This is a genomic window from Parafrankia sp. BMG5.11 (assembly GCF_004337455.1).
The window spans coordinates 115,344-171,378 of record NZ_SJXI01000056.1; the positions used below are offsets into that span (position 1 = coordinate 115,344).

The 56,035-nt window shown below is 70.3% G+C and carries 63 protein-coding genes (2 of these 63 only partly in view); 52 read left to right on the forward strand and 11 right to left on the reverse strand.

Annotation, left to right across the window (positions count from 1 at the left end):
- The 3 genes from fxlM (E0504_RS32060) to E0504_RS32070 all read left to right on the forward strand — a co-directional run.
- Nucleotides 1–47, forward strand: partial view of a methyltransferase, FxLD system gene (gene fxlM, locus E0504_RS32060; protein ID WP_131626410.1) — the end only. 1,219 nt of this gene lie to the left of the window's left edge; 47 of the gene's 1,266 nt are visible here — the last part of the coding sequence; its start codon lies beyond the left edge, outside the window; it ends in the stop codon at nt 45–47.
- Between the two features lie 92 nt (nt 48–139).
- Nucleotides 140–1,699: a helix-turn-helix transcriptional regulator gene (locus E0504_RS32065; protein ID WP_131626411.1), complete on the forward strand. Its 1,560-nt coding sequence runs from the start codon at nt 140–142 to the stop codon at nt 1,697–1,699.
- Entirely contained in the window at nt 1,692–1,991 is a 300-nt protein-coding gene (locus E0504_RS32070) for a 4a-hydroxytetrahydrobiopterin dehydratase (protein ID WP_131626412.1), read from the forward strand. The genes E0504_RS32065 and E0504_RS32070 overlap by 8 nt, the downstream gene beginning before the upstream one ends.
- An 84-nt stretch (nt 1,992–2,075) precedes the next feature.
- On the opposite strand, the gene E0504_RS32075 is transcribed toward E0504_RS32070, so the two are convergent.
- The 3 genes from E0504_RS32075 to E0504_RS32085 form a co-directional block, all read right to left on the reverse strand.
- Nucleotides 2,076–2,807, reverse strand: a complete 732-nt coding sequence (locus E0504_RS32075; protein ID WP_131626413.1) for a 5-formyltetrahydrofolate cyclo-ligase — start codon at nt 2,805–2,807, stop codon at nt 2,076–2,078.
- 468 nt (nt 2,808–3,275) lie between these two features.
- Entirely contained in the window at nt 3,276–4,244 is a 969-nt protein-coding gene (locus E0504_RS32080) for a DUF1932 domain-containing protein (RefSeq protein WP_131626414.1), read from the reverse strand.
- A complete protein-coding gene (locus E0504_RS32085) occupies nt 4,241–5,932 on the reverse strand; it encodes a helix-turn-helix domain-containing protein (protein ID WP_131626415.1) in 1,692 nt (563 codons plus the stop codon). Before E0504_RS32085 ends, E0504_RS32080 begins: the two co-directional genes overlap by 4 nt.
- Before the next feature lie 641 nt (nt 5,933–6,573).
- Here E0504_RS32085 and fxlM (E0504_RS32090) point away from each other — a divergent pair.
- From fxlM (E0504_RS32090) to E0504_RS32130, 9 genes are all read left to right on the forward strand, one after another.
- Nucleotides 6,574–7,839: a methyltransferase, FxLD system gene (gene fxlM / locus E0504_RS32090; RefSeq protein ID WP_131626416.1), complete on the forward strand. Its 1,266-nt coding sequence runs from the start codon at nt 6,574–6,576 to the stop codon at nt 7,837–7,839.
- On the forward strand, nt 7,821–7,943 hold the full coding sequence (locus E0504_RS32095; RefSeq protein ID WP_131626417.1) for an FxLD family lanthipeptide: 123 nt from the start codon (nt 7,821–7,823) through the stop codon (nt 7,941–7,943). The genes fxlM (E0504_RS32090) and E0504_RS32095 overlap by 19 nt, the downstream gene beginning before the upstream one ends.
- A gap of 98 nt (nt 7,944–8,041) precedes the next feature.
- On the forward strand, nt 8,042–10,789 hold the full coding sequence (locus E0504_RS32100) for a lantibiotic dehydratase (RefSeq protein ID WP_131626418.1): 2,748 nt from the start codon (nt 8,042–8,044) through the stop codon (nt 10,787–10,789).
- Entirely contained in the window at nt 10,786–11,859 is a 1,074-nt protein-coding gene (locus E0504_RS32105) for a lanthionine synthetase C family protein (protein ID WP_131626419.1), read from the forward strand. Before E0504_RS32100 ends, E0504_RS32105 begins: the two co-directional genes overlap by 4 nt.
- 15 nt (nt 11,860–11,874) lie before the next feature.
- The gene (locus tag E0504_RS32110) at nt 11,875–12,657 is read left to right on the forward strand and encodes a thiopeptide-type bacteriocin biosynthesis protein (RefSeq protein WP_131626420.1); all 783 of its coding nucleotides are present in this window, start codon (nt 11,875–11,877) and stop codon (nt 12,655–12,657) included.
- A 312-nt stretch (nt 12,658–12,969) separates the two neighbouring features.
- Entirely contained in the window at nt 12,970–14,010 is a 1,041-nt protein-coding gene (locus E0504_RS32115) for a radical SAM protein (protein WP_131626421.1), read from the forward strand.
- A complete protein-coding gene (locus E0504_RS32120; protein WP_131626422.1) occupies nt 14,003–14,707 on the forward strand; it encodes a hypothetical protein in 705 nt (234 codons plus the stop codon). The genes E0504_RS32115 and E0504_RS32120 overlap by 8 nt, the downstream gene beginning before the upstream one ends.
- Before the next feature lie 100 nt (nt 14,708–14,807).
- Entirely contained in the window at nt 14,808–15,422 is a 615-nt protein-coding gene (locus tag E0504_RS32125; RefSeq protein ID WP_131626423.1) for an AAA family ATPase, read from the forward strand.
- A 171-nt stretch (nt 15,423–15,593) separates the two neighbouring features.
- Complete coding sequence (locus tag E0504_RS32130; RefSeq protein ID WP_131626424.1) at nt 15,594–16,037, forward strand: NUDIX domain-containing protein; 444 nt, start codon at nt 15,594–15,596, stop codon at nt 16,035–16,037.
- Nucleotides 16,038–16,111: 74 nt separating this feature from the next.
- Here the strand turns inward: E0504_RS32130 and E0504_RS32135 are convergent, their stop codons facing one another.
- Complete coding sequence (locus E0504_RS32135) at nt 16,112–16,582, reverse strand: ribonucleotide reductase (RefSeq protein ID WP_243657702.1); 471 nt, start codon at nt 16,580–16,582, stop codon at nt 16,112–16,114.
- 543 nt (nt 16,583–17,125) lie between these two features.
- Entirely contained in the window at nt 17,126–17,416 is a 291-nt protein-coding gene (locus E0504_RS52445; RefSeq protein WP_243657703.1) for a hypothetical protein, read from the reverse strand.
- A 75-nt stretch (nt 17,417–17,491) separates the two neighbouring features.
- Here E0504_RS52445 and E0504_RS32140 point away from each other — a divergent pair, with 75 nt between their 5' ends.
- A complete protein-coding gene (locus E0504_RS32140) occupies nt 17,492–19,306 on the forward strand; it encodes a radical SAM protein (RefSeq protein WP_243657720.1) in 1,815 nt (604 codons plus the stop codon).
- A 19-nt stretch (nt 19,307–19,325) separates the two neighbouring features.
- Here the strand turns inward: E0504_RS32140 and E0504_RS32145 are convergent, their stop codons facing one another.
- Nucleotides 19,326–19,946, reverse strand: coding sequence for a hypothetical protein (locus E0504_RS32145; RefSeq protein WP_131626426.1), 621 nt, complete (start codon nt 19,944–19,946; stop codon nt 19,326–19,328).
- Nucleotides 19,947–20,029: 83 nt separating this feature from the next.
- On the opposite strand from E0504_RS32145, the gene E0504_RS32150 reads away from it, so the two are divergent.
- The 15 genes from E0504_RS32150 (at nt 20,030) to E0504_RS32220 (ending at nt 34,051) form a co-directional block, all read left to right on the forward strand.
- On the forward strand, nt 20,030–21,130 hold the full coding sequence (locus E0504_RS32150; RefSeq protein WP_131626427.1) for an aldo/keto reductase: 1,101 nt from the start codon (nt 20,030–20,032) through the stop codon (nt 21,128–21,130).
- A complete protein-coding gene (locus E0504_RS32155; RefSeq protein ID WP_131626428.1) occupies nt 21,127–21,966 on the forward strand; it encodes an endonuclease/exonuclease/phosphatase family protein in 840 nt (279 codons plus the stop codon). The genes E0504_RS32150 and E0504_RS32155 overlap by 4 nt, the downstream gene beginning before the upstream one ends.
- Nucleotides 21,963–22,517, forward strand: a complete 555-nt coding sequence (gene rdgB / locus E0504_RS32160; RefSeq protein ID WP_131626429.1) for an RdgB/HAM1 family non-canonical purine NTP pyrophosphatase — start codon at nt 21,963–21,965, stop codon at nt 22,515–22,517. Before E0504_RS32155 ends, rdgB begins: the two co-directional genes overlap by 4 nt.
- Nucleotides 22,518–23,036: 519 nt before the next feature.
- The gene (locus E0504_RS50635) at nt 23,037–23,567 is read left to right on the forward strand and encodes a hypothetical protein (protein WP_243657704.1); all 531 of its coding nucleotides are present in this window, start codon (nt 23,037–23,039) and stop codon (nt 23,565–23,567) included.
- Complete coding sequence (locus tag E0504_RS32170) at nt 23,561–24,559, forward strand: ATP/GTP-binding protein (RefSeq protein WP_131626430.1); 999 nt, start codon at nt 23,561–23,563, stop codon at nt 24,557–24,559. Before E0504_RS50635 ends, E0504_RS32170 begins: the two co-directional genes overlap by 7 nt.
- The gene (locus tag E0504_RS32175) at nt 24,552–25,331 is read left to right on the forward strand and encodes an SAF domain-containing protein (RefSeq protein ID WP_243657705.1); all 780 of its coding nucleotides are present in this window, start codon (nt 24,552–24,554) and stop codon (nt 25,329–25,331) included. Before E0504_RS32170 ends, E0504_RS32175 begins: the two co-directional genes overlap by 8 nt.
- 19 nt (nt 25,332–25,350) lie before the next feature.
- Nucleotides 25,351–26,172 (forward strand): hypothetical protein, encoded by an 822-nt coding sequence (locus E0504_RS32180; protein ID WP_243657721.1) that lies wholly within the window; start codon nt 25,351–25,353, stop codon nt 26,170–26,172.
- Nucleotides 26,169–27,620: a CpaF family protein gene (locus E0504_RS32185; RefSeq protein WP_131626432.1), complete on the forward strand. Its 1,452-nt coding sequence runs from the start codon at nt 26,169–26,171 to the stop codon at nt 27,618–27,620. Before E0504_RS32180 ends, E0504_RS32185 begins: the two co-directional genes overlap by 4 nt.
- A complete protein-coding gene (locus E0504_RS32190) occupies nt 27,617–28,513 on the forward strand; it encodes a type II secretion system F family protein (RefSeq protein WP_131626433.1) in 897 nt (298 codons plus the stop codon). The genes E0504_RS32185 and E0504_RS32190 overlap by 4 nt, the downstream gene beginning before the upstream one ends.
- On the forward strand, nt 28,513–29,421 hold the full coding sequence (locus E0504_RS32195; RefSeq protein ID WP_131626434.1) for a type II secretion system F family protein: 909 nt from the start codon (nt 28,513–28,515) through the stop codon (nt 29,419–29,421). The genes E0504_RS32190 and E0504_RS32195 overlap by 1 nt, the downstream gene beginning before the upstream one ends.
- Nucleotides 29,422–29,438: 17 nt before the next feature.
- On the forward strand, nt 29,439–29,633 hold the full coding sequence (locus E0504_RS32200) for a hypothetical protein (RefSeq protein ID WP_131626435.1): 195 nt from the start codon (nt 29,439–29,441) through the stop codon (nt 29,631–29,633).
- 203 nt (nt 29,634–29,836) lie between these two features.
- Nucleotides 29,837–30,184: a TadE/TadG family type IV pilus assembly protein gene (locus E0504_RS32205; RefSeq protein ID WP_243657706.1), complete on the forward strand. Its 348-nt coding sequence runs from the start codon at nt 29,837–29,839 to the stop codon at nt 30,182–30,184.
- Nucleotides 30,181–30,630 (forward strand): TadE/TadG family type IV pilus assembly protein, encoded by a 450-nt coding sequence (locus E0504_RS32210; RefSeq protein ID WP_131626437.1) that lies wholly within the window; start codon nt 30,181–30,183, stop codon nt 30,628–30,630. The genes E0504_RS32205 and E0504_RS32210 overlap by 4 nt, the downstream gene beginning before the upstream one ends.
- Nucleotides 30,627–31,058, forward strand: a complete 432-nt coding sequence (locus tag E0504_RS32215) for a pilus assembly protein TadG-related protein (protein ID WP_131626438.1) — start codon at nt 30,627–30,629, stop codon at nt 31,056–31,058. The genes E0504_RS32210 and E0504_RS32215 overlap by 4 nt, the downstream gene beginning before the upstream one ends.
- Nucleotides 31,055–34,051 carry a BTAD domain-containing putative transcriptional regulator gene (locus E0504_RS32220; RefSeq protein ID WP_131626439.1) on the forward strand — a complete coding sequence of 999 codons (2,997 nt, stop codon included), beginning with the start codon at nt 31,055–31,057 and terminating at the stop codon, nt 34,049–34,051. The genes E0504_RS32215 and E0504_RS32220 overlap by 4 nt, the downstream gene beginning before the upstream one ends.
- A 24-nt stretch (nt 34,052–34,075) precedes the next feature.
- Here E0504_RS32220 and E0504_RS32225 read toward each other — a convergent pair whose 3' ends face one another.
- Nucleotides 34,076–34,492: a helix-turn-helix domain-containing protein gene (locus tag E0504_RS32225; RefSeq protein WP_131626440.1), complete on the reverse strand. Its 417-nt coding sequence runs from the start codon at nt 34,490–34,492 to the stop codon at nt 34,076–34,078.
- 1,599 nt (nt 34,493–36,091) lie between these two features.
- On the opposite strand from E0504_RS32225, the gene E0504_RS32230 reads away from it, so the two are divergent.
- From E0504_RS32230 to E0504_RS32350, 24 genes are all read left to right on the forward strand, one after another.
- Complete coding sequence (locus tag E0504_RS32230) at nt 36,092–36,895, forward strand: hypothetical protein (protein ID WP_131626441.1); 804 nt, start codon at nt 36,092–36,094, stop codon at nt 36,893–36,895.
- Nucleotides 36,896–37,152: 257 nt separating this feature from the next.
- Nucleotides 37,153–37,362 (forward strand): hypothetical protein, encoded by a 210-nt coding sequence (locus E0504_RS32235; RefSeq protein ID WP_131626442.1) that lies wholly within the window; start codon nt 37,153–37,155, stop codon nt 37,360–37,362.
- Nucleotides 37,363–37,418: 56 nt separating this feature from the next.
- Nucleotides 37,419–37,850 carry a hypothetical protein gene (locus tag E0504_RS32240; protein ID WP_131626443.1) on the forward strand — a complete coding sequence of 144 codons (432 nt, stop codon included), beginning with the start codon at nt 37,419–37,421 and terminating at the stop codon, nt 37,848–37,850.
- Nucleotides 37,847–38,194 carry a hypothetical protein gene (locus E0504_RS32245; RefSeq protein ID WP_131626444.1) on the forward strand — a complete coding sequence of 116 codons (348 nt, stop codon included), beginning with the start codon at nt 37,847–37,849 and terminating at the stop codon, nt 38,192–38,194. The genes E0504_RS32240 and E0504_RS32245 overlap by 4 nt, the downstream gene beginning before the upstream one ends.
- A gap of 48 nt (nt 38,195–38,242) precedes the next feature.
- The gene (locus tag E0504_RS32250) at nt 38,243–38,776 is read left to right on the forward strand and encodes a hypothetical protein (protein WP_243657707.1); all 534 of its coding nucleotides are present in this window, start codon (nt 38,243–38,245) and stop codon (nt 38,774–38,776) included.
- Nucleotides 38,754–39,005 (forward strand): hypothetical protein, encoded by a 252-nt coding sequence (locus E0504_RS32255; RefSeq protein ID WP_243657708.1) that lies wholly within the window; start codon nt 38,754–38,756, stop codon nt 39,003–39,005. Before E0504_RS32250 ends, E0504_RS32255 begins: the two co-directional genes overlap by 23 nt.
- A gap of 175 nt (nt 39,006–39,180) precedes the next feature.
- Entirely contained in the window at nt 39,181–39,501 is a 321-nt protein-coding gene (locus E0504_RS32260; RefSeq protein ID WP_131626446.1) for a hypothetical protein, read from the forward strand.
- Between the two features lie 210 nt (nt 39,502–39,711).
- The gene (locus E0504_RS32265; RefSeq protein WP_131626447.1) at nt 39,712–40,719 is read left to right on the forward strand and encodes a DUF932 domain-containing protein; all 1,008 of its coding nucleotides are present in this window, start codon (nt 39,712–39,714) and stop codon (nt 40,717–40,719) included.
- Nucleotides 40,720–40,813: 94 nt separating this feature from the next.
- On the forward strand, nt 40,814–41,173 hold the full coding sequence (locus E0504_RS52450) for a hypothetical protein (protein WP_131626448.1): 360 nt from the start codon (nt 40,814–40,816) through the stop codon (nt 41,171–41,173).
- Nucleotides 41,174–41,372: 199 nt separating this feature from the next.
- Complete coding sequence (locus E0504_RS52455) at nt 41,373–41,693, forward strand: hypothetical protein (protein WP_243657709.1); 321 nt, start codon at nt 41,373–41,375, stop codon at nt 41,691–41,693.
- Nucleotides 41,683–41,937 carry a hypothetical protein gene (locus E0504_RS32280; protein ID WP_131626449.1) on the forward strand — a complete coding sequence of 85 codons (255 nt, stop codon included), beginning with the start codon at nt 41,683–41,685 and terminating at the stop codon, nt 41,935–41,937. Before E0504_RS52455 ends, E0504_RS32280 begins: the two co-directional genes overlap by 11 nt.
- A gap of 61 nt (nt 41,938–41,998) precedes the next feature.
- Nucleotides 41,999–42,538 (forward strand): hypothetical protein, encoded by a 540-nt coding sequence (locus tag E0504_RS32285; RefSeq protein WP_131626450.1) that lies wholly within the window; start codon nt 41,999–42,001, stop codon nt 42,536–42,538.
- Nucleotides 42,539–42,580: 42 nt separating this feature from the next.
- Nucleotides 42,581–42,970 carry a hypothetical protein gene (locus tag E0504_RS32290; protein WP_131626451.1) on the forward strand — a complete coding sequence of 130 codons (390 nt, stop codon included), beginning with the start codon at nt 42,581–42,583 and terminating at the stop codon, nt 42,968–42,970.
- A 149-nt stretch (nt 42,971–43,119) separates the two neighbouring features.
- Nucleotides 43,120–43,410 (forward strand): hypothetical protein, encoded by a 291-nt coding sequence (locus E0504_RS32295; protein ID WP_243657710.1) that lies wholly within the window; start codon nt 43,120–43,122, stop codon nt 43,408–43,410.
- A 65-nt stretch (nt 43,411–43,475) separates the two neighbouring features.
- On the forward strand, nt 43,476–43,724 hold the full coding sequence (locus E0504_RS32300) for a hypothetical protein (RefSeq protein ID WP_131626453.1): 249 nt from the start codon (nt 43,476–43,478) through the stop codon (nt 43,722–43,724).
- A 27-nt stretch (nt 43,725–43,751) separates the two neighbouring features.
- Complete coding sequence (locus E0504_RS32305; protein WP_131626454.1) at nt 43,752–44,081, forward strand: hypothetical protein; 330 nt, start codon at nt 43,752–43,754, stop codon at nt 44,079–44,081.
- 124 nt (nt 44,082–44,205) lie between these two features.
- On the forward strand, nt 44,206–44,751 hold the full coding sequence (locus tag E0504_RS32310; RefSeq protein WP_131626455.1) for a hypothetical protein: 546 nt from the start codon (nt 44,206–44,208) through the stop codon (nt 44,749–44,751).
- Nucleotides 44,752–44,787: 36 nt separating this feature from the next.
- Nucleotides 44,788–45,417 (forward strand): hypothetical protein, encoded by a 630-nt coding sequence (locus E0504_RS32315; RefSeq protein ID WP_131626456.1) that lies wholly within the window; start codon nt 44,788–44,790, stop codon nt 45,415–45,417.
- Nucleotides 45,418–45,624: 207 nt separating this feature from the next.
- Nucleotides 45,625–46,356, forward strand: coding sequence for a hypothetical protein (locus E0504_RS32320; protein ID WP_131626457.1), 732 nt, complete (start codon nt 45,625–45,627; stop codon nt 46,354–46,356).
- A gap of 799 nt (nt 46,357–47,155) precedes the next feature.
- Nucleotides 47,156–47,692: a hypothetical protein gene (locus E0504_RS32330; protein WP_131626459.1), complete on the forward strand. Its 537-nt coding sequence runs from the start codon at nt 47,156–47,158 to the stop codon at nt 47,690–47,692.
- 337 nt (nt 47,693–48,029) lie between these two features.
- Entirely contained in the window at nt 48,030–48,509 is a 480-nt protein-coding gene (locus tag E0504_RS32335; RefSeq protein WP_131626460.1) for a hypothetical protein, read from the forward strand.
- A gap of 409 nt (nt 48,510–48,918) precedes the next feature.
- Nucleotides 48,919–49,515 (forward strand): hypothetical protein, encoded by a 597-nt coding sequence (locus tag E0504_RS32340; protein ID WP_207974627.1) that lies wholly within the window; start codon nt 48,919–48,921, stop codon nt 49,513–49,515.
- 171 nt (nt 49,516–49,686) lie between these two features.
- Complete coding sequence (locus tag E0504_RS32345) at nt 49,687–50,217, forward strand: transcriptional regulator (protein WP_131626461.1); 531 nt, start codon at nt 49,687–49,689, stop codon at nt 50,215–50,217.
- Nucleotides 50,218–50,343: 126 nt separating this feature from the next.
- The gene (locus tag E0504_RS32350; protein ID WP_243657711.1) at nt 50,344–51,132 is read left to right on the forward strand and encodes a hypothetical protein; all 789 of its coding nucleotides are present in this window, start codon (nt 50,344–50,346) and stop codon (nt 51,130–51,132) included.
- A gap of 129 nt (nt 51,133–51,261) precedes the next feature.
- Here E0504_RS32350 and E0504_RS32355 read toward each other — a convergent pair whose 3' ends face one another.
- The 4 genes in view from E0504_RS32355 to E0504_RS32370 are tightly spaced (at most 39 nt apart) and all read right to left on the reverse strand, a layout consistent with a single transcriptional unit that may run on beyond the window.
- On the reverse strand, nt 51,262–52,191 hold the full coding sequence (locus tag E0504_RS32355) for a C40 family peptidase (protein WP_243657712.1): 930 nt from the start codon (nt 52,189–52,191) through the stop codon (nt 51,262–51,264).
- Between the two features lie 39 nt (nt 52,192–52,230).
- On the reverse strand, nt 52,231–53,244 hold the full coding sequence (locus tag E0504_RS32360; protein ID WP_131626462.1) for a replication-relaxation family protein: 1,014 nt from the start codon (nt 53,242–53,244) through the stop codon (nt 52,231–52,233).
- A gap of 35 nt (nt 53,245–53,279) precedes the next feature.
- Nucleotides 53,280–55,778, reverse strand: a complete 2,499-nt coding sequence (locus tag E0504_RS32365) for a type IV secretory system conjugative DNA transfer family protein (RefSeq protein ID WP_131626488.1) — start codon at nt 55,776–55,778, stop codon at nt 53,280–53,282.
- A gap of 34 nt (nt 55,779–55,812) precedes the next feature.
- Nucleotides 55,813–56,035, reverse strand: partial view of a VirB4 family type IV secretion system protein gene (locus tag E0504_RS32370; protein WP_131626463.1) — the 3' end only. It continues 1,673 nt past the right edge of the window; only the last 223 of its 1,896 coding nucleotides appear in the window; the start codon falls outside the window, past its right edge; its stop codon occupies nt 55,813–55,815.

A 56,035-nucleotide genomic window follows, 5' to 3' on the forward strand; every position in this document is an offset into this window, starting at 1 on the left:
CCTGGCCGTCCCCGCCGCAGACCACCGCAGCCAATCACTGGCCGTAAAGAAGGAAAGGAAGCACTCCGATGCGCCTTCCCACCGCCACCGAGCGGTCGAGGACGACCCGGGAAGCGCAGGTCCGGGAGGGGGATGAAGCATGAGTAGGCACAGTCTGCGGGCCGAGCAGGATGAACTGCGGGCACGGATGCGCGCGGCCGGCATGTCCCACGACGAGATCGCGATCGAGTTCGCCCGCCGCTACAACTACCGTCCCCGCGCCGCCCACCGCGTCGCGCACGGCTGGACCCAGCAACAGGCCGCACGCCACATCAACGCCCACGCCGCTCGCACCGGCCTCGACCCCCACGGCACCGCACCCATGACCGCCCCCCGATTGTCCGAGCTGGAGAACTGGCCACTGCCAAACAACCGTCGCCGACCTACCCCCCAGCTCCTCGCCCAACTCGCCGAGGTCTACGACACCAGCATCCACAACCTCATCGACCTCGACGACCGCGAACATCTCACCCCCGCCGACACACTCCTGATCAACGCCACACGCCGAGAGGCTCGATCGACGCCGCCGGCAGAATCCCCGGCGGCGCTGTCACCGCCCGCGGTTCCCGGCTCCAGACCGCCGGCTGGTCCGGGCTTCGAGTCGGGATATGGCGGCGTGCCCAAGAGACTGCGTCTCGATGCGTCTGCTGGGAACATCGAGAGGGTGGATGCTCTCGGCCGCCGCGGGTTCACCCGGCTCGCCGGATCGGTACTCGTGGCGGGCCTGGCAGGTACCGGCCGTGCCCGTCACGTCGACCCGGCGCTCGTCTCCTACTTCGACGGCCAGCTGAAAGGCCACTACCACGCGGACATGCTGCTCGGCTCCGGCGCGCTGATCGGCACGGTCGCCTCCCAGTTCGAGGTCATCGTGCAGCTGGTGGACACAGCGGACGGAGCGACCCGCCAGCGCCTGGCGAAGGTCGGCTCGTCGTTCGCCGCGTTCGCGGCCTGGCTGTGGCTGGACGCTGGCGATCCAGTCGCCGCGATGCGCTGCCACGACGCCGCCCTGGAGCTGGCGCACCGCTGCGGGGAACGCGACGCCGTGGCCTGCGCGCTGGTCGACCGGGCGATGGCCTTCACCGACCTGGGAAACGCGGCGGCTGTGATCGACCTGTGCCAGGCCGCGCTGGTCGACGCCCAGCACATCTCACCCGAGGTTCAGGTGTTCGCCTTGCAGCAGCAGGCGCACGGCGCCTCCCTGCACGGAGATCGTCGACAGGTCGATCTCCTGCTCGATCAAGCTGGCCGGCTCGTGGACCAGGTCGACGTCGAGGAGTGGGGCACGGCTTGTCGCCGTACCGACGGCTACATCGAGGTGCAGCGTGCCACCTGCTACGGACGGCTCGGTCTGGCTGCCGATGCCGACTGTCTCTGGCAGCAGATCATCCCCGCCGCGCCTCCCTCGGCCCGCCGCGACGTCGGGGTCTGGTCGGCGCGCCATGCCGTCGCCGCCGCACAGCAAGACGAGCCGGAACGGGCGGTGGACCTCGCGCGCCACGCGACCGCGCTCGCGGTGGAGACCGGCTCCGCGCGGGCCCGGCGTGAACTGGCCGCGGTCGCGGCGGCGATGACCCCATGGCGCGCTCACCCCGTCGGCCAGGATCTGACGGAAGTGCTCGCGCCCGTCACCACTGACGAGACCGGGAGGAATCATGGCTGAGGCGCTTTCACGGGAACAGATCGAGCAACACCTCAAGACCCTGGACGGATGGACGACCGACGGCCGACGCATCGAACGGCTGTACTCGATACCTCACATCCAGGGGGCGGCGTTCGTGATGCACATCGCCGTCATTCAGAACGAGTTCGGCCACCACTCCGACGCGACGCTCGGCTACAAGACCGTGCACGTGTCCATCAGCTCCAGCGACATCGGCGGCTACGTCGCCGAACACGACATCGAGCTTGCCAGGCGCATCCAGACGATCGCATCAGCGCACGGAGCCCGATAGACGCCAGGCCTGACGGGCGCTCCTGCATGCCGAGGCATGCAGGCCGTCAGATACGTCGCTGCGAGGAACTCAGCATCGTGCCCGTCAGGCGCCGCTGTCGCGTCGGGGGGCTGCGAGGACGGGGATCGCCGCGATCGTTGCCTCATCGAGGTCGTCCCAGTACAGGCCCTCCGGACGGCGCGCCGGCCCACAGGTGATGACCTGCGTGGGAGTGACGACGAGATCGACGCGGAAATCATGACGGGTCTCCGGCAGATCTAGATCGTCGTCGACAACCTGAAGGTCGTGCACCGTCGTCACGATCACCGTCGTGGGCGCGAGGAGCCCGGCCTCGTGCAGGAGCGCGAACTCGATGTCGGCGTACCCGCCTCCCTTGCCCAGCCGAGCGCCGTGGCGATTCACGGCGACGCTGCCGACCACCACCAGATCGACAGGCCGCATGTCGTTCACGCCGACCGGGCGGGCGACTTCCGCGGCGACATGCCGGGACGCGGCCTGATCAGGCGGAACGGGGAGGATCGCTGGGTCAAGGAGGCGGAACGGCAGCGACTCCGCCAGCTTCGGCACCGCCATATAGAGGATCTTCCGCTCGGCGAGGGCACGGGCACGGACCGGCTCCTGGGCCTTGTCCGGGACAGCCTTCACGACCTGGGCCGACGCCCAGACCGGCAAGGCTGCCAGACGCTCAGCGGCCTGCTCAGCACCGGCGAACGCAGGAATATACCCGTGGACATCGGGCGCAGCGGCGTATTCACGCGCCAGCAGGTCCCAGACGCTTTCACGAACCTGCTGTTTGGCGTCGCGGATGTTGACCATCACAGCGCCGGCCCGGCGGCCGAGGCCATGACGTCGAGAAGACGGTCGCTGGATTCCCGGACGGCCGGCACATGGCGCCAGGGCTTCAGTTCCCGGCTGACGGCGAAAGCCATCGTGATGCCACCTCCGCCCCAGGTCCGGCTGACTACATCGGACCTGGTCGAACGCCTGTCCCGCCTCCTCCGGTTCCGTTGCCGTATCCGGGCGAGCGCGAGGTTCCCCAGGACGATCGCATCCGCTTTCGCCGGTCCCCGAGCAGAGGTGACCTGTTCGAGCAGGCCCTCGGCCGCCTGCGGCCGGCCCAGGAACCTCTAGCAGGAACCGGCCATCCGCGGGATGTGGCCGGGCGAGTACAGGTGGAACGCCTCGTCCGACTCGTCGACGCCGCCGAGGAGCTGGCCGGCCTGGCCGAGCAGATCCTCACATCACGCAGATCACTCCGTTCCGCACGCAGGCTAGCGCTGGCCATCAGGCGCCCTGCCCCTTCCCGCTCCTGCGAGCGCTCTGGTCCAGGGCCCGCAGGGCCTCATCGGAAGGTTCGACAGGAGACGCGGGCTCACACCGCGCCGCGCTGCCTGGCTCCTGTCCGGCTGCTTGGCGCAGGCGGGTGAACAGCGTCCCGGTGTCGCCGGGCGGGGTGTCGCGGTAGGCCGCCCAGGCGTCAAGAACCTCAACGGCGCCGCGGATCATGGCGTCCGGCAGATCGGCAGCGTGCAGGGCTTCGGCGGCTTCGGTCATCTCCGGTGACCACCGCCACGCGCGGGCCGCGACGGTGGGAAGGAAGTCGGGTTCGGCGAGGATCGGCCGGTGGTAGCGCCGGCCCTCCTCCGTGAGGATGTCTCCGACGCCGTAGTGGTCGGCGAGAGCGTGCGCGAGGCCGGCGAGTGCGCGGCTGGCCTTCTGGAACACCGCCTGCGCGGTTTTCAGTGCCGAGGCGGCACCGACCTCACCGGAGATCGGTACGGCCTCCAGGCCGGACCCGGTGAACAGGTCGGTCACGGCGGTGGTGCCCTCGGTCGGGCCCGCGAGGTAGAGCCGGGTGGTCCCCGGTCCGGTGGGCGGCGGGCCGATGATCGAGCCGTCGATGACCCGCACCGTGGTGCCTGCGAACAGCTCGCCGATCGCCGCCATCCGCTGCGGGATGAGCGCGTTGGCGTCGAGGAAGACGCCCTGGTCGAAGCCGGCCGCGAGCACGGCGGCGGCGATCCGGTCGGCGAACTGCGGGGGGCACAGAGAGATCACGACGTCGGTGTCCCGAACGAGGGTGGCCAGGTCCGCGACGGGCTGTAGCCCGGCGTCGTCAGCACGGGCCGCGGTCGCGGCGCTGCGTCCTTCGGGTAGCCACAGGACCCGCGCCTTGCTGGTGGCCTGCTGACCGACCGCGGCTCCCATCGCCCCGGGGTGCAGCAGGGCTACCACCGGCCGCGTCCGGCTCATTCGGCGTCGGTGCGGGCGTCGCCGGCTGTGGTCCGCGCGGCCGTCGCACAGGTGTCGAGGATGTCCTCGCGCAGGCGTTGGGCGGGGATGAGATCCCGGTACTGGGGCCGGTCGGTGACGGTGGCGAGCTGACGGAGCCGGCGCAGGACGCTGTCGGTCGGCCGGCGGGTCGCGGTGTCCAGGACGGTCCGGATCGTCTGCGCCGCGCCGTCAAGCTCGGAGCGCTCCAGATGGGCGGCGGCCAGGTCGAGGCGAGCCAGGGACAGTTCCCCGAGCCGTTGTTCGCCGGCGGGTGCGGTTTCGTAGAGGCCGATCGCGGTCCTGGCGGCCTGTTCGGCGCGGGCCGCCCAGCTGTCCGCGGTCAGGGTTTCGGCCGTGCCGTGCAGTCCCAGGTAGGCGGATGCGGTGTAGAAGAACTGCTTGGAGTCGGGAAAGGCCAGCATCCCGCCAGGTTCGTCCTCGCTGGTGACCTGGGCTCGGGCCTGTTCGGCTCGCCGCAGCGCGTCCTGGGCCGTCGCCTCGTCGCCCAACCGGCCCGCCGCGCGGGCCTCCAGCGCTGCCGCCCGTACCCGCGCGGTGCCGTGCTCGGGGACGAACTCCCAGCCCTCACGGGCGAGTCTGACGGCTTCGGGCAGGCTGCCCTGCCAGTAGGCGATCAGGCTCTGCATGCCGCGGACCCAGCAGCGCAGGCCGTTGTGCCCGGCGAGCTCCCCGCACAGGAACGCCGTCCGAGCCTGGGTCGTCGCGGCGGGAAGGTAGCCCAGGTCGAAGGAGGCGTTGGCCAGCATCCCGCACAGAACACCCGCGATCGCATACAGATCCCGTGCCCGGTCCGGGCGCTGCCGGTCCTCCAACAGGCTGAACGCATGGTTGCGCAGCTCGGCGATCTCGGCGAACGAGGGGGCGACAGGGCGGTGCGGGTACCGCGTGGCCAGCCACGCCAGATCCTCGTGGAACTGCTCGACGGTCAGCGGACCCACCTGGCCGCGGTCAGCGGCCCGGCTGAAGTCGGCGGACTCGCGAGCTGCCATGGTGACCATCCTTTCCACCAATCCCGCTGGTGCCTCGTCCAGACGCGGCGCGAGCCCGCCGACGGCGTCTACCAGGCGTGCTCCTGCACCCCCCGGCGCGGCGCGGGTGCCTCCGTAACGATTCTGCTGTCGAAGGCCCATCGCGAGCAGGACGGACGATCCTGGCAGGCCCACGATGCCGTTCGTCAGGAAGCCTTGGGCAGCGGGGACGACCTCCAACCCGGCTGGCACGGGGGGCGGTGGAGGCGCGGAGCGTCGCATGCGGGTGATGACAAGCGTGTCCTCGGCTGCCAGATGCTCCCGGTCGTCGAGGTCGAGCAGGTTGTGAACGTCGGTGCCGTAGACCGCGGCGAGCACGGCGAGGATCTGCGGGGTGAGGCGCCGACGGGCCGGAAGCGGCCAGTTCTCCAGCTCCGACAGCCACGGGGCGCTCATCGAGGCGGCGCCGTCCGGGTCAAGGCCGACGCGGGCGCCATGGGTGTTAATATGGCCGGCTGCCTGCTGCTGGGTCCAGCCGTGTGCCGCACGGTAGGCGGCGCGCGGGCGTAGCCGGTAGCGACGGGCGAATTCGACGGCGATCTCGTCGTGCGCCATGCCCACCGCTCGCATCCGGGCGCGCAGCTCCTCCTGCTCAGCGCGCTGGCTGGGTTTACCCATGCCGCAGTGCTCCCTCTCCCTGAGCCTGGATGCTCCCCAAGTCTGGACGGCGGTCGGCCTCGGGGTGCTCCACCACCGACCGAACCACCGTAACCGTAGCTGTCCGCTCACGGTCAGAACAGGTGGGTCGGGTGGAGCGAAGCGGCGGCATCGCCGCTTATGCCGGGCAAGACGGGTGGACACCGCTGGGCGCGGCATCGCCAGGATGAACGCGCCACCGGTCACCGCGCTTGTCCGCAGCACGCTCCAGACGACGAGCGAGATCGCGCTCCTGCGGTTACCGCCGAACGAATCGGCATGATCACCCGGAACAAAAGTAAGCGGGCGGCGGTGTTCTCGCAGGTCAAAGCCCCTGTAGAGGCCGAAGAAAACGTTCGTAGTGGAGGGAATGACTCACTCTCCGGCGTCGGCCATCGTGGTGGCGTTGGTGACGCGACAGCCAGCGCGGTCTGGGCTGTGTCGGCCCGACACGGTGGAAGAGCACAAGTGATCCACTCCGCGCTGGTCGATTCGGCCGTGCGGGAGCAAAGGCGGTGTGGAGGAGGTCTTCGGGTCGATCCACCCGCCCCAGAATGATCGTCAATGTTGATGAGGTCGCCCGGCCTGGGGCGGCCCCGCGCGCAGTGGGAGAGGGCACCGTGGTGAGCGTCGGCACGAGGGGCAGCGAGGGCCTGCGGAACGCGATGGTCGATCGGCTGGCAGCCGATCACGCGGCGAAGGGTCTGGTGCTGCGACCCGAGGTGGAGGCGGCGATGCGGGCCGTGCCTCGCGAGCTGTTCACGCCGGGCCTCCCGCTGGAACAGGCGTATGAGAACGAGGCGGTTCTCAAGAAGATGCGCGGCGAGGAAGCCGTCAGCTCGGTGTCGGCACCGTTCCTGATCGCGGAGATGCTCGGTCAGGCCGCGGACGCGCTCGACGGGCTGGAGGGCCGCCACGCCCTGGAGATCGGCAGCGGTGGCTACAACGCGTCACTGCTGCGGGAGCTCGTCGGCTCGGCAGGGTCGGTCACGTCCGTCGACATCGACCGTGAGGTGACCGACCGGGCGGTCGCGTGCCTGGCGGCGGCGGGCTACAGCGACGTGACGGTGGTGTGCGCGGATGCCGAGCATCCGGTCGTGCCGGGCCGCCAATTCGACCTGATCATCGTCACGGTCGGGGCGTGGGACATTCCACCCGCCTGGCGTGATCAGCTCACGGACGGCGGGGTGCTGGTGGTGCCGCTGCGCACGTTCGGGATGACCCGGTCGTGGGCGCTGCATCGCCGCGGGGACCGGCTGGTCAGTGCGAGCAACCGCATGTGCGGGTTCGTCTCCGTGCAGGGCGACGGAGCCAGCGAGGTGCGGTACGTCGATATCGCCGACGGTGTGCACCTGCGGCTGGATGAGGGCCAGCAGGTCGACCCTGCACTGGTCGCCGGGCTCCTGGTGCAGCCCCGGGAGGAGGCGTGGGCTGGCGTGAGCCTGCCGCCCCGTAGCAGGCTGGCCAACCTGGACCTGTGGCTGGCGACCCGCGTCCTTCACGACGCGGAGCAGTTCGTGGTGCTGACGGCGCAGGAGACGGCCGTCGAGTCCGGCGTCGTCGCGCCCTCCTGGCGGTTCGGTACTCCTGCCGCCTTCCGCGAGGGCACGTTCGCCTACCGGTCGGCGCTGCGCTGGACCGACAGGTTGTTCGATCTCGGCGCATACGCCCATGGGCCGCGAGCGTCAGCCGCGGCCGGGCGGATGGTCGAGCACATGCGTGCGTGGCTGGATGCGGGCAGCCCACTCCCGGTGCTGCACATCCTTCCCGCGCACACCCCCGACGGCGACCTGCCCGACGGGGCGGTCCTGGACAAGCGGCACAGCCGCCTCGTCCTGGCCTTCACCACCGATGAGAAGGGAGCCCCCTCATGGACGAGTACGAGCTGAACCTGCGCCTGGTCGACGCCGGATCCGTCGCGAGCGGCCACGCCACCAGCACTGACGACAACTGCGGCTCGGGTAACACCGGCTCGGACGCCTGCTCGGGCTGACGCTCTGCCGGGACAGCCCACCGATCGGGCCCGGCCTTTACCGGCCGGGCCCCTCCCTTCCCCTTCCTTCCGCCAGCCCCTCACACGGGGAGCGAGAAATGTTCCAAGCGACAGATGCGGCCTTGGTCAGGGCGGCTTCCTATCCCCGGGATCTGCAGCTGCCCATATGGCCCGACCTGACGGCGGACCAGCCCTGCGAGTGGCTGGAGTGGCTGCGCCAGGTGTGGGCACTGCCGGCGTTCGCGGCTGCCGTTGGGCAGGCCGCGCCGGACCTGGCCGCCGGGATCACCCGCGCTGTTGCCGATGAGCCGGTGGAACAGCGCCGGCTGGAACGTCTGGTGGGGGCGACGGTCCGCTATCTGCTGAGGTGGACGACACGCGCGACCCCCTTCGGCAGGTTCGCCGGCGTGGCTCCGGCCGGGTTCGGCCCCCGCGCCGTGGTCCGCTGGGGAGAACAGCATCAGGAGGTCGTTCGTCCCGACGACCGCTACGTCGCCGAGCTCACGGCGGTGGCCGAGTGGGATCTGGCGAGGCTGCGCACGGTCACGGTTGTGACGAACGCGCTGGGCTACCGGCGTGGCGGGGTGTGGGTGCTGCCGTGCGCCCGCGCCGAGGGCGACCGGATGTGGGACGTCGAGATCGACCTGACCGGCCCGGTACAGGCGGCGGTCGAGGCAGCCAGTGCCCCGATCGCGTTCGGGGCACTGGTCTCGAAGGTGGCCGGCGAACGGACCACCGATACGTCGGCGGCTGAGGCGTTGCTCGTCGCACTGGTGGATGCGGGAGTGCTGCTGTCGGCGATCCGGCCGCCGATGACCGTGACAGACCCGGCGGCACACCTGGCCCGTCACATCGCCCTTCCCGACCCGGGTAACAGGATCGCGATCGACCTGCGGGTCGACTGCTCGGTAACGCTGCCTCCCGCCGTGGTCCATGAGGCGCAGGAAGCTGCCCGCGCGCTCGTCGCCGTCGCGCCGCACCTGCCCGGCTGGGCCGCCTACCACCGTGCGTTCCTCGAACGGTGGGGTCCAGGCGCGGCCGTGCCGCTGCGCGACGTCCTGCGAGTTCTCGGGTTTCCTGCCGGGTACCGGGGCTCGCCCCGGCACGACCCTGTGCCGTTCACCGCCCGCGACAGGCTGCTTGTCGAACTCGCGCAACGGTCCGCACTCGACGGCGGTACCGAGGTCGTCCTCGATGACGGTCTGGTCGAAGCGCTGCACGGCGACGACGACCGGCCGCCGATTCCCCACACCGAGCTGCGGTTCACCCTCGCCGCCGCGACACCGCGCGACCTCGAACGCGGCGCGTTCACCTTGACGGTGGTGAGCGGGGCACGACACGCGGGCGCCGCGGCTGCCCGCTTCCTGCACCTGCTCACCCCGGCCGAGCTGGAACGCTTCGGCAGCGTCTACGCGAGTCTGCCGACCGCCCTACCCGGCGCGGACAGCGTGCAGCTGTCCGGACCCCCGCTGGACACCCGCCTCGCCACCGTCGCCCGTGCGCCCGAGCTCCTGCCGGTGCTTCCCGTCGGCGACTTCCACCCCGACCCACCGTGGCGGCTTGCGGACCTGTCGGTGGCTGGCGACGGCCGCCGGCTGTGGCTGATGTCGAGCCCCACCGGGCGGCCGATCGAGCCGCTGCTGGTCAACTGCGTGCTTCTGCCGAGCGGGCAGCAGCCCCTCGTCCGGTTCCTCACCGAGATCTGGACCGCCTGGACGGCACCGTGCGCCCGGTTCGACTGGGGGCACGCTCGCTCGCTGCCGTTCCTGCCACGGATCCGGCGAAGCCGCTCCATCCTGCACCCGGCCCGCTGGATCACCCCCGCGACCGCGCTTCCCGCCCGGACCGCACCATGGCCGCAGTGGCTGGCCGCCTGGCAACGACACCGCGAACGCCACCGGCTGCCGCGCGAGGTGCTGATCGGCGACGACGACGTGCGGCTGCGCCTCGACCTGGACGAGAACGCCCACCTCGCGGTGCTGCGCAGCCACCTCGACCGCCACGGCAGCATCGTCCTCACCGAGGCCGGCGGGCCGGCGGGCTGGATCGACGGCAGACCCGCCGAACTCCTGCTCACCCTCACCCGCACCGAACCGTCCCGCCGCCCGGTCACCCGGCCGGCCCGTCCTGCCAGCACCCTCACCCACCGGCCCGGCCAGGCGCGCTGGCTGGACGCCCGCCTCTCCGGACACCCCGATCACATCCTCGCCCGCCTGACTGACTTCCCCGGCCTTCCTCCCGGCTGGTGGTTCCTGCGCTACCCACACCCCGAAGCCCACCTGCGGCTACGGATCCCGCTGCAAGACCGCGGCCGATACCCCGACACCGCCCGCGACCTCGCCTGGTGGGCGGAAAAGCTCCAGGACGACGGGCAGCTAGCCGACTACACGCTGGCCATCTACCGGCCCGAGACCCGCTGGGGTCGCGGGCCGGCTCTCGCCGCAGCCGAGGCGGTGTTCGCCGCCGACTCCCACGCCGCGCTTGGACGGCTGTCCGGTGACCGGCAGGCCGCCACCGCAGCAGGGATGATCACCATCGTTCGCGGGTTCACCGGCGACGGGGCACGCTGGCTCGTCGACCACGTGCCCCACCGCAGCGGCTCCCGCCTGCAGCCCGCGCAGCTCGCGGGCGCCCGCCTCCCTTACGGAGACGAAACCCTGCCCGCAGCGCTGGCCACCTACCGGACTTTCACCGACCAGGACGGCCTGGACACCGACCAGGTGCTGGCCGACCTGCTGCACCTGCACCACGCCCGCATGATCGGTGTCGACACCGCCTCCGAGCGGCACTGCCTGCGCCTGGCCCGCGCCGTCGCCCTCACCGAGCTGGCCGGAAGGACATCATGACGGCGGGACAGTCGCTCGCGCAGGGAGCGGCGGGCATCGCCCTGCTCCACCTGGAAACCGGCAACTGGCCGGCGGCACGCGCGGCACTGGAGCAGGCCGTCGCCGACGGCGTCAGCGTTGCCGAGGGCGCCAGCCTCTACTACGGCGCTCCCGCCCTCGCGTTCGTCCTCGCCGCCTCCGACCAGCCCGGCCTCGCCCGAGCCACCGCGACCGCCGCCGCGGGAACCGCCACCGTGACACGCCACCGCCTGGAAGCAGCACACCGCCGCATCGACAGGCACCAGCGGCCCCACTACGCCGAATACGACCTGATCCGCGGGCTAACCGGCCTCGGCGTCGCTGCGCGCCGCCTCGGCGATCTCGACCTGCTCCGCGACGTGCTGACCTACCTGGTGCGTCTCACCGACCCGATCGACGGCCTGCCCGGCTGGTGGTGCCCGCACGGACCCCACCGCAACCAGGCCGGGCCGGTCGGCGGCCACAGCAGCCACGGGATCGCCCACGGCATCACCGGCCCAGTGGCGCTGCTGGCCCTTACCCTCATCGACGGCGTGAAGGTCGACGGGCACACGGAAGCGATCACACGGATCTGCCAGTGGCTCGACACCTGGACGCGGCAGGCCAACACGGCTTCATGGTGGCCGGAGTTCGTCACGCTCGACGACCTTGACCGAGGCGAACCGCGCCAGCCCGGCCCACTGCGACCCTCATGGTGTTACGGCACCCCCGGCATCGCCCGCGCCCAGCAGCTCGCCGCCCGAGCCCTCAACGATCTCAACCGCCAGCGCAAGGCCGAAATCTCCTTCGCCGCCTGCATCACCCACCCGGCGCAGCTCGGCCGTCTCGTCGACCGCAGCCTGTGCCACGGCACCGCCGGGCTCCTCACCTCCGCCCGCCGCATCGCCGCCGACGCACTCATCCCGATCCCGATCGGACCACTGGCACACCTGCACCAACACGCCGCAGCCGCAGCGGACGAACCCACCGGATTCCTCGATGGCTCGGCCGGCGCCGACCTGGCCGTCGCCGGAGCCACGACCTCGTGGGACGCCTGTCTCCTGCTCTGCTGACCGGAAGGCCCGACCATGAACGAGAAAGCCTGGAAACAGGTGAACATCGCCTACCCCAGCTCAGACCCCCGACAGCGGGAACGCCACGCCGTCGGCCACCTCGCCCGCGTGCTGCCCGCCGCCGAGGCCGACGGCCTCATCACCGCCTGGTTCTTCATCCGCAAAGGCCCCTGGCGCATCCGCTACCTGACCGCACAGGACACCGGCGGCCCCGACTCCGCGGACACCGACCCCCTACACCTCCTGCTCACCGACGGCGTCCGCTGGACCAGCGACATCTACGAACCAGAAATCCACGCCTTCGGCGGCCCCAGCAGCATGAACACCGCGCACACGCTGTTCCACCACGACAGTCGCCACCTACTTTCCTTTCTCCACAACCGCCCTGCCGAACGGCGGGAACACTCACTCGTGCTGTGCACCGCCCTCATGCGGGCCGCAGGACTCGACTTCAACGAACAAGGCGACGTGTGGGCGCGAGTCGCCGAGCAGCGCCCACACCTGGCCAGCCCACCACCCGACCCGCAGGTATGGGAATCCTTCACTAGCAACGTTCGTCATCTCCTCCTCGGAGACGCCCGAGCAGATCTCCTCGGAAGCCCCTGGCCCACCGCCTTCACGGAAACAGGAAGAACGCTCCGAGACCTACGCAAAAACGGCACTCTCACCCGGGGGATACGCTCCATCATCGCACTACACGTGATCTTTCACTGGAACCGGATCGGGCTCCCAGCAACCGCCCAGGCCACACTCGCACGGGCAGCAAAAGAAGCCGTCTTCGGCAACGAGCCCGGATGAATCCCGTGGCGTTTACAGAGCGGGTCGGCCTGCATCGGCTTCCCGCCAGTACCGCTCTCGCGCGACACCCCTTCTCACGAGCTGGCGAACGGTTTACTGCTGTCGCGACGAACACGAGGCCCCCACCGGATCACCTTCGGGCAGGTCAGCGGCCCTGTTGCGGCCCGAATCGGATGTTCACTTCGTAGGGAATGACAGTCACGTGGGTCACCTGGGACGCTGATGGCACTCAGCATCAGCGCTGTAACCCTCCGCTATTGAACATAGCCAGCTGGTTCGGTCGCCGTACGCACCTACGTTGAGAAGGATTTGATGACGACGTATTCTCCGTCCGTTCCCGCCGTCGATCCAGCGTCGCGATCCGCCAGCGACGAATGGAATTCCCGCACTGAAGGACCTGTATTCTTCACCGATGGCCACCACTTCCACCTTATGTCTTCGTCCGATCTGGAGACGGTAGCTGCGGAAGCGACCGGCCCTCTGTCTGTAATCCTTCAGGTCACGAAGCGGTGCAACTTCGATTGCTCGTTCTGCTCCGAGACATTGCAGGAGCCCGATCCCACCCTTGCCGCGCTGGAGCGGATACGGGACAACCTGGCCGGCGTGCCCCGGGTGTTCCTGTCCGGCGGCGAGCCGCTGCTGCGCCGGGACATCGTGGACATCGTGGACATGTTCGCTGGGACCGTCATCGGTGTGCCGACCAACGCGACCCGCGGCATCCAGCATGCCCGCGCCCTGGCCGGCAAGGTCGCGTTTGTCAACGTCGGGCTCGAAGGGCCACGTGCGACGACGAACCGGGTCCGCGGCGACTACGACAAGGTCATGGAAGGGGTGCGGGCGTTCCAGGACGCGGGTCTACCGCTGTCGTTGTCGGCGGTCGTCTACCGCTCGACGCTGACAGCGCTTCCGTTCGCCCTCCAGATCGCCGACGTGCTCGACGCCGGGAAACTCAAGCTGATCCTCCCGCTGAAGAAGGGCAACGCGCTCGATCTCGCTGCCCAGGAGTTCCTCACCGTGAAGGAGGCCGCGGAGGCGTTCGATCGGCTGGCCGAGCTACGCACTGCGTACGACTGGCGGCCGGCGTTGCGGCTGACGGCCTGGACCCCGGACACCGAAGGCCACATGATCGTGGTCAGCCCGCGTGGGCTGGCGAGTGCCTGGCCGGTTTACGACGCCCCCGACCTGCTCGAACCGCTAGGCAACCTCCTCGACGAGTCGATCACAGCGATCTGGGCACGGTACCGGTTCAAGCGCAACCACTACGCCAAGTACCTCGGACAGTCGATACATGCGGCCAGCCGCACCAAGCGACCGCCGTCGGAGCGCCATTCGCTGCGGATCACACATGCGTAAGGCGACCAACCTGAACTGGACCGAGACCCCGTTCGGCGGCCCACGGCGGCCGTTCGCCAACCGGACCGCCCTGCTGACCGCCTTCACCATCGACGCGACAGACGGGTCACCAGCCGCCGCCGCGGCCGTGTACCTTCCGCTGCCACGGATGCGCTCGCTGACGGTGACCGACATGACGGTGCGGTTCGGCTTCTATGCGGTCGCCGCCGAGGAGCCAACGGAGGCTGCGGCCGTCGCGGCCTCGGTCGACGCGCTGCTTGTCCAAGCCCGACGTCAGGCAGCGATCCTCGCCGGCCACTGGCTCGCCGACGAACTCGCGGCCCTGACCGCTGCGGGCGCCGGGCAGCCCACACGAGGAATCACCGCAGTGCGCGCCGCATGGCACAGCCAGACCCCCGAACGCGGCCTGGCCCGCCTTTATGACACAGGCAGCGAGCCGGCACCGGCCGCGCTGGCCGACGTGTGCGCCGCCCACCACCTCCACGGCCTCTCCCTCGATGTCCCCCCGGCTGCGGCTACCACGTCGCGGGCAGCATCGCAGATCCCTCGACAGCGTGTCGTGCGCGCGCTGGCCATCGCGCTGATCGCCGCGGCGAGCGCGGGCAACTACCAGTGGGACGCGCTCCACCTCGACGCCGTCGTCGAGGCCGCCGCATGGGACCAACTCACCGACCCTTCCTCCACACCCGTCCGATGACCTCCGCAGGCGCGTGGGCCGATCCAGCCTGGTACGCGTTCCCGCACACCATCCCCGCCGATCGCGACGACCGGCTGCTGGTCGCGGAAGGAGCTCGCTGATGCTGCGCAACTGCCTGGTCGTCGCGGTCGAAGGCACCCACGCCTCGGGCAAGACCACCCTCACCCACGCCCTCGCCGCCTACTACCGAGAACGCGGCGTGCACGTCGCCTGCGTCCCCGAGCCCGCGCGCAACAGCCCGTTCATCGAGGAGATCGTCGTGCACGGCCGCGGCGAGTTCGACCTGGAAACCGAGGTCGATCTGTTCGCCGCCCAGCTGTCCAGCCAGCTGCGCACCGCCCGCCAACACACGATGATCATCGCGGACAAGACGATCGCGAACGTTCTCGCCTACGCCTGGCTGGTCCTGCCGGGCGGCCCGGACGGACCTCACGCGCCCGTCCTACGCGCCATGGAAGTCTTCTGCCGGGCCTGGTCGCACGTCTACGACGCGGTGTTCTACTGCTGCGACAAGTTCGACCAGCACCAGATCGGTGACCCCTACCGGTCGAAGGTCCTCGACATCCAGCCGGCGGCCGACCGCGTCGTGCGCAGCGTCTGTGCCACGGTCGGGCAGCGCATCTTCGACATCCCACCCAACATGTCCACCAGCGCGCGGGTCGGCTGGATCGCCGAGCAGCTCGCCGCACTCGGCCTCAACCCAACCACCCACTGACCACCCCAACACAGCCGGGAGACACTGCCACCATGACGTACCGCAGCGTCATCGACGTCATGCTCCTGCTGTCCGGGGCGACACCGTTCTGCTCGCTTTGCGGGCTGATACCGGATTTGCGGCTCCCTGCCGCGAGGAGTACACCGGGTTGTCGTACGGAGGGTCATCCATATGAAGGAACGATACGGCAGCATCGTGGACGTTCATCTTATTCTACGCCGCGAGGGTCGAATCTTGCTCGCGAAGCGAATCAATACTGGTTTCGGGGACGGGTTCTTCAACCTGCCGAGCGGACATCTGGAGCAGGGCGAGTCGGTCATCGAGGGGGTGATCCGGGAGGCGAGGGAGGAGATTGGCGTCGTGGTGGACCCGGCGGCGCTGACATTCCTGCACGTCATGCACCACCGGGGCGCCTCTGGTGACGCACGGATCGGCTTCTTCTTTGAGGCCGAGCGGTGGGAAGGTGAGCCGGCGAACCTGGAGCCAGAGAAGTGTGGGGGTCTGGTGTGGGCGGACCCGGATGCGCTTCCGGAGAACACGGTGACCTATCCGGCAGCGGGGATCGCGCAGTGTCAGGGGGGCGCGCCGTTCTCAGTGGATGGCTGGGACCGTTGAGGGCTGCGGGTGCGGCGTAGGTCGCGGAGCTGGCCGATCTCGAAGGGCCGAACATCGATCCCCGGCGTCTCCGACTACACCAACGGCACCGGCGTCGGTTCGGCCGCCATCTCAGCGCGCTCCAGCGGGGTGAGCACGCCCAATGTGGTTCGATCGTCCAACGGCAGGAAGTCCAACGCCAGACGCCTCACCACATAGTCGATGATCGACGTTGCCCGCGGGATCTCGGGATCGTCGGTGTGTCCCGACGGTTCGAACCGCAGGTCGGCGAACTGTCGCACGAACGTCACCAGCGGCACACCGTGCGCCAGCCCCGTCGAGATCGCCGACGAGACGGTCTCAGCCATTCCGCGCAAAGTAGATCCCTGCTTCGCCATGATCAGATTGACGTCCGCCAACGAACCGTCGGCGTGCAGAGACGCGATGACGAAACCGTAAGCGCCACCGACTGTGAAGGCTCTCGTCACGGACTGGCGATGGCGCGGCGCCCGCCGTGCCACGCCATTGGGCGTACGAGTTCCCATCGTCGACGTCGCGTCAACCACGGCGCATTCCTCTCGATCGACACGTTCATTCTGACTGACTAAATCCTGTGGCGATCACAACAGATAGTATCGCCGTGTAACGGGAAGGGCCAGACGTTGTGGTGAGGCTGTGAGATCAGCATAGGGCAGCGGCTCTCCCCTCTCGATGTCGAGGTTCGGCGTGTCCGACCCTGTCCAGCCATGCCCGTCGGGCCCGACCTGACCGGCCCCGGGAACTCGCGCGCCTCCTGCATCACAGCCACGAGCTCAGGTTCGGAGGAATCGAGGCTTCACAAGATCGGCCCCGCCGACTTCTCCGGTGATGAATCCGGCTCGCCTTCGTGTCACCGCGGCGAGGCCGCTGCAACAGATGCTCACCTCCCACAAGCAAATCACCGTGCAGGCCCCGGTAGCCGCGAACTGATGCGACCCAGCTCTGCTATTTACGCAGGTAGCGGCCCCGTTCGGCACCGAAGAACTTCTTCGCGGTACAGGGAATGACCCGCCCCCTCCAGGTCTCGGACAGTAACAGGAGTTTTACAGCCGCCGAGGCCTTCAGAGGCCTCAACACGGCGGCTTCGGCACCGTCCGCCCGGAGGCAAAGTCGTGGAGCATCCGCATGAGCCCTTCGCCCGACTGTCCACCGCCCTGCGCCTCGCCGGCGCGGGTCCCGTAGCCGCCCCGCCTCAAGGTGATTTGTTCCTGGATCCCGGTGGGCTCCGCGGCTGGGTAGAGCGACGCTTCGCGGGTCAGGTGGGTCGGGTCCGGGTCGCGGGCGCGCTCGACCGCCGCCTCGTCTTCGTCGAACGATTCGATGGCCAGTGGGTTGTCGCGGACCTGTCCGGTCAGCCGCACCGCTCCCGGCCATGGCCCGCGTGGGCACGAGAGTCGCTCGTCATCAAAGAGCCGGCATCGTGGCTGTCGTTGGCCATGCTGGGCGAGGATGCCGTGCGCCGACTGTCGCGTCCCGACGTCCTCCTGGCGGCCCTGTATCACCCGGAGACGTTTCCGCTGCCGCGATTCCCCCTGGGGATCAGCACGGTGGCGCACGCGGCCCGAGACACGCTGCTCGGCACGGTGTCTCTGGCCGATATGCAGCTGGGGCTTGACTTCGATGATCTGGTCGCCCGCGTCGACGCGGACCGACCGGACATCCTCGGAGTCTCTGCGACGTTCGGCCAGTACGACCTGCTCACCCGCCTGCTGGAGGTGGTCTACGCCGGTGCTGATCCGCCGCTCGTCGTTGCCGGTGGCAGTCTCACGGCCAGGGTGGAGCGGGTTCTGCTGGACCGGTTTCCCCGGTTGCTGGTCGCCAGGGCGGGTGGGGAGGCGACGATCAGTGCCCTGTTGGCGCACTGGCACGGTGACGGTGGCCTCGACGAGGTCCCGGGGCTCGGATATGTGGGAGCGCCGCGTGGGGGCGGGTTGGCGGTCGGGCGGCGGCGGACCGCGAAGCCCGTCGTCCGAGACGTGACGGCCGATGTCGTTCCCGAGCTCGATCTGCTGCCGGCGACGTTCGACCATCACGGTGTCGCGCAGTTGGAGACCAGCCGGGGCTGTACCAGCTACTGCTCGTTCTGCCCCCGCGGCCACAAAGGCGCCTGGTCTGGCGCCAGTGCCGACCGGCTGCCGTGGCTGCTGGGCGAGCTGGGGGCGGTCTTCGACCGCCATCCGCGGGTGTCGCGGACGTTGTACCTGGTCGACGAGGAGTTCCTCGGTCGCGGCCCCGACGCCGCCGGCAGGGCGTTAAAGCTGGCCCGTCTGCTGCGCGGGGCCGGCTTCGGCTGGGAGTCCAGCTGCCGCGTCGATCAGGTCGTCGACCCCGCTCGTGACCTTGCTTGGCATGTCGAGCGTGCCGAGATGTGGCGGATGCTGGTCGCCTGGGGTTTACGGCGGATGCTGTTCGGTGTCGAGTCCGGCGTGGACAGCGTCCTGGACCGGTTCGCGAAGGGGACGACCGGCGAGCAGAACGCGCTGGCAGTCCGGACCCTGTCCGCGCTCGGCGTGCCGACCCGGTTCACCTACATCACCTTCGACCCGCTGATGACCCTCGACGAACTGAAAGCCAGCCACGCGTTTCAGGGCCGCACCGACCTACTCCTTTCCCCACATCCCGATCTTCCCGCCGCCGAGGTCGTGCGCGGCGTCCGGGACGGCCGGTTCGTCGCGACGGCGGGCACGGGCCAGCCGTTCTACCGAGGGATCTCGTACCTGCTGGTCGGCATGGAATGCCTGATCGGCGCCGCCTACACCCGCCAGGTCCAGCAGGCCGGTCTCACCGGGGAGGTGACGCCATCGATGGGGCGGGTGGAGGCCCTCTACGCCGACTGGCGGATCGGGGTCGCCGCCGGCTGGGCGCAGCGCTGGGTCGACCGGCACTTCGCCCTCGACTACACCTTCAAGTCGGCGGAGAAGATCCTCGACGGCGAGCCGCGCCGCCTGATCCGCGAGGCCCGTGGGGTACTGAAAGACGCCAGCTACCTGGTACTCGGCGACCTGATCACCGAGATCGACACCCAGCCGCCACACCATGATCCGACGGCCGAGGCCGTCCTGGACGCGCGGATCTGGCAGCGAGTCGAAAGACGACTCGCGCTGCTGCGGGGCGAGCTCGCGGCCACCGTGCACGACCTGCTGCCCGCCCTCGACCGTGAGCACGCGCAGCTGCTCACCGCCGAGCACCGGCGATGGTCGGCGGCCAACGGCTGGACGCTGATCAACGCAGCGGACTCCTGTGCCACCTGACCCGCAGGCCCGCAGCCGGTCAGCTGCCGGTCTTCTCCGGGATCGGCACCCAGTTGAACTCCGGGCAGAACCGCGCGTAGGTCACCAGCTTCCACGCGGCGTAGTCCTCCAGCCGGCCGGTCGCGCGCAGCAGATGCTTCACCCAGGTGTGGCAGACCCGCTCGTCGCGGCTCATCGCCTCGTCGATCTGATCGAGCATCCGGCAGGCCACCGCGAAGTCCTCCACCGTGAGCGCGCTCAGATCGATCTCGACGTCGTCCACGGTGAAGGTGAACACCAGCCGGGTGGTGGAGAAGCTGGTGTAGCGCTCACCGAGGAAGCGGGCGCGGCCGTCGAGCGTGGACATCAGCTCGGCTCGGCGTTCCACCGGGTAGCCGATACCCAGGTCGAGGTCGGAGGCTTCCAGGTTCAGCCGGGTCCCGAAGGAGCCGACGTCCCGCGGCTGATGTCCGGTCCACTGCTCGATGAGCTCCGACGCCTTGCCGCGGATGGTGTGCAGTCGTTCGTCGTGGGCGCGCATCGCCGTGTAGAACGCTTCGGCCCGGTCGAACTCGGCGTCGGGGAAGTCGCTACGGTCGGCCCACCCCGTCGCCCTGATCGCGTCCAGGTCCAGCAGGGTGGCAGGGTCCGGAGTCGTCATGCCGGTGACCCTAACGTCACAGCCAGCAGCGCCCGCGCCCAGGTCGACCCCAAAGACAGCCAGCGGACAACGAGGTGACCGAGATGACGGACGAACGTTTCCCCGCGCCCCGCACGCTGGCCGGCGGGCTGACGGTGCACCCGATCGGCGTCGGCTGCTGGGCCATCGGCGGCCCCGACCACAACCTGGGCCTGCCCATGGGCTGGTCCACCGCCAACGACGCCGCCTCCCGCGCCGGACTGGAAACCGCCTACACCCTGGGCGCGAACCTGTTCGACACCGCCGACGTCTACGGCCACGGCCACTCCGAACGCCTCCTCGGCCACCTCGTCGCTCAGGTCGACCGGGACAGCCTCGTGCTGTCGTCCAAGGTCGGCTACTTCGCCGGTACGGCCGCCCACGCCTACCTGCCGGCCGCGATGCGCCGCCAGTTGGAGACCAGCCTGGAGAACCTGCGCACCGACCGGCTCGACATCTACTTCTTCCACAACAACGAGTTCGGGCCCGACGACCGCCACCTCGACGGTGCCATCGAGCAGATGCGCGACTTCCAACGCCAAGGCCTCGTCCGCTGCGTCGGAATGCGCGGCCCGCACCGCTACGCCCCCCACCGGCTCGCCCAGCCACGATCCGCCCGGCCGGACAAGCGCGCCCGCTTCCGGGCCCTGTTCGACCGCGTCCGGCCCGACTACCTCGCGGTCCGCCACAATCCACTGACGCCACCACCGACCGCCGGCCAGCAGGACATCTTCACCCTCGCGGCCGAGCACCACACCAGCATCCTGATCAACAAGCCGCTCGGGCAGGGCCTACTCACCGGCAAGTACGACCCGCGCCGTCCACCCCGTTTCGGTGACGGGGATCACCGGCAGCGCAAACGCTGGTACACCCCCGACGCGCTCGCGCTCGTCGAGCGCCGGCTCGCGCCCCTGCGCGAACGGTTCGGCCCGTCGACCCGCGACCTGGTCAGGGTGGCGCTGGCCTACAGCCTTCAGCGCAGCGACAACGCGGCCGTGCTCGTCGGCTTCACCACCCCCGACCAGATCCGCGAGAACCTCACCGCCCTCGACACGCCCCTGTCCGCCGACGACCTCACCTTCGTCCGCGCCACCCTCAGCGACCTCCAGCAGGACCTCGACGCAGGCGGCGAGGTCTTCCTCGACGAAACGGCCCCACCCGCATGAACCCGCAGCAGTCGCTGTTCCCCGGCACGGCCACATCGGCTGTCTCCGCGTCCGCGACCGAGCTGCGGCTGGTCACCTTCAACGCCCAGCACGCCGCACCCGACCGGGCCCACCGCCAAGCCGCCTGGCTCAGCCAACAACCCGACGCGGACGTCGTCGTACTCACCGAAGTCGGCCACGGACCCGGCGGCCACGCCCTCCTCGACGCCCTCACCCACCACGGCTACACCCACCTCCACGCCCTGAGGCCAGACCTGCCCGACTACAGCACCGCCATCGCCTCACGTTCAGCCCTCGAACCTGTCGAGATCCACATCGAGGTCCTGCCCTACCGCGCCCCCGCCGCGGACCTGCACATCGCAGGACAACGGGTGCGGCTCCTCGGCCTCTATGTCCCCTCCCGCGGGCCCGCCGCACGCCGCAACGAGAACAAACGCGCCTTCCAACACGCCGTCACCAAAGCCCTCCCCGTCCTCCTCACCGGGTTCGAAGGACCCGTCGTCGTCACCGGCGACCTCAACGTCGTCGAGCCGGGACACGTCCCTCACTACCCGGTCTTCGGCCGCTGGGAGTACGACTTCTACCGCTCCTTCACCGACACCGGCCTCACCGACGCCTACCGGACGCTGCACCCCGACACACCAGGTCACAGCTGGTACGGCCGCGGAGGCAACGGCTACCGCTTCGACCACATCTTCTTCACCGCCGACCGGTTCGACCTGACCAGCTGCGACTACCTCCACGCTCCCCGCCAACAAGGACTCAGCGACCACGCCGCCCTATGCCTCACCGCCCGGCCCAGAACACCCAGACCCTTCGGGGGGAAGACAGTATGATCGACCGCGTTACGCTTGTTACCGGGAACACAGGTAAGGCTCGCGAGTACGCCAGCCTTCTAGGCATAGAGGTGTCCGCGACCAGTGTGGACCTCATCGAGATCCAGTCCCTCGACGTTGTGAAGGTAGTGGAACGCAAAGTCGAGGACGCCTACGCAAAGCTGCGAAGCCCAGTAATCGTGGACGACACTGGACTGACACTGAGCGCCTGGAACGGCCTCCCAGGTGCTCTCGTTGCATGGTTCCACGACACCGTCGGCGCTCAGGGCATCCTGGATATGGCGGCAGGCGTATCCGACCGCGGTGCCACCGTGATGACCGCTCTCGGCTACGCCGATGAAACCGGCATCCGTGTCTTCGCCGGCACTGTCCATGGGAGTTTGACCACCGAGCCGCGTGGCAGCGGCGGTTTTGGCTACGACTCTATCTTCGTGCCCGCCGGGAGCCCCTTCACTTTCGCGGAGATGTCGAGCGAGCAGAAGAACGCGATCTCACACCGCCGCCTGGCAGCCGACGCCCTCCGCAAGTACCTCGGGCTTTCGGATTCCTGACCTCAGCCCGAGTACTCGATCCCGATCTCGTCGTGGGAGATTCCCACGACCCGCGTACCCACGTCCGGAGCTCCTCCTGCCGGCTCGGCCTGGCGGTCGCGACAGCGCCCAACTCGGCTGCCCGGCGCAGTAGGTGCCGCGCCCGCCTCTGGCCAAAATGCGAGGGTCACCGATGCGCAACACTGGGCGGCTCGCCACTGGATGCACGACTCCGTTGGTCCGGGTGGGCTATCCCAGCGGTTCGCTGGGATAGCCCACCCGGACCAGTATGGCTTAGCTCTTCTGAGTCATTTCGCGCTGGGACGCCGGTCAGACCGCAAAGTTAGAACGCCACAAATCGCTGCCACCGGAGTAGTTCTAGATGGCGAGGGTCATCTGAGGGCTACCCGGCCGGGCGGGTGACCGCCCTGCGTGGAACGGCCTGCGAGGTGGAGCACGGTGGAGGTCGGGGCTCGTCGGTCTGAATGGCGCCGCGGTGCACGGCCACGGGCCGCGAGCGCCGGTGTCCTGATCGCGGCTGTGCTGACTCTCGCCGCCTGCGATGCGGGAGGTGGTTCGCAGCCCGCCCCGACGCCCAGCGGCGCCGACGCCTCCACCCAACCGCTCGTGTCCGTGTCGCCGACGCCGACTTCTCCGGCGGATATCGCGTGGCGGGACGCGGTGGCGGCATATCTCGGGATGTGGCAGAAGTACGCGCAGGCGAGTCATACCTCCGACTGGCAGGCGCCGTATCTGTCGCAGTACGCCGCTGGTGATGCTTTGCAGTTCCTAAGCCGTGATCTGTACGCCGATCATTACAACGGCCTGGTCTCCAAGGGCGACCCGGTGAACAACCCCAGGGTGACGTCGGTGAGCCCGGAAGACACGCCTACATCGGCGATGATTGATGATTGTGTCGATGCCCGGAACTGGTTGCGGTACAGGACCGACGGTTCTCTGCTGGACGACACGGCGGGCGCATTTCACAAGGTTCTCGCTGAGGTGCGGGTGCACACTGACGGCAAGTGGCGCGTCACCCGATTCGGGATCGGCGATCCGGGATCATGCTGATATGGCGAGGCGCGGTCCTGCTCGTGCTCGGGGTGGTGGCACTCGGGATGCTCGCCACGCCGGCTTTCGCCGACGACAAGTTCGGCTCGGCGTTGTGCACCCAGAATCCGTACCCAGGGTGTGAGCTTTTCGCTGGAAACAACGGCGCGGCCCCGCGGCCGGAGGAAGGCCCTGGGCCGTCGGGCGGGGGACGAGCAGCCTCGCCTGCTCCGGGCGATCGTGCGTTGGACGCACCGTCGCTGCCGATTGCGGATTGCGCGTATGTGCGCAGCGACTTCCAGCCCCCGGCCCCGGGTCTCCAGGCGGTGGCGTATCGGCCGCCTGCGGCGGGTGGACTGGTGGTGCGGCCCGCGGTTTTCCGCCCGTCGGAGCTGTCAGTGCGGCTGGTGGCGTCGCAGCCGGGGCAGGGAGCGGGCGCCTGGTACGTCTACCGGTGCACCTCGGGCGGTGAGCAGGACGCTTTGTATCGGGCGCCGGTATGGATTCCGGACGCGGCAGCAGCGCCCGCGCCGGACCCGGAAGCGCTGGCGGAGCAGGCGCGCAACCAGCTGCGGCTTCCCGGCCCGCAGATCGTGATGAACCCGTCGGTGGATCAGCTGGTGGGGTTGCCGACGTGGCTGTGGCTGGACGCGACGGGGTGGAATCAGGTGGCGGCGACCGCGGCGGCGGGCGGGGTGTCGGTCACTGCCGTCGCCAAGCCCGTGCAGGTGACCTGGTCGCTCGGCGACGGCGGAACCGTGACGTGCAGCGGTCCGGGCACGCCGTTCCCGGATGGGGCCGATCCGAAGAGCGCGTCGCCGGACTGCGGCTACACCTACCGCCACCGCTCGCTGGACACGCCGGGCGGGACGTTCGCAGTGACGGCAACGGTGCGCTGGGACGTGACCTGGGCCGGCGCCGGTCAGGCGGGGGCGTTCCCGGGGCTGACGACCGTGTCGACGACGGTGGCCCGGGTGATTGATGTTCCCGCGCTGACGACAGGCGGTGGCTGATGACGACCACGATCGATACGGCCCGGCGAGCCGCTGGGGCACGCCCACGCCGTGGGACGCCCGGCGGGGAGGTGTCGTGGTGACCGCTCCGTCGTCGGTGCCGCGTACCGCCAGCGCGGAGCGTGGCGCCCGACATGCGGGTGCGGCGCCGGCCGCGCGGCTGACCGGTGGTCCGCGGCGGCGGCGCCGGCTGCCGTATCTGCTGCTCGGGGTGGTGCTCGTGATCGGCTGCGCCGCCGCCGGTCTGTTCGCGGGCGCCCGGGTGGGGTCGCGGGAGCCGGTGCTGGTGCTGGCCCGTCCGGTCGCGGTGGGCCACGTCCTGGTGGCGGCCGATGTGCGGGAGTCGCGGATCTCCGCTGACGGCCTCGACACGATCCCGGCCGGGTCGAAGGACACCGTGCTGGGCCGGCCGGTGGCCTACAGCCTTCCGGCGGGCACGGTGCTCAGCCGCGCGGCGGTGGGTGCCGCGCAGGTCCCGCCGCGGGGAGAGGCGATCGCGGCGGTGGCGTTGAAGGCCGGCCAGTTCCCCACCGGCCTGTCTGCCGGCTCGCGGGTGGCCGTTGTCGTCGCTCCCTCGGCCAGTGCAGTGTCAACCACCGGGTCCGCGGGCGCCGCCCGTTCGTGGCCGGCGACGGTCGTGGCCGTGGTGGCGGCGGACACCGATCAGACGACGGTGGTGTCGCTCCAGCTCGCCGAGGCCGATGCCCGCGCGCTCGCGGCGGCTCCAGCCGGGCAGATCGGCGTCGTCACGGTCAACGGCACGGGCGGGTGACCCGGCCTTGATCATCGCGGTGGGTTCGTTGAAAGGCAGTCCGGGGGCGACCACGTTGGCGCTGGCGCTGGCGGATCGCTGGCCGGCAGGCGGCGGGGAGCCGCTGGTGGTGGAGGCCGACCCGGCGGGTGGCGACCTCGGTGCCCGGTTCGGGCTGCTGGCAGGCGGCCGGGGGTTGGTCACGCTCGCCGCTGCCGGCCGCCGCGGCGGGCAGGCCCGCCCGGTCGATGACCACGTGCATGAGCTGCCTGGTGGTCTTCAGGTGATCCCGGCCCCCGCCGGCGCCGAGCAGGCCAGTCAGGTGCTCGGCGAACTGGACGGTGGAGGCTGGTCGCTGCTGTGGTCGGCAGCGCGGACGGACGGCCGGACGGTGATCGTGGACTGCGGCCGGCTCGATCCGCGCTCACCCGCACTGCCGGCGCTGCGAGCGGCGGACGCGCTATTGCTCGTGGGACGGGCCCGAGACGAGGAGCTTGCGCATCTGGCGGCGCGGATGCAGGTGGTGCAGGGCTGGGACGTGCCGGACTGGTATGTCGTTGTCGTCGCCCAGCCCCATCAGGCGCCGGAGTACCGGGTTCGGGAGATCGCCCGGGTGATGGGTTCGCGGGTGCTGGGTCCGGTTCCCTACGACACCACAGCCGCGGAAGTGCTCGCCGGCCGTCGCCAGACCCGCGCCGGGATCGGCCGGTCGAAGCTCGGCCGGACGGTGGCAGGCATGGCCGACCATCTCGCCGCCACCGCGCCGGCTGACGCGGAACGCCCGGCGCTGAACGCGGCGCCGGGCGAGTTCGATGGCCGCGCCGCGTTGCCGCCGGCCCCGACTCGGGCGGGGCGGCGATGACGGTCCCGTCCTGGCCCGACGACCCGCGCCGTCCGGCGTCGGGGAACGGGGCGGGCTGGCCCGGCCCGCTCGCCCCCTGGGACGGTAGCGGTGGGGGCGCGCCGGCCGCGCCGACTGATCTTCCGGGCCGTGCCTCCGGGTCGGCGGCCGACGCGCTGCGCGTCCGGTTGCGCGAGGGGCTGCGGGCGGCGCTCGCGCGGCGGCTGCGCGCGGACGAGGACGCGGGCTCCGCGCCGTTGACCGCCGACGAGCGGCAGGCGTTCGCGTTGTCGGTGCTCGTCGATCTGACCGAGGCGCACACCAGCGCCGAACTCGCCCGCGGTGCGGGGGTCCTGACGCCCGGGGACGAGCAGCGCGTCATCCACGAGGTCCTCGCCGAGGTCCTCGGGCTCGGTGGTCTCGAACCGCTCCTGGCCGACCCCTCGATCGAGAACATCAACATCAACGGGGATCGGGTGTTCATCCGCCGGGCGGACGGGAGCCGGCAGCGGCTGCCAGCGATCACCGAATCGGACACCCAGCTGATCGGGTTGATCCGGGACCTGGCCGCGCACGCCGGGGTGGAGGAACGCCGCTGGGACCGCGGCGCCCCCATGGTCAACTTCCACCTGGCCGACAAGAGCCGCGTGTTCGCTGTCATGGCCGTCACCCAACGGCCCTCCGTCAGCATCCGCCGGCACCGGTTCCGCCACGTCACCCTGTCCGCGCTGCGCGCGAACGGCACGATCGACTACGGGCTGGAGGCGCTGCTGGCCGCGCTGGTGGCGGCGCGGAAGAACATCGTGGTCGCCGGAGGCACCGCGATCGGGAAGACCACGATGCTGCTCGCGTTGGCCGACCAGATCCCCGCACACGAGCGGCTCGTGACCGTCGAGGACGTCTACGAGCTCGGGCTCGACGCCGACGAGCAGGCCCACCCGGACGTGGTCGCGATGCAGGTCCGCGAACCCAACACCGAAGGCGAAGGCGCGATCTCCGCCTCCGACCTTGTCCGGGCCGCGCTGCGGATGTCCCCAGACAGGGTGATCGTCGGCGAGGTCCGCGGACCCGAGGTCATCCCGATGCTCAACGCCATGAGCCAGGGCAACGACGGCTCCATGACCACCCTGCACTCCTCGACCAGCCGCGGCGTGTTCACCCGCCTTGCCAGCTACGCCGTGCAAGGCCCGGAACGACTGCCCGTCGAGGCGACGAACCTCCTGATCGCCTCAGCGATCCACGTCGTCGTCCACCTGGCCGAGCCCCGCGGGGAACGCGGCCGGCGGGTCGTGTCGTCCGTGCGGGAGGTCGTGGACGCCGATGGCACGCAGGTGGTCACCAACGAGCTGTACCGGCCGGGCCCCGACAGGCGCGGCATGCCAGCGGCCCCGCCGACCGGCGAGCTGCTCGACGACCTGATCGACGCCGGGTTGGACCCGGACCTGCTGTCGCAGGGGTGGTGGGGATGACCGGTCTGTTCGGCCTGCTCGGCCTCGGGGTGGGCGCCGGCCTGCTGCTGATCGTCTACGGCTGGCGTGGGCCCGACGAGGACGCCGGCCGTCCTCGTCGCAGGCTGGTGCTGCCACGGCCGTGGCGGACGAACCCGCGGTTCGGCCGGTGGGCCGCCGCCGCGGCGGCGGCCGGGATCGTCGCGGGCACGGTGACGGGCTGGGTCGTCGGCGGGCTACTGATCGCCATGGCCGTGTATGGGCTGCCGCGGATGCTGGGCCCAGACCGGGAGCAGGCACGCCACGTCGCGCGGACGCAGGGCATCGCGGTGTGGGCCGAGCAGCTGCGTGACACGCTCGCCGCCGCGGCCGGGCTGGAGCAGGCGATCGTGGCGACCGCGCCCGCCGCGCCGGCGGCGATCCGCGGTGAGATCGCCCTGCTGACTGCCCGCGTCGAACGCCGCGAGCGGCTGGGTCCGGCACTGCGCGCGCTGGCCGATGACCTGGATGATCCGCTGGCCGATCTTGTGATCGGCGCGCTGATCCTGGCGAGTGAGCATCAGGCCCGGCAGCTGTCCGGGCTGCTCGGCCAGCTCGCGGCCACGGCCCGCGCCCAGGTCGACATGCTGGGCCGCATCGAGGTCGGCCGCGCCCGGATGCGCACCACGATGCGGGTCGTCGTCGTGACCTCGCTGGTGTTCGCCGGCGGGCTCGTGATTTTCAACCGTGCGTTCCTGGAGCCATACAGCACCGCTGCCGGGCAAGTAGTCCTGCTCGCCGTTGGGATGATCTTCGTAGCCGGGTTCGGGTGGCTGAAGCGCATGTCGAAGATTGAGAACCCGGCCCGCTTCTTGCAAGGCGACGAGGCAGCGGCGACGGCGGCACCGGTTCCCGCGATGGGGCGGGTGTCGTGATGAGTGTGTTGTTGATGTTCCTGGCGGCCGGGGTCGGGGTCGGCCTGTGGGCGCTGGCCGTGTGGCTGTTCCCGCCGCGGCCGTCGTTGGAGGAGGTGCTGGCCCGGCTCGACCCCACCCCTGCGGAACCCGCCGCTACCGCGGCGGTGGTGCCGGCCGAGCAGGACGGGTGGGCCGTGCGGGTGGGCGGGCCGTTCGTCGGTGTTCTGCGCGCGGCGGGTCTGCCCACCGTGGCGCTGCGCCAGGACCTGACGGCGCTCGGCCGCTCCGTCGAGGCCCACCTGGCGGAGAAAGCCACCGCGGGCCTTGCCGGTCTCCTCTTCCCGTCGGTCGTTGGGCTGACCTTCGCCGCGGGAGGCCGACCGTTTCCCCCGGCGGCGCCGGTCGCGCTCGCTCTGTTCCTCGCGGTCGGCGGCTTCCTGCTGCCCGACCTCACCGTGAAAGCCGAAGCCGCCCGGCAGCGCCGGGCCTTCCGGCACGCGCTGTCGGCCTACCTGTCCCTGATCCAGGTCCTGCTCGCCGGCGGCGCGGGTGTGGAGACCGCGCTGACCGACGCAGCGACCATCGGCACCGGCTGGCCATTCGTGGCGATCCGCCGAACGCTACGGACCGCCCGCGAGACCCGAGTCAGCCCCTGGGCAGCTCTGGGCCAGCTCGGTACGGATCTTCAGATCTCGGAGCTGACGGAACTCGCGGACGCGGTCGCGCTCGCCGGCACCGAAGGGGCCCGGGTCCGTCAAAGCCTGGAAGCCAAAGCCAGCGCGCTGCGCGTCCGCCAAGCCCAGGACGCCGAAGCCGACGCGAACGCCGCGACCGAACGGATGAGTATCCCCGGCGTTCTGATCGCCATCGGCTTCATCGTCTTCGTCTTCTATCCAGCCCTGACGCAAATATCCAACTCGCTATAGAAATGTCGGAGGAATCCGTGTTCGCCCGTTTCTACGCCTGGTGGTTGCAGGCCGTCGATCGCTACACCAAGGCACCGCCCGATGGGCGCGATGCCGGGAACACCACCGAGCAGGTGATTTGGATTGCCTTCCTGGCAGCCCTCGCGCTCACCGTGATCGGCATCTTTGGACCAAAAATATTGGATGCCGCCCGAAGTGTCGTTTTCAAGTAGACGGAACGACGATGACAGCGCCTGTCCGGCCGGTCCATGACCGACGACGCCGTCCGGCCTCCGGCCGTCCTGGGGCTGGACGTCCGCCGAGGGCGGGTGGCGCCAGCTGGCGCCCACGCCGTGGCCGTGCCCGTCCGGGAAGCGGTCGACGGTCCTGCCGACCCGTATCCGCGCAGGTGCCGCGCCGTCGAGCGGATGCCGGCGTGCTGACCGTCGAGATGATTTTCGTGCTGCCGCTGGTGCTGACGATCGTGCTGATCCTCGCGCAGGTCACGGTCTGGGCTCATGCCAGCCACATCGCGCAGACCACCGCCACCCGTGCCCTGGTCGCCGCCCGCGCCGACGGCGGCAGCGTCGCCGCCGGCGAGCAGCAGGCGCAGGACACTCTCGATCAACTTGGCCGGTCCAGCCTCACCAGTCCGCAGGTCACGGTCACCCGCGACGGCGAAGCAGCGACCGTCCACATCCATGGCACCGCCGCCAGCGTGATCCCTGGGCTTCGGCTCGGGATCGATGCCGACGCGGCTGGGCCCGTTGAGCAGCGACCGTGACGCCCTTAACCTCCCCGCCTGCGGCGACTGGCTCGGACCGAGGGTCCGCGACCGCCGAGCTGGTGCTGATTGTGCCCGTGCTGCTGCTCATGCTGCTGTTCCTCGTGCTGTGTTACCGGATCTCGGACGCGAAGCTGCGGATGGCCGATGTGGCGCACCAGGCCGCCCGCGCGGCCTCGATCGCCGCCACCCCCGCGGAGGCGGTCGCTGACGCCCGCACCACCGCGCAGATCGCGCTGGCCGGCGCCGGGGTCACCTGCCAGGATCTGACGGTCGACACCGACACCGCTGGACTGGCGCCGGGCGCTCTGGTCCGGGTGACCGTGGCCTGCACTGTTCGGCTCGACGACCTCGCGATGCTCGCCACCCCGGGCAGCGCGACCCTGCGCGCCTCCTCGACCTCGCCCGTGGACACGTTCGGTGACCGGCCTGGACAGGCGTCGTGAGCCGCCGCTGGGCCACCCGTGGGCGGGACGAGGGGACCGTTACCGCGTTCGTTGTTGTCGTGGCCGCCGCGTTCGTGATGTTCGGTGGGCTGATCCTGGACACCGGCGGCGCGCTGGCCGACAAGACCACCGCGATGGGGATCGCGCAGGAAGCCGCCCGCGCCGGCGCCCAGCAGCTCGACCTGACGACCTACCGGTCCACTGGCACGGTCCGGCTGATGCCCGACGAGGCGGCCGGCGCCGCCCGCGCCTACCTTGCCCAGGCTGGCGCCACGGGCACCGTGACCATCGTCGACAACACGGTGACCGTCACGGTGACCGTGACCCACCACAACCAGCTGCTCGGCATCGTCGGCCTGGACACGCTCACCGTCACCGGCACCGGCAGCGCCCACCCCGCCCCACCCGCCGCCGGAGCAGCCCCGTGAGCCGACCCGCCTCCCACCAGCCGATCCCAGCCCGGCCGATCCGTCGCCGGATCGCCGCCGGCGGGCTGGCCCTCGGCCGCCTCCTCCGCGCCGCCCTCGCCCTCGCCGCGCTCATCGCGCTGATCGTCGGATTGCCGTGGGGGCTCGCGCATTTCATCGGCTGGCCGCTTCCCCACCACGTGCCGTCCTGGGACGAGATCGAGGCGCGGCTGACCGGCCCGATGGACGACACCCTGCTGCTGGACATCCTCGCGGTCCTCCTGTGGCCGCTGTGGGCCGCGTTCACCCTCTCGGTCGTCTTCGCCGTGCCCGACGTCGTCCGCGAAGCCCGCTGGCCGTCGCACCGTCCGCCGCTGCCCGCCGGCGGGATGCGAGGGCTGGCCACCTTCCTGCTGGGCGCGGTGCTGCTCACCGTCCTCCAGTCCCGCGGCCCCCTCACCCCGACCAGCGGACCGGCCGCGGCGCCGGCCGTCGCCACCGCACCCGCCGCCCCTCGCTTCGTCCCGGTCGCCGCCACCAGCGTGACCGATCCGGCGCTGCCGACCGCCGCGGCGGGGACCACGGTCGTGCAGCTGCCGGCCAACGGCGTCTACGACAGCCTGTGGCGGATCGCGGACCGCTGCCTCGGCGACGGTGCCCGCTGGCCGGAGATCTGGGCCCTCAACCACGGCGTCCTCCAGGCCGACGGGCGGGCGCTGACCCAGCCCGGCCTGATCCGCCCCGGCTGGGTCCTGACCCTGCCCACCCCGCCAGACACCGTCCCGCCCCCGGCCGGGCACACACCGTCCAGCCCTCCGCCCACACCTCCGACCAGCCAGGCACCCGCCAGCCCCGCGCCGACGCCTACCGCGCCGTCATCTGTCAGCCCACCGGCGGCCAGCCCACCCGCCACCCCAACCCCTCCGGCCAGCACCCCCGCCCCGGGCCGCGCCGCGCCGCCGACGCCCGTCAGCCCGCCCACCAGCCCGGCCACACCCAGCCCCAGCCCCAGCACCGCGCCGCCGACCACACCAGCCGCGCCGCCTGCGCACCCCCCCACCCCGTCCCGACCGCCGGGGGTCCAGTTCCCCTCCGGCGGCTACCTCGGACTGGGAGCCGTCGCGCTCCTGGTCGTCGCGCTTTTCTCCGTACGGCTGTGGCGCCGGCGGCACTACGTCCCCGGCAGCGGGGTCCGCGACGACCTGAACGAAGCACCGGTGATCCACCAGCTCGCCGCCGCATATAACACCGCTACCGCCGAGCGCGACGATGACGGCGAGCTCGTCGTCGTACGCCCACCTGGCGACCCGCACATCACCGGCCGCCGCCACGCCGCGGCCACCGCCACCGCCCACGCCGCCCCACCCGGGACCCGGATTGTCGGCACCACCGGCGACGGCCAGCCCCTCGCGCTCGACCTCGCCGCCACCCGCGGTCTCGGCCTGATCGGACCCGGCGCCGACGCCGCGATCCGCGCTCTGCTCGTCACCCTGCTCGCCGACCGCCACCAGCCCGACGCCGCCCCCGCCGAGATCCTCGTCCCTGCCGCCGACGTACGGCGGCTGCTGGGCGAGGACACCACCGCCACGCCGCCGCAGCGCCTGCACATCGTCGCCGACCTGCCCACCCTGCTGGACCGCCTCGAAGCCGACGTCGTCACACGAGCACGACGCGCCGCCGCCGGCGAGGACCCCCGCCGGACGTCCCTGATCGTCCTCGCCGCCCCCGACCAGACCTCGGACCGCCGCCTCCAGGCCGTCCTCGACAACGGCTCCCCACTCGGCGTGTTCGGCATCCTGTACGGGCAGTGGCGCCCCGGCGCGACCGCCCGGGTGCGGCCCGACGGTGTCGTCGGTGCCGCCAGCCCTGATATCGCCGCTGCGCTGATCGGCAACCGGCTGTTCACTCTGCCCGAGAACGACACCGGCCAGCTGCTCGACCTGCTCGCCGACGCGGACGCACCGGCCGCCAACCAGGAGGAATTCCGGCGGGCAAACCCTACCCAGGGGCCCCCGCCCCCACCGCCCACCTCCGCGCCGCCCCCCAGTAGCGCCACGGTCACACCCGTACCGCCGTCTCCCAGCGGCCTGCCAACGCCCGACGTGTCGCCGAACGCCGACGAGCCGCCGGGCCCAGACACGCCGCTCCCGCCTGGCGGCGGAGCAGGCCCCACTGAGCCCACAGACGCGGTACCGCCTGCGCCGGCCAGCAGCCCACCACGCCCGCCGCGGGCGGCCACGCCGCTGCTCCTCACTCTGTTCGGCCGGCTGCAACTGCGGTACCGGGCAGCACCGGACGGCGACTACCAGCCCGTAGACGGCATCGGCGGCCCGAGCCAGGAGATCCTGGCCTACCTCGCCGCCCATCCAGATGGCGCCCACCGCCGAACCATCATCGACGCGGTCTGGCCCGACGACGGCAAACTCCCACGCCAGCGGGACAACCGGTTCTACGCCGCCATCAGCCAGCTACGCCGCAGCCTTGCCGCCGCCACCGGCGGGACGGTCGACGACGTCTTCGACCACGACGACCGGCGCTGGCGGCTGCGCCGCGACCTGATCACCGTCGACCTCTGGCAGGTCGACGAGGCCCTCGACGCACGCCGACGCGCGACGACCACCGCCGACGAGCTCGCCGCGATCCTCCCGCTGGCCGCCACGTACACCGGCCACCTCTCCGACGACATCACCGGCACCTGGGCCGAAGCCCACCGCGAGAGCCTGCGCCGCCAGGTCTCCGACGCGCTCGCCAGCATCACCGCCGCTGTCGGGGAGGACAATCCACAGCGCCTGGAGCTGCTGGAGACGCTGCGCCGCCTCGATCCCTACAACGAAGGGCTCTACGTCCAGATCGCCCGCACCCAGGCCCGCCTCGGCCAGCCGGACGCGGTCGCGGCCACCTACCGCCAGCTGGTCGTGGCCCTCGCCGAGATCGGTGAGCGGCCCACCCCTGACGCGGATCGCTTCTTCCAGGCCGCGATGCGGCCCGGTCCGCCCGGTACGCGGTCAGCCTGACCGTGGCCGACAGTTCCCGCCGCTCTACCGGCCGCGCCGCCGCTCGGCCCACGCCCGCCGATCGACCTCCAACAGCTCCTCATGCGCCGCCGCCCACTGCGCCATCGGCGCCACCAGATCCGCCAGCTCCTTCGCGGCCGGGGTCAGCCAGTAGACCGTCCCAAAGGGAAACGCATGCTCCCGCATCCGCTCGACCAGCCCCCGGTGTTGCATCCACCGCAACGTCCGGGTCAACACGGCCTGCTGGATCAGCGGCTGCGGCCAGCGACGGCCCCGCGGAACGTCATAGCTGCGCAAGGTGCGCAACAAGCCCGTATACGGCTGCGGACCGCTCGACAGCGTGACCAGCACGTCTGGGAGCCAGCCAGGGCTCAGCGTGCGGCGCAGATCGTGCAACAGAATGCGCCGATCAGCGTCAGACAGATCGTCAATCCCTGGCACACTCACTCCCACGGAAGATCCGCAGACCCCCTGGTCTGCTCGACCGTTCCGCCACACAGCGCGACTACCTCGCCGCCCCGTAGCCCCTCTGCGTGACGGGCACTTCGCCCAAGGCTGCACTATCAGGCCGTAAGGTGACAATCCGATATGCGGCCGTCACGGCATCACCCAGGGTCTGTCCGCTGCCCCGCCACCCAGAGACCTGCGTCGAACCGCAGCGCCGCAGCCCCGCTCCCTGCGGAAACGCCGTCTCCGTGATGGCACGACCGCCCCAACGCACCCAGCCCGCCCCCGCCGACATGATGCTCATCACGTCGCGCGATCCCGCGGGCCCGGCAGCCTTCGGACGGCTCATCCTGGCGGCTCCCACGAGCCCACCTTCAGCCACAGGGCGCCGATCAGGCAGGCACACTGTCTGTCGACGCCGCCTCCGACGATGCGGGCAGCTCGACCCGACCGCGCATCCGCCACCGGCACCCTCGGTGACAAACAGGAGCCTCCACAGCATCGGCGTTCGTGATAGCCGCCTCCTCCGAAATCTCTCTCACCCACAACGCGCTCCCGCCCGTGTAGGGCAGAAACATGGTCACGGGCAGCGAGACTCGGGATTCACATCTCCGCGTGAAGGGCGGGCGATGATGGCGACTCCGTGCGGACCAGTCGCCGCTATTAGCGAGCGCGCCGGCACACCAACCTCCATCGCAGTCGGCGAACACTGGCCGGCACCGCCAGCAGGAAGCCACAGAGCCAAAATCAGCGGAGTCCCAGATGCTCCGCCAGCAGGCTGCGCAGCGTGGGGCTGTGGCTGGCGGGTTCGCCAAGTGTGTCGGGTGGCTCGCCATCACTCGCCAACTGTGCTCACCGCTCGCCACCTATCCGGATCGCCACTCCGGTGTAGGGCTCGGTCGGAAATATGGCCACTCCGAGCTGCCAGGCCGCGTGCTAGGGGGCCCAGTGCCGGAGCGCCAGCGACGGCGGTGTTGGCCAGCGCTGACGGTGCCAGCACGATGCACAGCGAGGCCCTGACCAGCGGATTGGCCAAGTAGGCCGAGCTGCTGGCCACGCTGTGGCCAAGTCGCCCGGCGCGTGGCCAGGGAGATCCGACCCCTACAGCCCACCGGACCCCCCACCGGACCCCCCACGGGACCCCCCACCGGACCCCCCGTAAAGACAGGTGGGTGGACGAAGCGCCGTTGGCGCAGGTCAGACGAGGTGCGCCACCCACCCAAGCACTCCGCGACTTAATAGCGAGGCAACGAGCTGATAGTCGATGCGGGATCGGTGCGCTGGCGGCGCACGACTCCTGGGCGAGCCCGACCTCTGGGGTTTGCAGCATGCTCTTTTTCTCTGTTGCTGTTTTGCCGGCTTTCTCCTTTGGCTTTTCCCTTGTATTTCCCTTTTGGTTTTGCCTCTTCTCTTTTCCACTTTTCCACTTCGCGCCCCCGAACGCATTTCCGCCATCCCCCTATCTCTCAAAGAATCATGAATTGGCGGACGATTGGGGGTTGTATTCGGGCGTGCATAGATGGAGAATTAGATATCGACACCGGGTGCGGGATGACACCCCCGGGAGTTCCCGCAAAGCAGAGGAGAGACCTCGTGACCAACAACGCCTTTTCTTCGGACACGCCGTCCGCTCTTCCGGGCACGCGAGTCGAGCGGGAAGACATGGAGAGGGTGACGGCGGACGACTGGCGCACGATTCACGTCAAGGCACGTAAGTTCTGCCGCGTGGTCGACGCCACGGACTCGCGTAAGCGGATGGACGGAAACGCGACCTACACAGGCCGTGGCTACGGCACGGCGGACGTGAGTGACGACACCACGCAAGATGCGGTGTTGCTGTTTGCGCAGCTGCTCGGCAAGATCATCCGGACGTTTGAGCCTGTGACCTACTCCGTGGCCACGCGGGAACCGGACTCCTGGCTCTACGTCACGAAGCAAGGCGGAACCTTCGTCGCCACCCGCGACAGCATCCAGTACACCGCCGTTCGGGACGCTGCCCGCCGCAACGGCTACAAGATCGACAAGAAGCCAAGTGAGACTGACGCGACCCCCGGGGCACAGCTGATGAAGACTGCGGCTCGCATGGAGTTCGTAGCAGTCTCTACGCACCTTGCCGCCAACAGTGAGGCCATCTGGGGCTACGCGTTCGGTGACGGCAGGGAGTTCCCGGTTCTCACGGACGTGCTCAACGAGGGGAACAAGGCCGATGACATCGGACGGGCGGGCATCCTTTCCAAGGTGGCGCAGAAGCGCCACGGGGGCGCCTACGGTTCCCGACGCGCCGTGATCCGCACCCGTGACGCTGCCCTGGCAGAGTTCCGGGAGCTGTCAGAACGAGCTGACGAGGTACGGGAGATGATGACCTACCGTGCCACGCGGGATGGCAGGGAAGACTGACGTTCAGTCCTCGCGGAGAGGGCACCGGGAGAGCCTCCCGGTGCCCTCTCCGCGTTTCTGAGCCGTTTTCCGGCCGGACGGTCGGAACGCTTCCCAGCGCGTAACAAGGTGAGGGCAAAAACCGCCCGAACCAACCTGGCGAACGCGCATCCGGCCGGACGGTCGGAACGCTTCCCAGCGCGTAACAAGGTGAGGGCAAAAACCGCCCGAACCAACCTGGCGAACGCGCATCCGATCGACGCGAGAGGCATGTGGTCGTGTTCGACATTCTCGGTGATCGCGAGCGTGCGCTCGCGATTGTCCAGCGGCGCGGGCGGGATCACTTCCTGATGTTGCTGGATCGTCTGGCGTCGATCTACCACGGCTGCGACTGCAAGATCTACAAGTTCAGCCTGGAATGGATGGACGAACCGTACCTACTCAAAGCGCGGGGGATTCACGGCGACCTGCTGATCTGGTGGCGTTAGCCGCCTACCGGCCGTGCGTCCAAAGCGTGTCACCCATCCATATGGAGGGAGGATCTGTGACCTGTGACGTTCTGTCTGAGGAGTTCGTGCGCCGCTTTGAGCGGGGAGTATGGCGCGAACTGATCGAATCGGCGATGGTCGAATGGTCGCCGGACGAAACCACGAACCTGTACGGCAGTGGTTTCGACGGAACGGAGACCGAGTATCTGCGCGGTGATCCCGCAGGCGAGATCCGTGACTTCCTGGAAGGCGCCGCCGCCGACCTGTCGTCGCTGTTCGAGCGTCTGGGTGATCGGGCGCCTGGGGCCGAAGCGCTGGGCCGGGACTGGGTCCTGTCGCGGCAGCGGCAGGGCGCGGGACTGTGGGACTGCGGCTATGGCCCGGAAGGGGACCGGCTGCACGAACAGGCGATCGTCTACGGCGACATCCTGCTGGAGATCTCCGGGGTCGAGGAGGACTGCGACAGCTGGGTGGTGCGGGTCCTGTGAACGGCCGGCATCTGCGTGTTCACCATCGCGACTACTTCGACCACGAAGCGTACGACGGAGACATCTACCCGCACGACGAACGGTCCGAGGATTTCGACTGCGAACCGGACGAGTACGACCGTGAGGACGGGCTCGGCGCCGTGGACCTTGCCGTGGCCCGGCTGACGGCCTTGGGGGTCACGGAACCTTCGGGTGGCCCGGACTTTCCTGGGTCGCACTGCTGGTGGGGCGGCAGGACGACGCTGAGCCATTACACCGGCGAGATGCGGGAGACCTCCGCGCATCCGGAGGGGTTCAGCGACGCCGAGTGCCGCGAACTCTGGGCGCGGCTGACCGGCGCATAACCGACCCGCTTTTTCTGCTCTCTGCCTGATCTTTTTCGAGGTGGTGCCATGCTTGGCGTGCTCGCGGACCCCACGGTGCGGATCGGGGTCTACATCGACGATGACCACGACTACTACCTGTCTCCCGTCGGCGACCTCGACGTGATCACCGAGGAGCGGGAGCGCTTCGCGGACGAGACGTGGGCTGCCTACGTCCTGACGATCGTGGTGGAGTGCCCGCACTGCGACCGCCGGTACAGCACGGACGTGCTCGGCGGCGTGGTGGTGGAGACGACCGCGCGGGCCGGGTCGATCGTCTGGTCCGATGACCCGTTCCTCCAGGAGAACCCTGCCGACTACCTGACGATGCAGATCCGGGACTTGATCGCTCAAGAGCGTGACGAACCGACCCAGGCCACGGCCTGGCTGTCCCTGCCGGGGACGGATCGTGAGCCAGGTCGAGGCGCTGCCGCTCGCGAACGGGGCGCCCGCCCGCCGGGGGACGGTCGCGTTGCTGGTGTCCCCGCATCGGGAGCCGCTGACCGGTGGCGGTCCGGACGCCGTCCATGTCGAGCTGATCGTGATCCGCTCGGTGACCCGTGACGGGCGGGTTCGCGCCTATGAGGAGATGTGGCCGGGCGGGCGGCCCGTCCGGGTCGCCACGACCGCCTGGAAGATCAGCAGCCTGGTCGACGGGTCGGGGCCCGACGCGGCCCGCGCGGTCGCGATCGCCCGCGCGCACACCTTCCCGGGCCACCGTCAGGTCCGCCCGTGGGCGTCGATCGCCGAGGCCCGCGCGGCGCTGAGTCCCGCGCGCACGCCCGCCCCGTAATCCGCCGCCGCGTGGCGCCCGCCGGACGGTGTCCGGCGGCCCGTCGGGTGGTCCGAAGATCGCCAGCCATCCCGCACGGTGGTGGAACCGGCCCGGGTTCGCTCGCGGGGTGCTCCATCTCCCCCGGCTGGCGAGACGTACGTCGTCGGGTGCTCTGCGGCAGAAAGGAACGGCGATGGGCGATCAACCAGACGTCAGCTCCGACTCGATCGCCACCGCGATCCAGGAAATGATCTTGGAGGATGTCCGCGGCGGGAAGGTACCCGAGGCCGTCGCTGCCTTCGAGCAGTTGCACGAGTTTGTCGATGCGAACGAGTACGTGTTGCAGGCTCGGGAGTCCCTCGGGCTGACGGCTCTGCCTGCCGATGCGGCCGATGCGGCCCGTGACAGCGCAGCCGTTGCCCTCGTCGATGCCTGGCTCGCAGGCAGGTCCTCCGCCCATCCCCTCGGGTCGTCCGGGACGGCCCGCCGCGCCGTGCCTGGGGAGGCGTCGTGAGGCGGGTCGAGCCGCTGCCGCTGACGAACGGCAGGCGAGCGCGCCGGGGCACGGCGCGTCAGTGCTCGACCCGGCCCGCGCGGCGCTGAGCCCCGCCCGCACACCCGCCCCGTAACCCGCTTCCGCATGCCTGCCGCCGGACGGTGTCCGGCGGCCCGTCGGCATGCCCACACATCGCCACCCACCCCACCGCTCACGGGAGGAAGCCGCATGTCGAAGGAAACCCTGACCTGGCTCAACCAGCACACGCTGATCGGTTTCACCGACAAGCGTGGCCACGCCTGGCACTACCGCGCCGACCAGCAGCAGGGCGAGGCCAACCACTACCCGGGGCCGATCCCGGTCGACGACGTCGAGCGCCGGCTGTTCGACTGGACCGCCCTCGAACAGCCGATCTACTTCGAGTCCCCGGTCACCGGCGGTCTGGACGTCGTCCCGGACCGCAAGGCGATCATCCGGTCCGACACCGGCAGCGTGATGGGGATCTTCAGCGACGGCTACCAGCCCCACCCCTACAAGGAATGGCTGGTCGACAACGTCGGGCAGCTCCTCGATGACGATCTCGCGATCGGGTCGGCCGGGCTGCTGCGCGGCGGGGCGGTCGCGTGGGTGTCGGTCGAGGTTCCCGACACGATCACGACCCCGGAAGGGGTCGCGTTCCGTCCGAACCTGCTGGCCACCACGTCGTTCGACGGGTCGCTGTCGACGACCTACAAGCGGATCGTGACCAACGTCGTCTGTGACAACACGATGGCGGCCGGTCTGCGGGAGAAGGGCCAGCAGACCAAGGTCAAGCACTCCGCGAAGTCGCATCTGCGGCTCGGTGAGGCCCGGGGTGCACTCGCGATCGTGCACACGATCGCCGACGACTTCGCCGCCGAGGTCGCCGAACTGTGCGCGCTGGACGTGTCGGACCGGCAGTGGGCGGCGTTCCTGGACGCGCACGCACCCGTGCCGGACGAGAAGGGGCGGGCGCGGACCAGCGCGGAGAAGCACCGCGACGTCCTGAACCGGCTGTGGAACCACGACGAGCGGGTCTCCCCGTGGCGTAACACCGGCTGGGGCGTGGTGCAGGCGGTCAACACCTACACCCACCACGAGCAGAGCGTCCGCGGTGCGTCCCGCGCTGAGCGCAACATGCTGCGCGCCGTGACCGGCGGGGCGGACAGCCTCGACGGCTCCACCCTCGCCACGCTGCGCACCCTGCTGCCCGCCTGACCCGCCGTCCCACGCCTGCCCCCGCCCCGGCCGCCCGCCGGGGCGGGGGCGGTGCGCTACCCGCACAGCTGACCGGAAAGGACCGGGTATCGCGATGTTCGCCGCACTGACCGTCGATGGCACGACCGTGAACAGCCTGGACGAAGACAGCAGCATCAAGCTGATCTTCGACGCCGACACCGAGTTCCGCTGTTCCGCCTGCGGGGCGGACCTTGTCGAGACCCCGCACGGCTTCGACGAGTACCCGACCGCGTCCGCGGAAGGCGTGCTCCTCGCCGACGACACCGTGATCCCCGTGGACGCGCGGACCGCCCCGGACCTGTGGGGCGAGATCTGCGACGAGGTCGCGGACTTGGCCGCTGTCGACGGCGCGATCGGCGAGGACGTCACCCACGGCCACCTGGTCCGCCTCGACCCGGCGCCCGGCCCCGGCGACGACCCGTCCCGGGCCTGATCCCGATGGGCCGCACCGCAGGCCGCCGGACGTCTCCGACGGCGGCCGACTTCGACACGCGCCGCCGACCGACGACGACCGTCTCGACGCCCGCGCGCTGCTCGCCACGCTGACCGGTGATGATGCCAGCCGGCATGCGGCGCTGCGCGCCGCTCGCCTCGGCGACCACACCGCGCCCAGCTACGACCCTGAGCGGGTCGTGCGCATCCTGACCGCGCTACGCGACCAGCTCGCCGACGAGATCGACGCCTGGACCTACCACCGGATCTCCCGTGCCCACGCCGAGGAGAGCTGGCGCAGCCACCTCGAAGGCGGCGGCTGCTCCGCCTGCGTCGATCCCTGCGCCTTCTGCGTCATCTGGGCCGGCACGCTCGATCTGGAACGGGTCGAACGTGCCGGCCGGCACGTGTGGCGGCCCCGCCCTCGCGCGGACGCACAGGCGCGCCCGGCGACCCGACGCCGCCGCGCGGGCCGGGTCGCGGCGCCCTCACCCGAACGGAGCGAGGGAGATGACGCCTGAGTTTCCCCTGCCCTTGACCTTCGTCGGCTGCCCGGTGGTAGCCGGCATCTACGTGCCCCGCGCGGGCCACGACGTGCCGCTGTGGGCTGTCGTCGCGGCCAGCTCCCAGCCCGGCGAGTTCCACGTCGCTCTTCTCCGCGACGACCAGAACAGTATTCAAAGCTGGTACAACATTCCCGGCCTGGGCAAATCGCTCGACCGGATGCGCGCCAAGGCCGATTTCTGGGCGGACTCCGGGGACTAGCCGGACCCGCCACCCAGGAGATTTCCCCCCGGGTTGTAGCCAGCTATGGAAAGGAGCGGCAGTGAACCATGCATCCGAGTTTCCCGAGCTGATGAGACATCTGCCGATCGACCGGCACCGGAACGTGCCTATTCCCGCTGTCACCGCACGTCATCCGGACGGGGAGCCAGATTTCTCGACCGTGGACGGCCGGGAGGCGTTCCGTCTCGCCTCCGAGGGGCGGTGCGGTATCTGCGCCCAACCGTTCGCCGAGGAGGTCGCCTTTCTCGGCAGCCCGGGAGCCGCCGCCGTCGGGGCCTACCACGATCCGCCGATGCATGAAGGATGTGCCGGGGCGTCCACCTGGCTCTGTCCTCACCTGGCCCGCCGGGATATGCGCCGGCTCACCGATCGGCGTTCCACTGGCGCGCTTCCCTCCGGCAACTCCCCGGACAAGCCGGACCGGTGGGTGATGTGGATCTGCCGGGGATTCAGCGGGGCTGTCGTGAACGCCATGCCGGTGTTTCTTCCCGAACCCTACACACGGCTACGGACCTTCACCTATACCGCCGATGGCCAGTTGCACGAAACCTTCGACACGACACCCGGCGTCAGCGGCTGACCCGGCAGCCCTGCCCTCCCTGTTCCTGGAGAAAGAGAGATCATGATGTGGAACGGCCGCCTGCTGCTCGGCGTGCGATTCCTGCGGAGACGCCGATGGGCCCCGCCGCTGGACCCGCGGTCGCGGCGTGAGCGGGCACGTGACATGTTCGTCGACGCCCGCGACGCGTTGCGGATGGTGCTGGAAGACGACATCGAGGCCGAGACCCGGACCGAGTGCCCGTCGACGACCGGGCTTGTGGTCGATGTCTACGCGGACGAACTCGGGGAGGCCCGCGCCCGGTTGATCGCCGTCCTCGCCGACGATGGTTCCACCGGTGACGTACGGGACGTGCTCGCCGAGTCGCTCGCCGACCTGCTCGACGAATGGGCGACCACCGCCAACGCCGACAGCACCGAGATCGTGTTCCGCCCGCTACCCAAGCACCACTGATCTCTATTCGTCGCGTGCCAGGCCACTGTGAAGCCGGCCGATTGGCGACCGGAACGATCTCGCACGGACCGGCGCTTTCTCGCGGTGCTCGTTGCGGGCCGCCGCACACATTCTGAGCCTAGAAGGGACAGCCGATGCGGGTTTCGTCGGTGAGTTACGGAACGATCGACATGTACGACGCACTGCCTCCGCATCCCTGCGCAAGCTGGGAACCGGGAAACGTGGGCAGCTTCTCCCTCCGCATCACCACGCTGCTTGACGAAAGCGGCAGAATTCTCGTCCACGTCGACACTGCACTGACCCTGGACCTCAAGGAGGAACCACCGATCAGGGTCCTGGTAGACGACGAAGAGATTTACACCAGTCCCACAACGACCAGCGGCGACTGTGCCGACCCCGACCACGGACATCCCGTTCCCTGGCGCACCGCCGAGGGCTGAGCAAACACCCGCACGTCGATGCCGGGAAGTCACCCGGCTCACCACGGAAAGGAACGTGATTCCCCATGTTCTACCTGAGTCGCCGTCGCCGCCGACAGATGCGCTTCTGGGGGTTCGTCCTCCTGCTGGTATGGCTGCTGGGCGTCGCCGCCGCGCACAACGTCACCCTCCTCGCCGCCTACACGGCGGTGACCCTCGTCGCGATCACCGTCGATCTGACCTCGGGCCGGCGCCACCGCGGCCGGCGCCACCGCCCGGCCCGACGGGCACGGCCGGGCCGCACCCGCGTCCACCGGCCCGGACGGGCTACCTGACCGGATTCTTCCGAAGGCCGGACTACGATGCCGCGTCGCACACGCATCACCGCCGTGGCCCCGGAATCGCATCTACGCCAGGCCCTCGTTCCGCACCCGGAAGCGGTCGAAGGTGCAACAGCCCAGAAGAACACGCCGCTCTACAGCGTGGCGCTGGCCCACGACAAGAATCGCGCTATCTGGACTACCGATGTTCGCGTCGAGGCTTTTCCGCGCCTGTTCGAAGACCGAAGCACGGCGTGGGAGGTCATCGAGCGAGCGGCGGACATCACCCAGGAACTTAACCCCAAGGTCGCCGTTCACATCGCCTTCCTCACCCACAACGACGGTGGCCGGTGGGCGGCGTTCGTGGACTAGCGGGAACCCTTCCCGATAGGGGCTACGCACCCACGTAGGGCCGGAAGACCAATCAACGCCGGCGAGAAACGCCGGCTCGCGGCACACACGCCAACCACCAGGCTTAGAAACGCGGAGTACGGCCATGCCCAAAAGCAAGATCGATCAGGTCGTGGCGGACTACGTCGACCTGGTCAACACCGCATTGTCGGCCCTCGACTGGGCCGAGCAGGAGATCACGCAGGCGATTGCCCGTCACCCGCATAAGCGGGACCAGCTCTTTCACAGCCACCCGATCCTGGTCCCTACCACGATCCTCTCTCCGGTCGAGTTCGTCTACCGGGGGCACTTCCGGGAGATCCTCGAAAGGGTCGCCACCGGGAAGGACACGCGCCCCGGTACGGCCGCCGAAGCGTGCTGCCTGCTGACCGAGGTCAGCAAGGCCACGCCTTTCCCATCGTACGGCTACGGGCTCTACTTCCGATTGTGGGCGAAAGCGTTCCCCGACCACACGGTCGCGTCGGACTCCCAGCTCGACCACTACGAGGCGCTGTTCGGCTCGAAGATCGACGAGCTGGAGGGTGATATCCGCAAGGACCTGACCGTGCAGGACCGTCAGCTCGGCCCGATCACCTGCGACGGCGTACACAACGGCGTGATCGTGGCCTGCGCCTACGCCCGTACCCAGTAGCCAGTAGCCAAAGGGATCGTGGAACGGAGTACAGCCATGCCCGAGTCCAGCACACCGCTTCCGGCTCTGGCGGGAAGTGTCGCCGCCGAGCTGGGAGACGACTGGAAAACCGAGGCCGGTAACTGGCCGGAGGATGCCTTCCTGGTCAAGAAGTCGAACCCGCTCTGCAAGATTCACGTCCGAATGGGCCGATCCTACAGCAGGCGAGACAAGATCGAAATTTCCGGTGTCTACCCGCACCGCGCGTCCGAGTACCGGACCGGTCGTGCACCCAGGGACAGGACCTATGCCGCGCCGAACAAGTCGGCGGTGGCGATTGCGCGGCAGATCCAACGATATGTTCTGCCAGGCTATGAGGCTGAGCTGGCGCGGGTGTGTGGGATTCTCGATAGCCGGCGCAGAATGCAGCAGCGCGCGGAGGAGATCGCGCGCGACGTCATGGCCGCGTTCGGTCTTCCGTGGACAGGGCTCGACCCCACGGCGGACGAGTACCAGCGAGACCGCTGGGTTCCAGTCGCCAGCTTCTGGCGCCACCCCCAGGAGACGATACGGAATTTCAGCGCCGACCCCATGCACGGGGGCGAGGTCGAGTTCAAGTTCTCCGCGCACGCCGACCACGCCGTGAAGATCGCCGAGTTCCTGGCCTCTCTTCCGCCGGTTGAGTAATGGCCGGCGGCCTTCTCGACAGGTCGTGCGGACACCAGACCCCACTACCCGTTCTCACCGGCCAGAGCGGGCCAAGGCCGTGCGATGGCCGACGTGCCGCCGTCGGCGCCTGGGCCCCGCGCACCTTCTCGGTCCGGCCGGTCCGGCCTCCTCATCCGCACTGCGATCAGCCTGTCCGCCGTGTCGCGCCCGAAGGGAGCGCCCACCATGCCCTCGACCCCGCATCTGCTCGGCTTCGCCGAGCTTCTCGGCCGGCTCCACCATGTCCTGACCGTCAACGGCGAGGACACCGTCACCCGTCGCCCCGTCGATCTGACCTACCATCCGTACTTCGGCCGGGACGGCTGGCCCCGCCGTCTACACGGGCATGTCCTGTTCTGGCTGAACGGCCACCTCGATCCGGCCAGCCTGCTCAACCTCGATTCCGCCGCCGACGTCCTCGGGGCACTCGGCTATCCGCTCACCGTCAAGGCCGCTGTTCTCGCCAGCGAGGCTGAGCAGCTCAGCTTGCAGGGCTGGACCTGGGGTCACGCCGTCCACACTGCCATCCTGCGCACCACCGAGGACGACGAACCGGAAGACACCCGCATCGGCGACGCCACCGTGATGGCCGTGCTCTCCCACATCGCCGCCCACCACGCCCCCGAGATGACCAGCCCGACCCGGACCAGCCCGCTGTTCCACCGCGGCTATCCGGCTGGGCTACTCGGCCACCTGGCCGCCGAGCTGCGCCTCGACGCCGTCCACGCCTCCGCGCTCGGGGACACCCATGCCCTGGCCCTGTTCGGCCACCTCGGCTGGACGCTCTCTCCCCGCGCCGGCGCGGTCCTCACCACCGCCGAACAGGTCGAAGCGGACGGAGCCACCTGGACCGACGTCGTCATCCAGGCCAGGGCCGCCTCCCGCGACCACCTGCCCCGCGAGCCCTGGGACCGCTGAACCGCCCCAACAGCCCGCGACCACCTCGGCCACCGGTCCGCCGAACTGTGCCGCCGCCGGTCCCGCTCCCGCAGGAGGCGGCCGGCGGCGGCCGTCACGACCACCCTCGCCCCCAGGCAGAGCGGTGTCTCGTCCTGCGACCTGCACTTCCCTCCCCCTCCACCACCGTCACGAGGAAGAGAGCCATCAGCATGCGTGAATACATTGCGCGCGCGGGCACGGATGATGCCTGGCTGTGCCGATGCGGCAACAGCCCAGGGGCCGACGGCTTCGTCCCGGTCCACCGGGGCCGAGAGATCAACCCGAGCTCGGCCCGCTGGCGTGGCCACTATTGCTGCCTGACCTGCGGTCTGTTGATCACCTGGCCCACCCGAGAGATCATCGGGCGCATCCACTTCGCGGACCTCGTCCTGTGCGGGTCCGCGCCCTGCCCGAAGCGGCGACGGCGACCGTCTTTCCCGCCGCGCAGCAGGCGCGTGCGTCAGCGACGTCGAGCGCGACGGTCCGGCCCTCGGCAACCCCATCAACCTGCCCCTCCGCGGTGACACGACCGGGCGGCGCGCCAAGATCGGCCGGTGCGTAGCCAGTCGGGACCCACAACATCACCGCGGTCCAGACACGATCGGAACGCTAAGCCCGGCCGGGGCAGAACGGGATGCGGGGCCAGGCAGAACACGCCCGGTGTGGTGCCGGCCGGCCTGGCGCGATCAGACTGGTGGCGAAGGCGGTCCGGCACCGTCCTTGCGGGTGTGCCGGACCGGCTGCCGCTGCGATCCGCACCCCGTAGAGGACACCACCGATGAACTTCGAGTCCCACGTCCTGGTCGACATGACCGTCAAGCAGGTCCAGGACGCCCTGGCGAAAGGCGACCAACCCGCGATCGCGGTCCTGGAAGGAGAACCCTCACGCACGCTGAGTAACTCGGCCTACCTGCGTGACCCCGCCCGCGCGGAAGCGTTCGAGCGGCAGGTCGCCGAGGAAGCGAACCACATCGATCTCGAACGTATGATCCTGGCCGTCCCGCAGATCAGCAGTCCCGAGACCATCGACGAGGAGACCTCTGTCCGGCTGCGGTCCCCCTACACCGGCGGGCCGGTGCTGGAGGACGACGGCGAGATGCACGTGATCCTGTGGGTGCTCTGGGACGCGGAGGAAGGCCACGAGTCCGGGATGGTCCCCTACCGGCGCAAGCGCGACGGCACACCCGTCTTCGACGCGTTCGACGGCTCAGATCACATCTTCTCGATCCCCCTGAACTTCGGCGGTGGACCCGGCCTCGTTCTGCTACGGGAACTGCTCGACGAGACCCTGCAACGACGACGCACCCACCCCTGACCTGCCCCGCCGGGCACGTAGCCAAGGCCAGACCGGCTCAACACCCAGCACCCAGGGCGTGGTGCCCGCGAGCGCGAGGTCCGCGCACTGCCAGCCGGGCGGTCCACCGGCCAGCGCACCGCTGCCCACCGCCCAGCAGCGCCCGCGGTCGTCACCGAACCACGAGATTGCCCATGTCCGCCGAAACCGGCATCGCGACCCCAGAACGCCATAGCCAACCGGCGGCGGGCTGCGCACCTCCGCATACGGTGGACACGCCTACGAGCCGTCTACACCCCGACCGCCGTTCCACCGCCCTGGAATCTGGAACGGTATTCCTGGACCACTGGAGGCCGCGATGAACGACGCCACCTGGACCCTGGTGACCGACGTCGTGGACCGTGTCCAGCAGTCCATCCGGATGACCGACTACCCGGCCATCGTCATCCTCGACGGGGACAGCCGCCAGATCCTCTCCGACTACGACTACATCCACGGCGAGAACGCCCGGACCGACTTCGAGACCCGCGCCGCCGACCACGCCCGCGCCCTGCACGCCCGCCGGTTCACCTTCGCCGTCCCGCAGATCATCGAGATGAGCCCCGGCAACCTGCAAGCCCACGCCTTCTCCGTCCGGCCGCTACGCGACGGCGAACAGGAATGTGTGGTCTGGACCGCCTACGACGCCGACGACGGCGTCGACTACGGCTGGGCCCCCTACACCCGCCGGCCGACCGGCCAGCCGATCTTCGATGAGCCCAGCACGTTCCACCTCCCGGCGAGGCCGACCAGCGGCTTCCCCGGTCTCCGCCTGCTGCGCCTGCTCACCGCCGACTAGGCCAGCGCCCACCGGGCACTGTTCGCGTACGTCGTCGGCCGGGCCGGCATGTCCGTCCGCGCGCTCGCTCGCGGACGGCCGCTCGCAGGTGAAGGGCCAGCAGCGATGACGTCGTTCCGCTCTTCGTAGCTGTCCCCTGACCGGCCCCGTCTTTCTGCTGGGCCGGCACGCCGCCGACCGCACCCAGTGCGCGGCGCGTCCCGACATCGCCATCGGCGACACCCTGCCCCGGCCCGCCGAGGCGCTGACGCGTGCCCGCTCAGCGACGCGTCAGGGGCTGGCATTCGCCCACCCGCGCGCACCGCCGGAGATCGCCATGCCTTCCTTCGTCCACTGTTTGCTATCAGACAAGTACACGACGCTTCGTATCTCTCCCCGTTCTCGGCTGATCCACCTGACGCTTTCCGGGATGACTGTGACCCTCTGCGGTCGCACCTTCCGTGAGCAGATTCCCTCGGAACAGCCAGGCGCCACCGCACCCATCTGCGGGCGCTGCGCCCGCACGGCCGTCCTGCACCCGCTCGACCGGGACCCGCCCGGCTACCACCTCACCGCCACGTCGACCGGGCCCGGTCAGGTCACCGCGGCCGACCCGACCGGACACACGATCGGCACCGCGGACACCATCGGATCTGCCCGCTTCCACGCCTGGGACCACGCCCACACCGCCGCGCTCGCGACCGCAGGTCTGCGCCGCGACCGCCGACGGATGGGACCCGCCGACAGCGAGGCGTGGCGGGTTCTCCTCGCCGCTCCGGTCGGCCGCTGGCGGCCCGCCGGCACGATCCACACCCGTACCGACGGGTTCCTCGCCGACCTCGACGACGCCGACACTCCCATACGACGATCTCCCCTTCGACGAAAGCCCCACCCCCGCCGTCACCGGCATTCCATAGGCGGAACCGGCGCCAGCCGCGTCGCGCGGTCCCCTCGAATCCCTACCGGGTTCCCGCGGAGACCGCCGCGACTGTGCCCAGCCCGCGCTTGTCCGGCCGCGTCCCTGTGAGTTCCGGCCGCACCGCACGGCTGGGCTTCCGGACTGATCACTGGCCCCGGCGCAGCCCACCCCGGACCCTTTCGCGCTCCCGGCCAGCCGAAGCCGCAATCCCGCGTGGGCACAGGGACCCGGCCCCCGCCCTTCCCACCCGTTCCCGTTCCCCATTCCCAGGGAGGAAGCATGTTCACGACCAGCGACAACCGCTCCTACGCCCGTGAGGTGGGCGCCCGACTGCGCGCCATCCGCACCCAGCAGGGCCACTCCCTCCAGCAGGTCGAGACCCGCTCGGACGGCGAGTGGAAGGTCGCGGCGCTCGGCTCGTACGAACGCGGCGACCGGATGATCAGCATCGGGAGGCTCGCCGCGCTCGCCGACTTCTACGGCGTTCCCGTTCTCACCCTGCTGCCCGGCGGACAGCCCGATCCCCTCCCGCCGCAGGCCGCCCGTGTCGTGCTCAACCTGTCCGCCCTGGCCCTCGTACCCGTCGACGACGCCGGGCCGCTGCGCCGCTGGGTCGCCCAGATCCAGCGGGAACGCGGCGACTATGCCGGCCGGGTCCTCTCGATCCGCGAAGGAGACCTGCGCACCCTCACCACCCTCTACACCCTCAACCGCGACCAGTTCCTCGACATGCTCCAGCAGTGGAAGGTGCTCGACCCCACGAGCACCCTCGCCAACACCTCCGACACAGCAGGAACGCAGCGGCTGTGATCCAGCCGGCAGCGCTTCCGTCTGTGTGCTCTCCCGCCGAGCTTGGCGGGAGAACACACAGACGCGGACAACCTCGACGCGACCGCCGGTGCATCCCCGGTCATCATCGAATAGTGAGGATGGGCGGTGTTTCCCGAAGCCGCGTGGCTGCCGGTCGTCCCGGCGTTGACGGACGCCGTGGCGCGGGAGGAGATGCTTGAGAACATGCTGACCATCGACGCGCGGGTCCAGCGGGCGGCCCGGCGTTACCAGCATCGCAGGCTGCTGATCCCCATCGTCGCCCAGCTGCTACTCATGCTTCCCGCGATCGCGTGCGCGATCGTGTGGCCGCCGTTCACCCCTCCTGTCGACCTCCGCGGCTTCGCGACGGGTGGGCTGGCGATACTCGGCGCCATCGCGGGTCTCGGCTTCTACAGCAGCCGAGCTGCCTGGGTCCTCGACCGGGCACCCCTCGCGCCGGCCAGCGCGCGCGTCGCCTCCCACGCCCTCACGTTGCACCGGACGCTGCACGACCCCGACCTGACCGGGATAGCACGCCACACCGAGGCCGTCAGGCTCCTCTACCTGCTGGCCCACGCGGCACGCCGTCTCGCACGCGACCTCGGTGACAACACCATCCCCGGACTGGCCGCCCCGGATCTCGCCACAACCGCGGCCAGGGACGCGGACACGACCCGCGCCGACCTCCTCCACGGCATCCGCAGCCTGCTGGACAACATCGCATCCCTCCAGCAGGCGATCCTCGACCCCACGGGCGATCACAAGGTTCCCGACCCGCCGCTGACCGGGTCCGACCCGCGCAAGAGTTTCGAGCGCACCGCCGCCGGCCTGGACCGCGCCGGCCGCAACGCGCTCGATCTCATCGCCCTCGCTCTGACCACACCGGCTCCCAGCCGCCCGCCGAACCGCCATTGACGACCACCACCGCTCGAATCCGGACATCGAACCGCCGGCTCGGGACCGCCCACGCCGGCTATCTTGGTCGGCAGAGGCATTTCATTCCCACATCTTTGTCAGCGCCGCGTCGAATGCGCATGCAGCGCCCTACGTGCCCGGCCTGGTTGCCCCAAAATAGTCATCGCCGGTCCACCTATATTGGGATATTTTCACCACTTTATTACGACCTGGAGCTGTGATCATCTGCCCGTTGCCGATGTAGATCGCGACGTGGTGGATGTTGGTGGCGGTGCCGTAGAAGACGAGGTCGCCGATCTGGAGCGGCTCCCCAGGCGGGACCACCGGCCCGGCCTCGTACTGGGTCTGCGCGGTGCGGGGCAGGTCGATCCCGGCGGCCTGGTAGGCGGCCCTGGTGAGTCCGGAGCAGTCGAAGCCGCCTTCGGCTGGGCCGTCTCCACCCCACAGGTAGGGGATGCCGAGCTGGCCCTGGGCGTAGATGACGGCGGCGTAGCCGGCGTCGGACGGGCTGGTGTCGGCTCCGAAACCGCCGCCGGTCGAGCTGTACTCGGTGGCCTGGGTGACGACCTGCGCGACGTAGGCGTCTGAATGGTTATAGGCCCACAGCGCGCCGGTCAGATCGGCTGCGACATGATTATCGCACAGATAGAAAGCCGCGGCGTAAACGGCGTCCTGGGCGTTGTAGAGCGACGGTGGGCTCGCGCCGCCCGCCGGTAGCGGGTGGCGGGCGACGACCTCGGCGAACGTTCCGGCGAGGAACTGCATGGGCCCGGCGGCTCCGGCGCTGTTGGTGCCGCTGACCACACCCGGAAGCCGACTCCGACCATGGTCGGATTCGACTTTGCCGATGGCGGCGAGGGTCGTCCAGGATAGGCCGGGGCAGGTGGCGGCGGCCCGCATGTAGAGGTTCAGGTAGTCGGCGGGGATGTCGTCGAGGGCGGTCTGGCTGGGGCTGCCGCCGCTGTTGCAGCCGAGGAACCAGCCGATGACCGGTAGGCACAGGACGCGTTCGGCCGCCCCTACCGCGGCGGCGCCCGTCATCACGATGAGCAACACCACGGCGGCGACCGCTCCGGCGAGGTATCTGGTCGTGGCCGCTCACCCCCGGTACTTCTCGGGAGGCATCGGCGCGGGCGGGCGCAGGCCCGCCCCGGTGGGGATGGTGTCCGGCCGGTCGGACACCGGCGCGGGTGCAGGCAGCCGGGGCCAGGCCCGGGGCAGCTGGTCGAGGGTGAGCCGGCCGGCGCGGCTGGCGGTGAGAGGCAGCCAGCGGGCGGGGGCCGGGTCGAGCTGGTCGTCGGGTGGGGCGAGGGTGGCGGCGGTCGTCGCGACCGGGACGGTGTGCGGCTGGTCAAGCCCGGCGACGGCGTCGGCCAGGGCACGACGCGCGCGGGTCTCCCGGTTGGTGGTCGGGAACCAGAACAGGACCGGGGTGGTGATGCCGGTCGCGGTGGCGAGCCGCCCGTATTTGTCGATCTTCGCGGCGAGACGGGCGTAGGGTTCGGTGGCCCAGTCGAGTTCGAGGAACCATTCGAGGTCGCTGCCACGGCTGGTCCAGCGGCCGTAGGCGTCGGGGCGGACGATGTCACCGAACGCGGCCCGGGTGCGGGCTTCGGACCACCAGGCGGTGAGCGTGCCGGCCGGGTCGGGCTTGCGGGCGTGGGCGATGAGATGGGTGAAGAAGCCGTTGACAGCAACGCGGTGGGCGAGTTGGGGCCAGTAGGCGACCCCGAGGGCCCGCTCGTGGCGGTAACCGGTCGAGGCCAGGTCGACGCCGTCTTCGGCCGCAAGGATCGCGGCACCGGCGACGTCGCACACATAGTGCGCGGGCGGCATGCCTTCACCGACGGGGCTCAGCGGTTGGAAGCGGTCGATGACACGCCAGCGGTAGAGCTGGAGGAGCCGTTCGTTGGCGGTGCGCCGGGTGGGCCAGCCGGCCTGGACGAGCTGGTGGGTGGTCAGGACCCGGTGTTCGTAGAGGAGCCGGGCGATCCACCGGTCCCGAGGGCTGAGGTGGGGGGTGAGGTTGGTGAGGTGTTCGGCGTCGGCGACGACGCGGGCGGTGGGACGCATCGGGGCCCGGAGGGCGCGCTGCGGCAGCGGCTTGGCCATCGGGGAGTCCTTCGAGGCGGGATAGATGCGTGTGGTCAGGGGACGCGGCGTGGGTCGGCGGTGGGCTGCGGCCGTGGACCGGTGGGCGCCGGGGTGGCGGGCGCGGCGGCGCGGCGGCGCAGGGCCCGGCGGATCTGGACAGCGCGGCCCGGCACCGGCGGGGGCAGCTTCTCCGTGACGACCGTGAACGCGGGGGCTTCTTCCCCGCCGACGACGAGGCGGGCGGCGGCGTGGAACACGCCGAGGTTGGCCAGGTCGTGCTCGGCGAGCCGGGGCTCGGTGTGCCGGGCGAGCCGCTTCGCGTCCGCCGGGCTCACCGTGAAATAGATCTTCGAGCGGGCGTTGGCGCCGATGCTTTCTTCCAGATGCCGAGGCAACTGGACGAGGTTCTGGTGCGCCAGGGTGATTCCGAGCCGGTAGCCACGGGCGGCGGCGAGCATGTCTTCCAACGCGTACGGAAGCGTGAGGAAATGGTGCGCCTCATCCAGGTACAAACTGGCGTCCGGCCTTTTCCCTTGAGGTAGACGCGCCCGGCGGGTGGTGGCCTGCCAGACCGCGGACACAACAATCGAACCCATCAGCGCGGCGGTTTCGACGCCGAGGGCGTCTTGGGCGATGCGGACCAGGCACACCCCGCCGTCGTTGAGCACGGCGTCCATGTCGACGGTGGAGGGGCCGGCGGCGATCGCGGCCCGCACGAACGGCCGCAGCAGGAAGCCGCGGAGTTTGTTCATCAGCGGGGCGACGACGTGGCCGCGGGCGGCGTCGGAGAGGGCTTCGTACCAGGTCCAGAAGCCGGCCAGGATGTCGTCGTCGATCTCCCCGAGCGCCCGGTGCCGGTAGGCGGTGTCGGTGAGCAGTTTCGGGAGGTCGGTGAGGACGGGGATGCCGGGCTGGGTGGCGAGGGTGAGCAGGCCGGCGCGGAAGATGTCCTCGGTGCGCGGTCCCCACGAGTCGGCGTACACGCGGCTGAAGATGCTGACCAGGTTGTCGACGGCCCGTTGCCGGTCAGGCTGGTCGAGCGGGTTGAGGCACGGCGGCCGGCTGGCGGACTCGGCGTCGAATAGGACGAGCCGGTCGAGGGCGTCGAGGGGGTAGCGGGCGAGGATGTCGATGATCTGGTCGCCCTTCGGGTCGACATTGACCACACCGCGGCGGGCAGCGACGTCGTCCAAGGTCATGCGGGCGAGGAGTTCGGACTTGCCGGCGCCGGTCGCGCCGAGGACATGCAGGTGGTGCCGGGCGTCCGGGACCCGCAGACCGACCGGCCGCGCGTGCCCGGCGTCGGTCCGCCCGATCGGGCGGACGTTCGGGGCGGGGCCGGCGACACCGGGCGGTGGGGCGACCGCTTTCGCGCCGGCGCGTTGCAGGCCGGGGGTCGCCTCGTCCACCGGCAAATGCGCCAGCGCGCCGAGCTCGGCGACCGAGAGCAGGTCGCCACGGCCGAACTGCCGAGCGGCCAGGACGGGCAGCGGATGGCGCAGCCGGATACGGCGGTAGTAGTTGTGCTCGCCGTAGGCCGCGAACGCCGACGCGATCGCGTGCGCCCGGCCGCGCAGCTGGCTGGTCACCTGGGCGGCGGTGGTCTCGTCGGTCTGTTCGTCAAGGATCGCGGCGATGGCGTAGCGGACACGGACTTCGTACTGGGCCCCGCGCTGCTTGGTGACGATGGCGCGGTCTTCCGCGGAGTGAGCCAGCGACGTCTGCGGGTCTGCCTTCACCGGGGTGGTCGCTGTCCGGCGGCGCTGCCGGGTGCGGCCGGTGTGGGGGGTGAGCAGGTCCAGCAGCCCGCCGATCAGGTGCGCGGAGCCACCGGAGCGCAGCCGGCGGGCGGCCTGGCGGGACCGGGCGACGCGGCGACCGGTGACCGGCCGGGCCAGGATCTGCACCGCCGCCCGCTGGTTGCGGGCGAGGCTGCCGGGCGCGCCGAGCAGAGCGCGGATCGGGTCAGCGTCGTGGTCCGTACGGATGGGCAGTGCTTCGGGGCGGGCGAGGCGCAGTTCACCCCCGGCGGCCAGCAGCCGCCGGCCGGGCCGGGCGATGACGGGCAGTGGCGCGCGGGCGGGGGTGGTGCGGGTGTGCGCTCCGGGCCAAGCCGCCTCGACGGCGCGTTCGACGAACCCATCGGGGACGACGCCGGGTACCCAGATCTGGATGCGGACGCCGTCGGCGGTGAACTGGTACTCCCACACCAGGTGCGGCTGGCCGATCAGACGTCGCCAGCCGGGCCGGAGTAGACCGAGCAGGTTCGCCCACAGCGCGCTCGCGCCCGCCGGGTCGACGGTGGGCGGGGCCAGCACGGTGACGAGGCGGGCTCCTGTGGTGAGCCGTTGCTGGTAGCGGCGGCGCATCCGCCGCCGCAGGGTGAGCAGGCCGGTGACGGTGAGGGCGAGCAGCGGGACGGCGACGGGTCCCCAGACCGGCGCCCATACCCGCAGATGGTCCAGCAGCTCGTGAAGGAAGCCCCAGGGGTCGGCCGGGGAGGTGGCGATCGGTGAAGTCGGCGTGGTGGCTGCCGCGGCGAACAGGTCCATGGTCACGATCTCCGTGCGGCTACTGTGGTGGCGGTCAGGCGGGGTCGAGGTAGATCTGGCCGTCGTCATCGCCCGGGTCAGCCGGTACGGCAAGATCGAGGAAGCCGTCGTCGCCCGCGTCGTCGGGGTATGCGGCGAGTTCGGCCGGGTTCGTCGTGACTAGGCGGTGCTCGACGTTCGAGGCCAGGGCCTGAAAGGCGACCCGCTGTGCCCCCGCCGCGAGGAGTCCTTGACCGCGGTCGGCGGAGAGCAGGAAC

What these genes read in the sequence shown, in the direction of transcription:
- E0504_RS32320 (WP_131626457.1), top strand. Translation starts at nt 45,625, where the DNA reads ATGCCCTCGACCCCGCATCTGCTCGGCTTCGCCGAGCTTCTCGGCCGG.
- E0504_RS32190 (WP_131626433.1), top strand. Translation starts at nt 27,617, where the DNA reads ATGACCGGTCTGTTCGGCCTGCTCGGCCTCGGGGTGGGCGCCGGCCTG.
- E0504_RS32360 (WP_131626462.1), bottom strand. Translation starts at nt 53,244, where the DNA reads ATGGCCAAGCCGCTGCCGCAGCGCGCCCTCCGGGCCCCGATGCGTCCC.
- E0504_RS32155 (WP_131626428.1), top strand. Translation starts at nt 21,127, where the DNA reads ATGAACCCGCAGCAGTCGCTGTTCCCCGGCACGGCCACATCGGCTGTC.
- E0504_RS32260 (WP_131626446.1), top strand. Translation starts at nt 39,181, where the DNA reads ATGGGCGATCAACCAGACGTCAGCTCCGACTCGATCGCCACCGCGATC.
- E0504_RS32115 (WP_131626421.1), top strand. Translation starts at nt 12,970, where the DNA reads ATGACGACGTATTCTCCGTCCGTTCCCGCCGTCGATCCAGCGTCGCGA.
- E0504_RS32150 (WP_131626427.1), top strand. Translation starts at nt 20,030, where the DNA reads ATGACGGACGAACGTTTCCCCGCGCCCCGCACGCTGGCCGGCGGGCTG.
- E0504_RS32125 (WP_131626423.1), top strand. Translation starts at nt 14,808, where the DNA reads ATGCTGCGCAACTGCCTGGTCGTCGCGGTCGAAGGCACCCACGCCTCG.
- E0504_RS32265 (WP_131626447.1), top strand. Translation starts at nt 39,712, where the DNA reads ATGTCGAAGGAAACCCTGACCTGGCTCAACCAGCACACGCTGATCGGT.
- E0504_RS32315 (WP_131626456.1), top strand. Translation starts at nt 44,788, where the DNA reads ATGCCCGAGTCCAGCACACCGCTTCCGGCTCTGGCGGGAAGTGTCGCC.
- E0504_RS52450 (WP_131626448.1), top strand. Translation starts at nt 40,814, where the DNA reads ATGTTCGCCGCACTGACCGTCGATGGCACGACCGTGAACAGCCTGGAC.
- E0504_RS32365 (WP_131626488.1), bottom strand. Translation starts at nt 55,778, where the DNA reads ATGGACCTGTTCGCCGCGGCAGCCACCACGCCGACTTCACCGATCGCC.
- E0504_RS32145 (WP_131626426.1), bottom strand. Translation starts at nt 19,946, where the DNA reads ATGACGACTCCGGACCCTGCCACCCTGCTGGACCTGGACGCGATCAGG.
- E0504_RS32140 (WP_243657720.1), top strand. Translation starts at nt 17,492, where the DNA reads ATGCTGGGCGAGGATGCCGTGCGCCGACTGTCGCGTCCCGACGTCCTC.
- E0504_RS32185 (WP_131626432.1), top strand. Translation starts at nt 26,169, where the DNA reads ATGACGGTCCCGTCCTGGCCCGACGACCCGCGCCGTCCGGCGTCGGGG.
- E0504_RS32310 (WP_131626455.1), top strand. Translation starts at nt 44,206, where the DNA reads ATGCCCAAAAGCAAGATCGATCAGGTCGTGGCGGACTACGTCGACCTG.
- E0504_RS32110 (WP_131626420.1), top strand. Translation starts at nt 11,875, where the DNA reads ATGAACGAGAAAGCCTGGAAACAGGTGAACATCGCCTACCCCAGCTCA.
- E0504_RS32100 (WP_131626418.1), top strand. Translation starts at nt 8,042, where the DNA reads ATGTTCCAAGCGACAGATGCGGCCTTGGTCAGGGCGGCTTCCTATCCC.
- E0504_RS32130 (WP_131626424.1), top strand. Translation starts at nt 15,594, where the DNA reads ATGAAGGAACGATACGGCAGCATCGTGGACGTTCATCTTATTCTACGC.
- E0504_RS32330 (WP_131626459.1), top strand. Translation starts at nt 47,156, where the DNA reads ATGAACTTCGAGTCCCACGTCCTGGTCGACATGACCGTCAAGCAGGTC.
- E0504_RS32195 (WP_131626434.1), top strand. Translation starts at nt 28,513, where the DNA reads ATGAGTGTGTTGTTGATGTTCCTGGCGGCCGGGGTCGGGGTCGGCCTG.
- E0504_RS32305 (WP_131626454.1), top strand. Translation starts at nt 43,752, where the DNA reads ATGCCGCGTCGCACACGCATCACCGCCGTGGCCCCGGAATCGCATCTA.
- E0504_RS32345 (WP_131626461.1), top strand. Translation starts at nt 49,687, where the DNA reads ATGTTCACGACCAGCGACAACCGCTCCTACGCCCGTGAGGTGGGCGCC.
- rdgB (WP_131626429.1), top strand. Translation starts at nt 21,963, where the DNA reads ATGATCGACCGCGTTACGCTTGTTACCGGGAACACAGGTAAGGCTCGC.
- E0504_RS32280 (WP_131626449.1), top strand. Translation starts at nt 41,683, where the DNA reads ATGACGCCTGAGTTTCCCCTGCCCTTGACCTTCGTCGGCTGCCCGGTG.
- E0504_RS32105 (WP_131626419.1), top strand. Translation starts at nt 10,786, where the DNA reads ATGACGGCGGGACAGTCGCTCGCGCAGGGAGCGGCGGGCATCGCCCTG.
- E0504_RS32290 (WP_131626451.1), top strand. Translation starts at nt 42,581, where the DNA reads ATGATGTGGAACGGCCGCCTGCTGCTCGGCGTGCGATTCCTGCGGAGA.
- E0504_RS32070 (WP_131626412.1), top strand. Translation starts at nt 1,692, where the DNA reads ATGGCTGAGGCGCTTTCACGGGAACAGATCGAGCAACACCTCAAGACC.
- E0504_RS32075 (WP_131626413.1), bottom strand. Translation starts at nt 2,807, where the DNA reads ATGGTCAACATCCGCGACGCCAAACAGCAGGTTCGTGAAAGCGTCTGG.
- E0504_RS32095 (WP_131626417.1), top strand. Translation starts at nt 7,821, where the DNA reads ATGGACGAGTACGAGCTGAACCTGCGCCTGGTCGACGCCGGATCCGTC.
- E0504_RS32080 (WP_131626414.1), bottom strand. Translation starts at nt 4,244, where the DNA reads ATGAGCCGGACGCGGCCGGTGGTAGCCCTGCTGCACCCCGGGGCGATG.
- E0504_RS32300 (WP_131626453.1), top strand. Translation starts at nt 43,476, where the DNA reads ATGTTCTACCTGAGTCGCCGTCGCCGCCGACAGATGCGCTTCTGGGGG.
- E0504_RS32065 (WP_131626411.1), top strand. Translation starts at nt 140, where the DNA reads ATGAGTAGGCACAGTCTGCGGGCCGAGCAGGATGAACTGCGGGCACGG.
- E0504_RS32085 (WP_131626415.1), bottom strand. Translation starts at nt 5,932, where the DNA reads ATGGGTAAACCCAGCCAGCGCGCTGAGCAGGAGGAGCTGCGCGCCCGG.
- E0504_RS32250 (WP_243657707.1), top strand. Translation starts at nt 38,243, where the DNA reads ATGCTTGGCGTGCTCGCGGACCCCACGGTGCGGATCGGGGTCTACATC.
- E0504_RS32120 (WP_131626422.1), top strand. Translation starts at nt 14,003, where the DNA reads ATGCGTAAGGCGACCAACCTGAACTGGACCGAGACCCCGTTCGGCGGC.
- E0504_RS32170 (WP_131626430.1), top strand. Translation starts at nt 23,561, where the DNA reads ATGCTGATATGGCGAGGCGCGGTCCTGCTCGTGCTCGGGGTGGTGGCA.
- E0504_RS32340 (WP_207974627.1), top strand. Translation starts at nt 48,919, where the DNA reads ATGACTGTGACCCTCTGCGGTCGCACCTTCCGTGAGCAGATTCCCTCG.
- E0504_RS32335 (WP_131626460.1), top strand. Translation starts at nt 48,030, where the DNA reads ATGAACGACGCCACCTGGACCCTGGTGACCGACGTCGTGGACCGTGTC.